The sequence below is a fragment of the Rahnella variigena genome (assembly GCF_003610915.1).
In the GTDB taxonomy this organism is placed as follows: domain Bacteria; phylum Pseudomonadota; class Gammaproteobacteria; order Enterobacterales; family Enterobacteriaceae; genus Rahnella; species Rahnella variigena.
Genome location: NZ_NSDJ01000001.1, coordinates 1,095,761 through 1,152,742, shown reverse-complemented (window position 1 = coordinate 1,152,742; position 56,982 = coordinate 1,095,761). Strand labels below are relative to the sequence as shown.

Sequence of the window (56,982 nt, the reverse complement as noted above, 5' to 3'; positions counted from 1 at the left end):
TCCAGGCCAACTGGGTCGGCACGGCGCGAACTGACTGCACCAAAGCCGGTGCCTGCTGGGTGTTTATCCATGCACGTTTCGGCCAGTTTATGTACGGGTTATATCCGTTTGATCAGCGCTGGCGCATCAACGTCACGCTGATTGTCGGCCTGCTGACCCTTGCGCCGATCTTTTTCAAAGCCACGCCACACCGCGGACGTTATATCGCCTGCTGGATGGTGCTGTTCCCGATTTTCACCTGGTTCATGTTGTATGGCGGATTCTTTGGTCTGAGCCGCATCGAGACCCGCCAATGGGGCGGCCTGACGCTGACGCTGATTATCGCCGCTGTCGGTATCGCCGGGGCATTGCCGCTGGGAATTATGCTCGCGCTGGCACGTCGTTCACGTCTGCCCATCGTGCGTATTCTGTCGGTGGTTTTCATTGAGTTCTGGCGTGGTGTGCCGCTGATCACCGTGCTGTTTATGTCCTCGGTGATGCTGCCGCTGTTTATGACCGAAGGGACGAGCATCGACAAACTGGTGCGCGCACTGGTGGGTGTGGTGCTGTTCCAGTCGGCGTACGTCGCGGAAGTGGTGCGCGGCGGGCTACAGGCGCTGCCGAAAGGCCAGACTGAAGCCGCCGAATCACTGGCGCTGGGTTACTGGAAAACGCAGGGATTAGTCATTCTGCCGCAGGCGCTGAAAATGGTGATACCGGGTCTGGTGAACACCATCATCGCGCTGTTCAAAGATACCAGTCTGGTGATCATCATCGGCCTGTTTGACCTGTTCAGCAGCGTACAGCAAGCCACCGTCGATCCGGAATGGCTGGGCATGTCGACCGAAGGCTACGTCTTCGCCGCCGCCGTTTACTGGATTTTCTGTTTTAGCATGTCGCGTTATAGCCAGCATCTGGAAAGACGCTTTCACACCGGACGTTCCGCACACTGAGGTAAACCATGAGCGACCATCAAGTCACTGAAAACCAAAATATGATGATCACGCTGGAAAACGTGAATAAGTGGTACGGACAATTCCACGTATTGAAAGACATTAATCTGAGCGTCAAACCGCGCGAACGTATCGTCCTTTGCGGCCCTTCCGGTTCAGGGAAATCAACGACCATTCGTTGCATTAACCATCTGGAAGAGCACCAGCAAGGGCGCATTGTGGTGGACGGCACTGAACTGAATGATGATCTGCGCAATATCGAACGCGTACGCACTGAAGTCGGTATGGTGTTCCAGCACTTCAATTTGTTCCCGCATCTGACTGTGTTGCAAAACTGCACTCTGGCACCGTGCTGGGTACGCAAGATGCCGAAGAAAGAAGCCGAAGAACTGGCGATGCATTATCTGAAACGTGTGCGTATCGCCGAACATGCCAATAAATTCCCCGGCCAGCTTTCCGGCGGCCAGCAACAGCGTGTGGCGATCGCCCGTTCGCTGTGCATGAAGCCAAAAATCATGCTGTTTGATGAACCGACATCGGCGCTCGATCCGGAAATGGTGAAAGAAGTCCTGGATACCATGATCACGCTGGCGGAAGAAGGCATGACCATGTTGTGCGTGACGCACGAAATGGGATTTGCGCGAACCGTCGCCGACCGGGTGATCTTTATGGATCGCGGGGAAATCGTTGAACAGGCGCCACCGCTGGAGTTCTTTGCGAATCCGAAGTCGGCGAGGACACGGGAGTTCTTATCACAGGTGATCCATTAACTTTTCTGCGCCCTTCGAAAAAGGGGAATCATCAAAGATTTGGCTTTTGCTCCTCCCCCTGCGAAGGGGGAGGTTGGGAGGGGGTTTTACATACAAAGCAATAAGTTAAAGCACACTTTGAATTTAGTTTTTGACCTTCATACCCCACCCCAGCCCTCCCCTTCGCAGGGGAGGGAGCATTAATCATCACCACATCACTCCCCCGATCACCGGCGCAATCACCACGGTGACCACTCCCGCCAGCATCATCACCAGACTCGATACCACGCCTTCTTCCGCGCCCAGCTCATAGGCTCTCGCCGTACCCGCACCGTGCGACGCCGCACCAAACCCGGCGCCTTTTGCCAGTCCGCTTTTTACTGCCAGACGCAGAAACAGCATATCGCCGACCGCCATGCCGAATACGCCGGTGATCACCACAAACAACGCGACCAGATCCGGCTGACCGCCCATTTGCTTCGCGGCTGCCAGCGCGAACGGCGTGGTGATGGAACGCACCGCCAGACTGCGCTGAATATCTTCAGGCAAGGTCAGCATCCGCGCCAGCCAGACGGAGCTGCTGACGGCCACCACAATCGCGGTCAGCACACCCGCACTCAGCGACATCCAGTGACGGCGGATCACCGCCATATTCTCGTAAACCGGCACCGCAAACGCGATGGTTGAAGGCCCGAGCAGCCATAACAACCAGTGCGTTTCGCCGATGTAATCCTGATACGAGGTGTGCGTCACCACCAGCAAGACAACCAGCACAATCGGTGTGAACACCAGCGGCATCAGCAGCAACGTGCGTTTCTGCCGGTAAAGTTTCTTGTTGGCGTAATACAACCCGAGCGTGATGACAAAACACAGAATGCTGATAAGAAGATCAGTCACGGCTCGCCTTCCTTGCCGCCAGACGTTGTTCCAGACGATAAACTTTATCGACCACCACCGCCGTCGCACCGAGGGTCAGTACGGTACTGACACCAATCACCAGAAAAATTTTCCAGCCCTCGATCATCAGCAACTGGGCGTAATTCACCACCGCCACCACGGCAGGCACGAAGAACAACAGCATTTCCGCCAGCAACCAGCGGGAACCGGCTTTCACCCATTTCACCGGTAAAATGCGGAACATAATCAGCAGTAACAGCATCAGCATGCCGACAATGTTGGCAGGTAACGGCAGATGTAATGCGGTGACCAGACGATCGGCGATAACGAATAACACCGCGTACAGCACCACCTGAACGGGGATCTGACAGCGGGTCAGCAGGGACGGCGCTTTAGTGCGCAACGCCAGCAACATGAGGACGACCTCGAAAGAGGGAAAAGTGTGAAAATGAAGTATACGCTGGCAGGAAACCGGTAAAGAAATGAATTAAAATCATAAAAATGATTCCAGTTTGGAATACTTTGTTACTCGCCGATCTGACCGGGAAAAATAAGCCCATGGACGTCCGTACCTTACGCTATTTTGTCGAAGTGGTTCGCCAGCAGAGCTTTACCCGCGCGGCGGAAAAGCTGTTCGTCACGCAACCGACGATCAGCAAAATGCTGCGTCATCTGGAAGAAGAACTGGAATGCACGCTGATTGTTCGTGAAGGACGGCGTTTGCGGCTGACTGACAGCGGTCAGGCGCTGTATCAGCGCGGGCTGAATATCCTTGAAGAATTCCGCCAGCTGGAAGCCGAACTCGAAGATATCAACTCACTTAAATCCGGTCACCTGCGGCTGGGCATTCCGCCGATGGTGGGCACACAAATCGCGCCGCTTATTAGCAGTTTCCGCCAGCAATATCCGGGTATCGAACTGATTATTTCCGAATTTGGCGGCCTGACCGTGCAACAGGCGGTGATCTCCGGCGAACTGGATCTGGCGCTCACCGCCCTGCCCGCCGACGCCGTGCCTTCCATCGCCTCGTTACTGCTGTTCAGTCATCCGCTGTGCGTGGTGGTGCCGCGCACGCCGCACTGGCTGAACCGCACGCGCATCGGGTTCAGTGATCTGGCTGATGAAAGTATTCTGATTTATAACGAAGATTTTGCACTGTATCGCCAGCTGATGGATGCGTTTTCCGCTCACGGTTTTACGCCCAAAATTGCCGCACGCAGCGGTCAGTGGGATTTCTTAGCCGCGATGGTGCAAACCGGCATGGGCGTGGCGATTTTGCCGGAACCTGTCTGTCAGCGGCTGGATAAAAACGCGCTGATGTGGCTGCCGCTGGATCCGCTGATGCCGTGGCAACTGGGGCTTATCTGGCATCAGGGCAGTTATCTTTCACACAGCGCCCAGGCGTGGATCACGCTGTGCAGGGATTACTGGAAATAGCGGGAAGTGGTGGGAAGTGGCGCTAAATAAAAAAACCGCGTGAACTTTGCAGCGCACGCGGTTTTATTTCTGACAGAAGTTAAACTTCTTTTTCTACAAGAAGCGCTTCAAGTAAATCGAGATCATGCAGCAGTTTTTGCAGCGTCTCATTACTGATTTTCTGCGTGGCGCGCAGGTGATACAGCTCACCACGTTCAGCGCGCAGCGCAGTCAGACGGAAGCGACGCTCGAGGTTTTCCAGCTTCAGCGCGGTTTCCATATCATCGCGGTTGGCCGTGCGTCGTCGCAGAGTCCCGATAACCCGCGAGCTGATTTCCTTCAGCGTCTGCTCGTCGATGTTTTCTTCGGTATCTGCTGCCAGACGTTCCTCCATCTTATGCAGGCTTTCTATCGCCACTTCCGCCGCGATAGATTTCGCCATGCGTTCTTCTTCGCGGTACGCGGTACCATCCGCCACCACCACGCCTTTAAGCAGGAACGGCAAGGCAATCACGCCCGCAATCAGCGAGAACAGAATGACACCGGTCGCCAGGAACACCAGCTGATAGCGCGACGGGAACGCCGAACCATCGGCGAGGAACAGCGGAATTGACAGCACACCCGCCAGCGTAATCGCCCCGCGCACACCGGCGAAGGATGCCACCCACAGCTCACGCGTACTGTAGCTGCCAAACAGCAGCGGTTTCTTTTTCAGGAAACGGTTGCTGAAATTTTTCATCACCCACAGCCAGACGAAACGCAGGATCAGCAGTGCAAAGTAGATAATCCCGACGTCTGCGAACAGATGCCACGTCACGATAGACGGATCGTGTGTCGCCTGATCAATTGAGTTCTCAAGGATGCCCGGCAATTGCAGGCCCAGCATGATGAACACCATGCCGTTGAACACAAATTCCAGCATCGCCCAGACGCTGTTGGCACGCAGACGCATCGCCAGGGGTGCGTTACGGATAATGCCCGACTGGCTGATGGTCATACCGGCGGCCACTGCGGCCAGAATGCCCGATACGCCAATGTGTTCGGCAATCAGATAAGAGGCAAAAGGCAGCAGCAACAGGAAGACGATTTGCGTTGCCGGATCATCACCGCTCCAGCGGCTCATGATACGCAGCGATTTACTGTACAACCAGGTCACCGCCACACCGGCCATCAGGCCACCGATCGCCACTTTAAGGAACTCAACGCTGGCCCCGCCGACGGTAAAGATCATCGTACCCATCGCCACAGCGATAGCGAATTTCAGCGACACCAGACCGGACGCGTCATTCATCAGCGCTTCACCTTCCAGCACGCTCATGATCGACTTCGGAATACGGCCCTTGCCGACAATCCCGCCTAATGCCACGGCATCGGTGGGTGAAAGCACCGCAGCCAGCGCGAACGCAGCCACCAGCGGAATATCCGGCACCATCATATAAATCAGATAACCGATACCGACCACGGTGAGTAATACCAGCACCAGCGCCAGCCCAAGAATTTCGCGACCGTGGTGGAGGAATTCACGGGTCGGGGTTTTCCAGCCATCGGCGAACAGCAATGGCGGGATGAACAGAACGAGAAACAGTTCCGGATCGAAGTCCACGTGCAGGCCAAAATTGGGCCATGCCAGCAAAGCACCGACGGCAATCTGCATTAATGGAAGAGGAACCTGAAACGGCAACATTCTGGTGACGACACCGGACAGCGACACCACCAGAATCAAAATCAGAATGGTAAAGAATATTTCCATGCTTTCCTTAGACTCTTGTTTTTATGAATTTCAGCCAGACACAGGTGAGTGAGTCCGGAGCGAACCTTGAAATAGTAGATCAAAAGGGGATGAGATTTAAATCAGTGCGTGCGGTTACCTCAGAGAGGTTCTTGCTTCTCACCTTTCTCCGGAGCCGGAATGAAGGGTTTTTCTTGCTCCTCCCCCTGCGAAGGGGGAGGTCGGGAGGGGGTTTTAATGACAAATTCCATGCAAAAGCATACTTCAACCTACTGATTCGCCATTAATACCCCACCCCAACCCTCCCCTTCGCAGGGGAGGGAGTAATTCGGCCTGGCATCAAATCGCCCAGCCGCCCGCATAAAACACCACCAGCGCCACGGCGATCACCACCGTGCCCACGTTCAGCTTCCGCCATTCGCCGGAGAAAATACGGCCAATCACCAGCGAGCTGAAACCGAGCATAATGCCGGTCACGATGTTACAGGTCAGCACGATAAACACCGCGCACAGCAATCCTGACATCGCATCGACGAAATCGGTGAAATCCAGTTTGGTCACGTTGCTGAGCATCAGCAGACCCACGTACATCAGTGCCGGTGCGGTAGCGTATGCCGGCACCAGATAAGACAACGGAGACAGGAACAACATCAGCAGGAACAGCACGCCGACGACCGTCGCGGTCAGGCCGGTTTTGCCGCCCGCTGCAGTACCGGCTGCCGATTCGATGTAAACCGCTGCCGGTGATGCGCCAACCAGTGAGGCGAAAATGCTGCTCACGGAGTCTGCGGTCAGCGCTTTGCCGCCGCTGATGATCTGGCCGTTTTCATCCAGTAAATTTGCCTGACCTGCCACTGCGCGGATGGTGCCGGTAGCATCAAACACCGCGGTCATCACCAGCGCCAGAACGCTTGGTAATACTGCCGCTTTCAGCGCGCCCATGATGTCGAGATCGAAAATCACCGATTTGCCGTCAGCACCTGCCAGAGAAGGCATCGCGAACAAACCCTGATATTTCACGGCAGGATCGAAAATCAGACCAATAATGGAAATCGCGATAATCACCAGCAAAATGCCGCCGGGCACACGCAGTTTCTCAAGGCCAAAAATCACCGCCAGTCCGAGCAATGTCATGATCACCGGGAAAGAAGTAAAGGCGCCGAGCGCGACAGGTAAACCGTCCAGCGGGTTTTTCACCACCAGACCGACGCCGTTGGCCGCGATCAGCAACAGGAACAGGCCGATACCGATGCCGGTTCCGTGCGCAACGCCCGTTGGCAGGTTGCGCAAAATCCACGACCGGATGCCGGTCATCGAGATAATGGTGAACAATACGCCCATCAGGAATACCGCGCCGAGGGCAACCGGCACGCTGATGTGCTGGCCGAGCACCAGACTAAAGGCGGTAAAGGCAGTCAGAGAGATGGCGCAACCAATAGCCAGCGGCAGATTAGCCCACAGCCCCATCAGCAGGGAGCCGAAACCGGCCACCAGGCAGGTCGCGACAAACACGGCGCTTGGCGAGAAACCCGCTTTGCCGAGCATTGATGGCACAACGATGACCGAATACACCATCGCCAGAAACGTCGTTAAGCCGGCGATCACTTCCTGGCGAACGTTACTGCCACGCGCACTGATTTTGAAAAAAGCATCAAACGGGCCCTTTGGCGCAACGGCGCTGCCCGTCTGAGTGTGTTGACTCGACATGAAAATTCCTCTGAATGTCTCTGCTGATTAGCCGGCGTGGTCATTATGAAACCGTTTCTGCACGTTCACTTCCCTATTTGTCGCCTGAAATCGCCGAAACGGGCGTCAGAACGGCAAGGCAAACGTTTAACTCGCATCGCGTATGGCGGGACAAAAATTAACGCAAACGATTATCCGGCCTTTAACCTCACCTTTTCAACTGCGAATGACGACAATTTACCGTTGTCTGGTCAATAAAAACGCGGTTGTGGTGCAAATCTGTCCGTCTGGCGATTTGCTGTGCGGTAACGGTTGCGCACGCGCTTCGCGGCGATGAGAAAGAGAGACAGCAAATCAGGATGAATAGGCTATGCCGGGAGGTAAAAGACCGGAGATAAAAATAACAGGACGTTTATTAAGGTTTATTTTCTGATGGCGTTCATTGCGCAAATTTCACACCCGCAAAGAGCCCGCTATGAAATATAAAAAGGGAATACGTTCCGGCGATAAAAAACCAAAACGTTTCCCTTTATATTTTCCGCTGACTTAAAAACAATTAACGCAGGATATTCAAAGGGCCACCGGTTTCCAGAGCCCGCTGATAAGCCGGTCGGGCTGTCACATTGGAAAGCCATGCATTTAAATGTGGGTATTTTCCCAGACCGGTACGGGCGTTTATTGCTTCTACCGGGAAACTCATTTGAATGTCCGCTGCGCTGAACTGATAACCCGCGAAATAAGGATGCGTGGTCAGATGTTGTTCCAGATAATCCATATGGGTATAAATCTGTTTATCCAGATAGTTTTTCTGCACGCCCTGTCCGATCGCACCGGCAATCGGGCGGATCAGCCACGGCATTGGCGGCTTGCCTAAACGGCTGAAAATCAGCTTCATGACCAGCAGCGGCATCAGCGAACCTTCCGCATAATGCATCCAGTAGCGATACTGCTGGCGCTCCGCGAACGCCGTCGGTTTCAGCGTGCCTGCCTCATCGTACACTTCCTGCAGATACTCAATAATGGCGCCGGATTCCGCAAGGATCATGCCGTTATCTTCCAGTACCGGTGATTTGCCGAGAGGATGCACCTTTTTCAGCGATTCCGGTGCCAGCATGGATTTCTTATCACGTTGATACTGTTTGATTTCATAAGGTACGCTCAGTTCTTCGAGCATCCATAAGATTCGCTGTGATCGGGAGTTATCCAAATGATGAACTGTTAACATAAACGTCTTCTGCCCTGTCGTATTTAATTATTTGTTAACTATAGACAACGGTTTCGCAGGCCGTATCACATTCGTTTAAAAACCCTTTCTTTTATCCGGATTAATACCGCCAAAATCTTTTTATTTGATTAAAATCACTTACGGATTAATCTTAATTACACGAAAAAAATTATCGTAACTTCATTCGCCTTTAATAATTCTTAATGCCATTATCGCCGGATAAAAATCAGCCCGTCGCTTTCGACTCTATGTTTGTGGAGCCTTACATGTTTTCCAGTAATTACAACAATGTGCTTGTCATGTTTTCGTTCATTGTTGCAATGCTTGCCTCTTATACCGCGCTTGATATGGCTGGCCGGGTTGCCACCACGGAGGGAAGGGCTTCCCGGCTTTGGTTAATTGGTGGTGCCATTGCAATGGGCATCGGTATCTGGTCCATGCATTTCATCGGCATGCTGGCTTTTAATTCCTCTATGCCAATGGGTTACGACCCGGTCATTACATTGCTTTCCATGCTGATTGCGATTATTTCCTCGGCGTTTGCGCTCTGGCTGGTATGCCTGCATGAGTTGCCGCTGCGGCGATTGCTGGCGGGCGCGTTACTGATGGGTGGCGGCATTGCGGCCATGCATTACACCGGAATGTCAGCGATGCTGATGATGCCGCCGATTGTTTATGACTTCCGCTGGGTCACATTATCCGTCGTGGTCGCCATTGTTGCCTCCGGCGCAGCACTGTGGATGGCGTTCCATCTGCGCCAGCAATCGCCGAATGTGCGTCTGTTGCGCATCAGTGCCGCCGTGGTGATGGGCACGGCGATTGTTGGTATGCACTATATCGGTATGGCCGCTGCGCAATTCCCCATGGACAGCCATAGCATGGCGGCCTTCAGCGGCGTGGATAACAACTGGCTGGCGCTGCTGGTGATTGTGGTGACGCTGGCTATTCTGGCGATCACCCTGATTATTTCTATTCTTGATGGCCGGATGCAGGCGCGCACGTCGATTCTGGCGTCGTCGCTGGCGCAGGCTAACCGCGAGCTGACTCAGCTGGCGCTGCACGACAATCTCACCCGTTTGCCGAACCGCCTGTTGCTGGAAGATCGCCTCAGCCAGGCGTTTCAGAAAGCCTCGCGGGGAGAATCTCAGTTTGCGGTGCTGTTTATAGATCTCGACGGGTTCAAAGCCGTTAACGATGCTTTTGGCCATCACATCGGCGATCAGCTGTTAATTTCTGTCACTGAGCGGCTGAAATCCCAGCTGCGCGCGACAGACACGCTGGCACGTCTCGGCGGTGATGAATTTGTCCTGCTGGTGGAAATCGCTGAACCGACAGACGCTTCTCAGTTAGCCGATAAACTGGTGCATCTGATTGCCCGTCCGTTTTACGTGTCCCGCTACGAACTGCTGGTGTCCGCCAGTGTCGGTATCGCGGTATATCCGGGCGACGGCGAAAATGAGCGCGAGCTGATGCTCAATGCTGACGCTGCGATGTATCACACCAAAAATTCAGGCCGCAACGGGCACAGTTTCTTTCAGCCTTCGATGAATGCCAATGCGCAAAACCAGCTGCAGATGCTCAATGATTTGCGTCTGGCTATTGAGCACCATGAACTGCGTTTGCACTATCAGCCGAAATTTATCGCGCCTTACGGGCCGGTCAGCGGGTTCGAGGCGCTGCTGCGCTGGGAGCGTGACGGCAAAACGCTGAGCCCGGATGTGTTCCTGCCACTGGCAGAGAAAACCGGTCTGATCATTCCGATTGGCGAATGGGTGCTGAATGAAGCCTGCCGCCAGCTGCGCGAATGGCATCTGCAAGGACACACCACCTGGACGGTGGCGGTCAATCTGTCCACGCTGCAATTTGAGCAGTCGAATCTGGTCGAAATGGTGATTGACACGATTAAACGTCATCAAATCCCGCCGGAAATGCTGACGCTGGAAGTCACCGAAACCACTGCAATGCGCAATCCGGACGTCAGCGTAGAAATTCTCGAACGCCTGACCCAGTACGGTGTGAAGGCCTCGATTGACGATTTCGGCACCGGCTATTCCAGCCTGTTGTATCTGAAGCGTCTGCCGGCCAGCGAACTGAAAATCGACGGGGCCTTTATCAATGACCTGATCGCCGGCAGCGAAGATGCCAGCATTGTGGCGGCGATTATCGCTCTGGGCCAGACCCTTAATCTGAAAGTGGTGGCCGAAGGCGTGGAGACCACCCAGCAGCAGGATTTCCTGACGCAGCTGGGTTGCGACACGTTGCAGGGCTATCTGCTGGGACGTCCGATGACACCGCAACAGATTGCCCAGCATCCCGATACCGACTGGGAACCGCAGCTCTCCATCAATCATAAACCTGACTAACCCAGGGCGTCGTACATCACGCGGTCGCTGTGCGGAAAAATCGCACAGCGTTGCGCAGTTCGACGCTTTGTTCCGTCAGCGATTGCGCGGCAGCAGCAGCCTGTTCAACCAGCGCCGCATTTTGCTGCGTCACCTGATCCATCTGACCGACCGCAATCCCCACTTCATGGATCCCGCTGTGTTGCTCCGAACTGGCGGTCGAAATTTCACTCACAATCTCCGCCACCTTATTCACCGAAATCACGATTTCGCTCATCGCTTTACTGGCACGATCGGCCTGATCTGAACCTTCGGAAATTTTACTCACCGTGTCCTGAATAAGATCTTTAATCTCTTTTGCCGCCTGCCCGCTTTTCTGTGCCAGCACGCGGACTTCACTCGCCACAACCGCAAAACCTTTACCCTGCGTCCCCGCGCGTGCCGCTTCCACGGCGGCATTGAGCGCCAGTAAATTGGTCTGAAAAGCGATGCCTTCAATGACGCTGATAATATTAATGATTTCGCTGGAGCTGCCGGAGACATCGCGCATATGCGCCTGCATACCGCTGACAATCGCCCCGCCCTGCGAGGCCGTTTTCGAGGTTTCGTGTGCCAGCTGGCTGGCCTGCCGCGCATTCTCAGCATTCTGGCTGACGGTCGCCGTCAGGTTCTGCATATTCGAACTGGTTTGTACCAGCGATGCCGCCTGCTCTTCTGTGCGCTGCGAGAGATCGACGTTGCCCTGCTCAATTTCACTGGCGGCGTGATTTATCGACTCGCTGCCCTGCATGATCTGATGAATGGTTTTGTTCAGTTGGAGATTCATGGCATTCAGCGAAGCCAGCAAACTGCTCTCATCTCCCGGCTTAAGGGCAATTTTGGCGGCCAGATTACCGGTCGAAATCTCATGCATAATCGAAGCCGCATAAGCCGGTTCTCCGCCCAGCTGGGTGATAAGATTTCGTGCCAGCAAAAGCGCCATAAGCAGGGAAATAATAAAGGCCACGGCGACCAGCACTAAAAACATCACACTGGCATTCCGATAACTGCGGTGCGTCTGTGCGGCCGCCTTCTCGCTGTTGGCAAGTTCGTCACTGACCAGCTTCGCCAGATCTGCCATCAGCTGGGTGCGGTATTTACGTGAATTGTCACCGCTGATTTGTGTGGCCTGCGCAATATCGTTGCGTTCCACTGCTGCAATAACTTCATCGTTTGCCAGCGAAAACTGTTCGAAATTCCTGACGATTTGCTTAAAGAGGTCTGATTTACTGCCTCCGCTGTTCAGCTTCTGATACGCATTTTCGGCGGTCTTGAAGGTATCGACGGCTTGCTGAATTTCCATCCGATGCCCGTCGCGTGGCGCTCCTTGCGGCGAAGCAATGTATTGCACCTGCTGCAGGCGTAATTCCGCCAGTGTGCCGCGCATCACCAGCGGATATTGCACACCGGGAAGACGATAGGCACGGTAGTTTTCGATCTGCTGATTACTGCTGTTGAGCAACCAGGCGGACATGGCGGCAAGGGTGAGCATCAGCGCCATCACGAAGGCAAAAGCGCCGAGTAAACGGGTAAGAACAGAGAGACTGGTGAATTTTTTCATCTGGACACATCAGAAAGTCAGTGAAAGGAAACTCTCATAACGGCCGGAAAAAAGGGAACTTTATGGCAAAATGAAACTATATTTCATTTTGTTAAACACTGGCTTTCAAAATGTAATTCCACGGTTACCGGACAAATTTTTCATGTTATCCGCGAGGCTAAAAAGATGATCTGCAACGCAGATTGGGATTTTTGCCCTCTCAGGGCGCGAGGGCAATATCGATGCAATATTTGGGGCGACTTAGTTTCAGCGCGGTTCAAAATCCGGCCATAACGGCGCGATGTCAGACATCAGATTCGGGGTTCCGGCTGCCACTGCCATATGCCGGTAATTGTCGGTACCGTCCGGCGTTTTCGCGAATTTCACCAAGGTGTGCAGTCCGGCCTCCTGACACAGCACGGCGCCTCCTGCAATGTCCCACAGCGTCGTGCGGCGTTGCAGATGCCCGTCGATAATGCCTTTGGCGGCAAACACCATGCCGACGGTCGTACAGCGATAACAATGCACCGACCAGTCTGCGGCGCGAAGCCCCCGATAGAATGCCGAAGCTTCGTCCAGTTTGTCGTCGGAGCTGTCACCCAGCGACACAATCTGCACGTCGCCAAAACGGTCATCGCGACGGAATGGCTTTCCGTTCAGGAAGATCCCCTTTCCGGATTCTGCTGCAAACAGGTCGTTTAATACCGGCAACGCTACAATGCCCATCACCGGCTTTTTATTCTCCACCAGGCCGAGCGACACGCCCCATAATGGCGAACCGCGCAGGAAATTCGAGGTTCCGTCAATCGGGTCGATCACCCAGCAAGGCGCGTCTGTCAGCACGCCGCCCAGTTCCTCACCGATGATGGCATCCTGCGGGAAATGCTCTGCAAGCTGACGGCGGATAAAATGCTCGACCGCCACATCCGCCTCAGAGACGAAATCCTGCGTGCGTTTGCTGCTGACTTCAATGGTGTCCCGGCGGTTAAAAAAGCCCAGCGCCAGTTCAGCCGCCTGCGCCGCGATCTGACTGGCCATCGCCAGACGGGAGGACATCGTCGTGTTGGTCATCATAAATCCTGAATATTCAGTCTGAAGGAGAAACGTCATTTCCATAGAATGCACCGGAATCGATGAATAAAAAATGACAACCTGACGCTTGCTTAAACAGCGCAAAACACTCTATATCTGTGTGCTTCACTTTTCTGCTTTCCGCCGGAGATTGCCATGCCTGATGCCGCCCACTGGATCCCGTTTTTGCTGATTTGCCTTGGCCTGGTGTTAACGCCCGGTCCGAACATGATCTACCTGATTTCGCGTTCATTGTGTCAGGGACCAAAAGCCGGTCTTATCTCGCTCGGCGGCGTGGTGCTGGGCTTTCTGTTTTATATGCTTTTTGCCGCGCTCGGTATTACCGCGCTGGTGATGGCGGTGCCGTTCGCTTATGACGCATTGCGCATCGGTGGCGCAGCATATCTGCTGTATATGGCGTGGCAGGCGGTGAAACCCGGCGGGCGCTCGCCGTTTCAGGTCAAAGATTTACCGCGCGACAGCAATAAAAAGCTGTTCACAATGGGTCTGGTGACCAACCTGCTGAACCCGAAAGCTGCCGTGTTATATCTGACACTGTTGCCGCAATTCATCGTGCCAGAGCAGGGCCATGTGCTGATACAGTCGCTGATTCTTGGCAGCTCGCAGATTCTGATCAGTGCGACGGTAAACGCTCTGATCGCCCTTTCTGCCGGTTATATCGCCGTTTTCCTCGCAGGACGCCCGTTGTGGATGATACTTCAGCGCTGGTTTATGGGCGCGGTTCTCGGCGGACTGGCGGTGCGTATGCTGCTCGACGGCCGCAAATAGCTTCGGTTTATAAAAACGGTCCTTTATCACCGATCATATTCACTTAACGGTCAACGCTATATAATCCCCTGCATAACGTAACCAGAGGATTTATCCGTGCGCGCATTATCATCCCGCTTTTTACCTTCGCTCGCTTTGCTCGGGCTGGCCCTGAGCTTTGCCTCCCCTTCTGCTCTGGCTTCACGCCAGATAACTGACCAGTTAGGCCGTCAGGTCACGATCCCCGATAACGTGGATCGCGTGGTCGTTCTGCAACATCAGACCCTGAATCTGCTGGTTCAGCTTGATGCCACCAAAGACATTGTTGGCGTGCTGAATAACTGGCAGAAACAACTGGGCAGCGGTTATGCACGTCTTGCACCAGAGCTTCTGAAAACGCCGGAAGTGGGTGACCTGACCAGTGTGAATCTGGAAAGCGTGGTCGCGCTGCATCCGCAGGTGGTTTTCGTCACCAACTATGCGCCGCAGGAAATGATCGACCAGATCAGCCAGACCGGCATCGCGGTCGTCGCGATTTCACTGCGTGACGATCCGAAAGGCGAAGAACATAAAATGAATCCGGTGCTGCCTGATGACGATAAGGCGTACACCGAAGGGCTGAAGAAAGGTATCGCGCTGATTGGCGAAGTGGTTAATCACCAGAAACAGGCTCAGGCATTGATCGACTATACTTTTTCAGAGCGCAAGCTCACCGCCGAACGTCTGAAAAGCATTCCGCCTGAACAGCGGATCCGCACATACATGGCAAATCCCGACCTGACCACTTACGGTTCCGGTAAATATACCGGCCTGATGATGTCCCATGCCGGCGCGATGAACGTGGCCGCCGCGACCGTGAAAGGCTTTAAACAAGTGGCGATGGAACAGGTGATTGCCTGGGATCCACAGGTGATCTTCGTGCAGGACAGATATCCGGAAGTGGTCGGGCAGATCAACAGTGATCCGAAGTGGCAAAGTATTGATGCCGTTAAACATCATCGGGTGTATCTGATGCCGGAATACGCCAAAGCCTGGGGCTACCCGATGCCCGAAGCGCTGGCGATAGGTGAACTGTGGATGGCGAAAAAACTGTATCCACAAAAATTCGCCGATATCGATATGCAAAAACAGGCAGACGCTTATTACCAGCGCTTCTACCGGACGGATTTTAAATCCGCGGCAGAGGCGGCGCGCGCGGGGAAATAACCTCGTCCCCGGCGTTTATTGTTGAGGCAATGTGACAAGGAGACCTGATGACAAATTCAATCAAAGTGCTGGCCGCAGGTAGCCTGCGCCGGGCATGGCAGCCGTTGTGTGAAGCGTTTACGGAAAAAACAGGCACCAAAGTAATTGCAGAATTCGGCCCTGCCGGGCTGTTACGTGAACGCATCGAACAGGGTGAGAAAGTCGATCTGTTTGCTTCCGCCAATACTTCTCACCCGCTGGCCTTACAGCAGCATGGTAAAGCGCTGTCAGTGGACAGTTTTTGCGGCAACAGCTTGTGCGTGACGGCGCGTAAAGTGCCGGAACTGGACACACTTAACTGGCTGAAAGTGCTGCTCGATTCGCGTTTCCGGCTGGCGACTTCGACGCCAAAAAGTGATCCTTCCGGCGACTATACCTGGCAGATGTTTGAAAATATTGAGCGTCGCCATCCGGGCGCTGGAGAAACCCTGCGCAATAAAGCCTTACGGCTGGTGGGCGGTGAAAATTCAGCAAAAGTGCCGGAAGGAAAACTGGCTGCGGAATGGCTGATTTGCAGCGGGCAAGCCGATGTATTTATCGGCTATACCAGTTATGCCACGCTGCTGCGTGAAAATGACGAGCTGGAAGTGTTCAACGTGCCGGCCGATTACAATGTCCGCGCCATCTACGCGCTGGCCACCTGCACCGAAAAAGGCAAACCGCTGGCGGAATTTATTCTTTCAGAAACCGGCCAGCATATTTTGCAGAACGCCGGTTTTTGCGGAAAGCATTCGGTGATGCCGGAATAAAGATTAATGATCTAAATCGCGTTCCTTCATTGCCCGCTGACGATCGTAATACTCATCTTCGGCGGCAATGATTTCATCCAGCAGGGAATCCACATCGGCTTTATGCGTATCTTCGGCAAACAGGCCGGTCAGCGGCGATTCCGGCGTCAGTTTGCCGTCTTCGTACAATGCCCAGATCTCTTTGGCATAGCGCGTTTCCAGCAACTTCGGCGCGAACTGACCGTAATACTCGGTCATGTTATTCACATCGCGCTCAAACATCGATTCGGCATGGTTATTGGCGGCGGCATCCACGGCCTGCGGCAGGTCGATAATCACCGGCCCGTCGGCATCCATCAGCACGTTAAACTCTGATAAATCGCCATGCACGATACCGGCACACAACATGCGCACGATATTGCGGATCATGGTTTCGAAATCAGCGACGGCTTCTTCTTCGGTAAGGATGACATCACTGAGGCGCGGTGCGACCACACCGTCAGCGTCGGTGATTAACTCCATCAGCAACACGCCATCGAGACAAATGTAAGGCTGCGGCACGCGCACACCGGCATTCGCCAGGCGGAACAGCGCATCGACTTCCGCCGTCTGCCAGGACTCTTCCTGCTGTTTGCGTCCGAACTTAGTGCCCTTTTGCATCGCACGCGCGTTGCGGCTGTTACGGACTTTACGGCCTTCCTGATACTGTACGGCCTGTTTGAAGCTACGCTGTGTCGCTTCTTTATAAACCTTGGCACAACGGATCTCTTCACCGCATAAAACGGTGTACACGTCGGCCTCTTTGCCACTTTTCAGTCGACGGACCACATCATCAATCAGGCCGTCATCCACCAGAGGTTGGATTCTATTTGGGATTTTCATGCAGCCTTGTACCTTATTTCAGCGCATGAGGGAATGACCTGCGCAATATTCCCTTCATTACACACCAGACACGCCGTTCGCGTCATCCTTTCTTGATCCTTATCGCTTACTGCCTTCAGGAGTACAGTTTAACGTAGTGGCGATGGAGTGGATACTTTCTGCGCACAAGTTATTGTCATTCTGCGTAAAAAAGCACACGGACATTGTGGATGTTTTCCCTCTGATCATCATCGCCGGGAATTTGACTTAAATGACTGTTTCACGCCTGATAATTATTTCTTACTGTAAATAAGTCCTGCCAGTTATTATATTTTCATATCGCCGGAACTTTTCCTCTGACTTGAGCTTTTCGTGCTGTTTAGCTGAGGTTTAATAACGGCATGAAATGGTATACGCTCCGTTTAGAATTTTGGTGGTACTGTGCCGGTAATTTCCCGTTGCAGGTTGTCTATTATGAACACGCTATTAATTACCGGTGCCACTGGTTTCGTTGGCGGAGCTGTTGTTGAATATTTCTTGCGTCAGCAATTAACCACCAGAAATAAACTATTACTTTTAGTCAGGGCTGACGATAATACGACGGGACTCGCCAGAATTATCGATAACTTAAAGAAATTTGAACTCAGTGATGAACAGCTTTCTTCACTGAGCGAACAGTCAATATTAACCGGTGACTTAGCTGAGCCGGAAAGTTTTATTCATGACCCGCGTTTAGATAATGTCACGCACGTCATTAACTGTGCCGCTATAGCTTCATTCGGTAATAATCCGGCCATGTGGCGGGTGAATGTTGAAGGCTCGCTGGTGTTTGCCAAACGCATGGCGCAGGTCAAAGGGCTGCAAAGATTTGTGCATGTCGGCACGGCGATGGCCTCAATGCCTGATAAAGACAGCGTATTCTATGAAGGGATGCCGGATAACGAGCAGAACGAAGACCTGGTGCAATATACCGCGTCCAAGCGCGCCATCGAGAATCTGGTGCGTGAAGAATGTCCGTCACTGCCATTTATCGTCGCACGTCCGTCGATTATCGTCGGTCATACCCAGTACGGTTGCCAGCCTTCGAGCAGCATTTTCTGGGTCTTTATGATGGCGATAAAACTGAAGAAATTTACCTGTACGCTCGACGACCAGGTGGATGTGATCCCGGTAGATTATTGTGCGATGGTGCTGGCAAAATTATGTCTGGCGACCGAACTCAGCCATAATTTTTATCATATTTCTTCCGGCGAAGAGATGTGTACACCCTTCCATGAAATTGATACCTCTGTGGCGAAAGCAAATAATGCGCCACGGATTATCAGCGAATATGAGCAGATCAGTTATCAGGACTTCACCGGTATCCGTAAGCAATTTAAAGATGTGCTTGGCCCGTGTAATGACAAAATTATTTTACGCGCCATTAAACTTTACGGCGGCTTTGCCCAATTAAACGTGAAATTTGATAACTCACGCTTATTGAATATGGGCATTCCTAAACCTGCTGCCTTTAAAAGTTATATTGATAAATGTGTTTCCTCTACCCGTGGGCAATCTATCAGTGAACTGATGCGGGTGGATTTTAAATAAACCCGATGTCTGTTAAATATTAAACACTCCCCTCAATCATTCTCGCTGCATCAAGGCGGCAACGGAATGAATCCCCGGGAGCTTACATAAGTAAGTGACCGGGGTGAGTGACCAATCTGCACGGAGCAGACTGGAACGCTGCTTGCAGCGGCTCCTTCAGGAGCGAGGCCCATGGATGGGCCGAGTAACGCAGCCAACGCAGAAGCAGCGTGAAGGATGACGGGGATTATACCAGGCCGTTTCGGCCATAAAGCCTGAAACCTTCGCGCTGATTCAGCCTGTCGTAATACGCCGTCACTGCCGGTAACGCCGGACCTGGCATCGGCGTCATCGACCAGCGGTTCACCGCCAGCCCGAGCGGAATATCCGCCAGCGTAAAATTATCTCCCAGCACGAAATCGCCGCTGCGCTGAAGTTGTTCTTCCAGCATCTGCATATGACGATTCCATTCGCTGACACCGGCATCAATCAGCGCCGGATCCTGATGTTGCGGACTGTTGCGCGCCAGCGCCGGAAACGCATAGCGCCAGGCGTTATTCAGCTCACCGGCCTGCCAGTCCATCCACTGTTCCGTCAGCGCACGGCGTTTCGGGTCAGAGGACAGCAAATCTTCACGCCCTTCCCGCGCCGCCAGATACCGGCAAATCACGTTGGATTCCCACAGCACGAACTCGCCGTCGAGCACCACCGGCACCATCGCATTCGGATTCAGCGCTTTAAATTCCGCTGTCTGCGTGGACTGAAAACCTGAACCAAACTGCTCCTGCTCGTAATCCAGCCCCAGCTCATGGCAGGTCCACAACACTTTACGTACATTGATCGACGGTGATTTACCCAGAATCTTCAGCATGATTTCCCCTGTCAGGTAGAACACAGATGGCCGGTCACGACGGACGAACAAAAATCCGCGTGTCAGAGCCGTGATAAGTGGTGTCGGTTTTCGCCACGAAACCACATTTTTCCGCCAGCCGAATTGAAGCCTGATGCTCCGGCGCAATAATGCAGCATAGCTGACGATCCAGATTTGTTTCAGCCCAGCGGATCACCGCCTGCGCCGCTTCAAACGCGTAACCTTTGCCGTGAAACGCCGGAGAAACTACCCAGCCCATTTCCGCCATGCCGTTGAGCGAGGGAGTAATGTCACGCTGATAATCCGCCAGACCGATTTCGCCGGCAAACGCGCCTTCTGTACCATTTGTTTTTTCGAACACAATCCAGTAACCAAAACCGAGCATCTGCCAGTGGCCGGGATAACGCAGCAGGCGGCTCCAGCTGGCTTCGCGATCCGACGGTGTGCCGCCGATATATTTTACCACCGCAGGATCGGCCCACTGCGCGGCAATATGTTCAAAATCATCAACGCGATGAGCGCGTAAAATCAGACGTTCGGTTTCAATAACAGGTGCCTGGGTCAGCATGGTTTTCCCTGAATAAAGTGAATTTCCATTAAATTAGCACTGGAATCAGACAGACCGGAAGAGGGGTTTTAACGCGGAATGAAAATCAGACGATAATGCCGCCGCGCAGCGCCGACGGCGTGATGCCGCGGACGGATTTAAAGCGGTTACTAAAATGACTGGTGGAACTGAATCCGCACTCAAGCGCGATAGCCGTGATGTTCATCTGGCTGGTTTTCAGCAGATTTTCCGCGTGGATCAGCCGGGCGTTCATTACGTACTGATGCGGCGCCAGCCCCATGCTTTGCCTGAACATACGTGCAAAATGGAATTCGCTGAGTTGTCCCAGCGCAGCCAGTTCCGGCAGCAATAAAGGCTCAGCCAGATGGGTGTGAATGTAATCTTTCACGCGATTGAGAATATGCGGTGCCAGCCCGCCGCGCACCGTCGGCAGCGCCCATTGCAGATGGGTATAATTTTTGACCAGATGCGCCAGTAGCAGATTGGCGGTGCTGCTCAGCATCAGCTGATTGCTGTTTTCCTGCCACTGACTGCTGAGCAAAAAGTGGCGATACAACAGCGTAATCTGCGGATCTTCTTCGAACGTGCGTTCCTCCAGCTCAATTGCCGCCGGGCTGCGATCCCAGGTTTGCTCGACCAGATACCGCAGATGGTCGTCGGAGCAGTACAGATGTACAAACGACAAGTCGTCGCGCACGTCCCAGCTCGACATGCTGCCTTTCGGCATCAGACAAAAGCGATCCGGCCCGCCGCCGTTACGCCAGCCGCCACGGGTTTTGTGATAGCACTCGTAACCGTCGGCAACGTACAGGCTCAGCGTGTGGTGATCGGCGCTTTCCTGATTCACGATGTCATTTTTGTTCGACCACGCCGCCAGCTGAATGCCGGAACCCAGCTCCACACTGTCATGCAGAACCGCTTTGTGCTGACGCAGCGTTTCAAAAGCCTGATAAACCTTCGTCATGGCATGTCCGTGTGGAGGAAAGAAGAGGTTCAGTTTACGGTTTTTCACCGTCACAGAGCCACATTTTGCAGGCCGCCGCCGCAAAAAATGCGCAAGAATATGCAACTCAGCGCAGGTCGCTGAAAGTCTGCAATCTCCCTTTCCGGCAGACTTCTCTCAGCCATTACCTTTTTGAGTGAGAGAAACCCATGAACGCTTTGCTTTATATTCTGGTGATAATTATCTGGGGCACCACCTGGTTTGCCATCTATCTGCAACAAGGCGACGTGCCGGTGACGGTGTCGATTTTCTACCGTTTCCTGCTGGCCGCTGTGATCATGCTGTTGGCTTTGCTGGCAACGCGCCGGTTGCGCCGCCTGGCGCTGAAAGATCATCTGTTCTGCATGATTCAGGGCTGCTGTGTTTTTTGCTTCAATTTTTACTGCTTCTATCACGCAGCGGCTTACATCTCCAGCGGGCTGGAGTCGGTGATCTTCTCAATGGCCGTGTTATTTAATGCCTTCAACGGCATGCTGTTTTTCCGCCAGAAGCTGGCACCGGCAGTAATTCCGGCCTCCATTCTCGGGCTGGCGGGCATTATCACGCTGTTCTGGCATGATCTCAGCGCCGCGCATATCGCGCCGGAACTGCTTAAAGGCATCGGCCTCAGCCTGCTCGGCACTTATGGATTCTCACTCGGCAACATGATCAGCTCACGCCATCAGCGCCACGGGCTGGACGTACTTTCCACCAATACTTACGCGATGTTTTACGGCACCGCGGTGATGGGCGTACTGAGTCTGATACAAGGCGCGTCATTCGCCATCGACCTGACACCGCACTATCTCGGCTCGCTGGTCTATCTTTCGGTGTTTGGCTCAGTGCTGGCCTTCGGCATTTACTTCACGCTGGTCGGGCGCATCGGTGCCAGTCAGGCGGCCTACAGCACCCTGCTGTTCCCGCTGGTCGCACTGACAGTGTCCACGTTTTATGAAGGTTATCAGTGGCACGCCAATGCAGTTATCGGGCTGGCGCTTATCCTGCTGGGCAATCTGGTGATGTTCTGTCGCCCGGCCTGGCTGGGGGTGTTCAGGAAGGCGGCGGCGTAATTTGATATCAGGCCAGTAAGCTCTCACCGCCAATCAGCGGAATAATCCGGGCAAGCACATCGTTAAACACGCCATCTTCGGCAACAGCGATAAACTTAGCCTGCCGGTGCCGCCAGCCCATCGTATGGATCAACGTGGTGGCAACGACGCAAGGTGCGCTCAGGTTGTTGACCGGCACCTCGGTCGGTGCGCCGCGGATGCTGCTGCTCACCGGCATACAAATCACCAGACCGGTAACCTGATTATAGGTTTCATGAGACAGGATCAGCGCCGGTCGATATTTGCCTATTTCCTTTCCTTTGGTGGGCTCGAAATCCAGCCAGCAAATATCCCCGCGCTTCGGTAAATACATTAGTAATCAAGCTCCTTGTCAGTCGGTTCTGCCAATTCATCAGCATGAGCATTATACGCGCTCAGCCCCGATAACAAGCTGGCCTCCGTGACCTTTTGCCTATCGGCTTTCCGAATTTGCAGCCCTTCTTCAGAAATCTCGATATCAACGACATCGCCTTCCTCAAATTGTGGAATTGACTTCAAATTTCCTGACAGCCTTAACGCGATGCTGTTACCCCATTTCTGTAATGTGGCCCGGGTGCGCATGTTCATTTCTCCACCGTTGTATCTACAAAGAGTATACAACCAAAAGCCCGTCGCAGTATTACTGATACGGGCTTTTGCGAGCTGCATTCCGGTTTTTTATCTTTCTGCGTTAATCGGGAGTGTTAAATAATCCCGCCATTCGCCTTCAGCGTCTGGCCGTTAACCCATGCGCCATCGGGACCGGCGAGGAAGGCGACGACGGAGGCAATATCTTCCGGCTGGCCGAGGCGCTCAAGCGGTGAGGTTTTGGCGATGGTTTCCACCAGCTGATCCGATTTGCCGTTGAGGAATAAATCCGTTGCCGTCGGGCCGGGCGCCACGGTGTTGACGGTTATCTGGCGTCCGCGCATTTCTTTGGTGAGCACGCGGCTCAGCGCTTCGACAGCCGCTTTGGTCGCGGCATACACGCCGTACGTCGGCTGATATAACCCAACCACGGTCGATGAGAAATTGATGATTCGCCCGCCGTCGTGCAGATGTTTCGCCGCTTCACGCAGCGTGTTAAAAGTGCCTTTCAGGTTAATGTCGATAAGGCGATCGAACGCTGCATCGTCTGTGTCGGCAATGGCGGAAAGCGTCATGATCCCCGCGTTATTCACCAGCACATCAACACCACCAAACGCCTGTTCCGCGCTGGCAAACATCCGGCTGACCGCCGCAGCGTCGCTGACATCCGCCTGCGCGCTGATAGCTTTTCCGCCTGCCTGTTCGATTTTACTGACCACCGCGTCAGCTTCTGCCGCACCGCGTGAATAGTTAACAATCACGGTAAAACCGTCCTGCGCCAGACGTTCTGCGATCGCCGCGCCAATACCACGGGATGCGCCGGTGACCAGCGCGACTTTCTGTTTAGATGAAGTCATGAGGTGTTTCCTTTTTCAGTGATTCGGAGTCGTCGTCGATGAAGAAAGCGTAGCCGATTGACGCTGCCGGATAATTCCCTGATATTCGTTAACACTATCCGGAAAAGGCGAACAATCAGCATGGATAAACTCGACAGCATGCAGCTGTTCACCCGCGTGGTGGAATTGCGCAGTTTTACGCAGGCCGCGCAAGCGCTAAACCTCAAGCGCTCGACGGTGACCGATGCGATAAAGCAGCTGGAAACGCGGCTGAACATCCGGCTTTTGCAACGTACCACCCGTCACGTCAGCCCGACGCTGGATGGCGAAGCCTATTACCAGCGCTGTCTGCGTATTCTGGCGGATGTGGAAGATGCCGAAATGGCCTTTGCCGGTGCCCAGCCGAAAGGGTTATTGCGGGTGGATGTCCACGGTTCGTTGGCGCGACATTTTCTGCTGCCGGGACTGCCGGATTTTCTGGCGCAGTATCCCGACATTGAGTTTTACATGAGCGAAGGCGACCGGCTGGTGGATCTGGTGCGCGAAGGGATTGATTGCGTGATCCGCGCCGGTGAGCTGAAAGACAGCGATATGGTGGCGCGCCCGCTCGGTACGCTGCCGGAAATTACCTGCGCCAGCCCGGACTATCTGCAACGTTTTGGCATACCGGAAACCCCGGACGATCTCGCTGGTCACCGGATGATTGGTTTTCGTTCCAGTGCGACCGGCGGCCTGTTGCCATTGGTGTTTCAGGACCAAGGCAAAACGCGTGAAATCCTGCTGCCGACCAGTTTGTCGGTCAACGGCGCGGAAAGCATGAAAGAAGCGGCACGGCGCGGAATGGGGATTATTCAGGTGCCGCATTACGGCCTGCTGGAAGATCTCGCGCAGGGAAGTCTGGTGCAGATCCTGACTAATTTTCCGGCCGGTACGTTACCGGTTTCCCTGCTTTACCCGCGTAACCGCCAGCTTTCGCCACGGGTGCGGGTGTTTATCGACTGGATGGTGAAAGAATTTGCGCGGCGCGATCCGCATCTGACATGATAGTTTTTCTGCTCAGAAAGCCTGACGTCATAACGTTAACGATTGGGAGATGCCGATGACCACATCTGCTGTATTGCTGCATATCGGCAGCGAAGAGACGCAAGTTATCGTCCGTAGTGATGATAACCAAGAGAAAAGTTTGCTCCTGACACTGGGCTCACAACTGACATCCGTCGGATATTTCCGCCATTCTCCGCCGACACCGGATGAAATGGAAACCGCCATTATGGTGGTCGAGGACGAAGTGGTCCGTATCCGGCATGACATTCCGCCGGGCGCCAAACTGTTCAGCACAGACAACGATATCCGTGCGCTGGCCCGCATTGCCGGTGAAGCAGAAAACGAAGTCATGACCTTATCCCTCGACGCCGTTGAACGCACTTTCGACCGGCTGGCGCTGGTGATTAATGGCCGTCCTGCGCATTTCGAAGGCATCCCGGACGGCAATGATTTCGCCGCCACGCTGCTTATTTTGCGCGAATTTATGCATCATCTGCAATTTGATGAAATCGTGGTGAAAGGGACGAAGTTTGAGATACCCAGGTAAGCATTAAAGCGAAAAGAACAGCCCCGGATGGGGCTGCTTTGCATCATTTACATCACTTCAGCTATACGAACGAAGAACCATTTTTCAGCTGGGCAGGATCAGATTCCATCAGTACCATCCCGCTGAGATCAGGCAGGGTCTGATGATTCAGGTAATCCTGGAACGACATGCGCGGGGCATTATTTTCCCAGGCGGATTGCAGCTTGCCGAGCAGGTCAGTGGTCTTCGACACAGATTCCGGTGTGGTGGTGTCGGACTCCAGGGTGCCTTTCATATATTTCTGAATATGCGTTAAGTGGCTGGCCGACTGATCGACCGACGCACTCACCAGCGCCCCTTTGTGATACTGCACGGAGGTGGTGCTTTCTGACTTATCATCAATCTGATAGTACAGGTAATTCTGCGAATTCCGGTCGCTGGTCAGGTTCAGCTGTAAACCCGGCGTCAGCGACTGATGGTAACTGGCGACCAGATGCGACTGCTGCTTCTGGGTGATGTTGCGATCCTGCGTACCCGTACCGGTGATGCTGCTGGTTTGAGAAACCTGATAAGAGAACGTATCGGTTTCGTCCGGGCGCATCGGATTGGTGGTATCGACCGGCGTCTGTGAGATGGACGCCGTGAAATCCGCCAGCCCCGTCATCATGTTTTTATCGGTTTTGGTCAGCGAGAAATACACCGGCTCTGAGCCACGGGTTTTGTATGTCGTCGCCGTATCGCCGTAATTGCTGTTCAGGGCGGTAAAAGCATCTTTGAACATGGCCATCAGCGATTCATCGGCATTGCCGCGATTACCTGCGCTGTTGATTTGCTTCAGATAACTGTTCAGCGCTTGTTTCTGCTGGCTGTCGGTGCCCAGCAGTGCGCGTTGACTCATGTCCACGCTGATATCTACCGTGCCAGCCACACCGGTCGATTTGACTGAGCGCGTATTCGCATCAGCATGAAAATCCAGCGTCTGGGTATTGGTGGTGCCCAACGTGGCGTGTAAATCCACCGACGACAGCACCGAGGTATCGAATTTTGTCAGGCCGCTCAGATCCAGCTTCGGCGGCTGCGCCGTCAGGCCATCAATCGCTTTCTGAAAACCTTCTGCAAGACCGGCCAGCGCTTTGCGATCGGCATCGCTGAGCGTGCCTTTGCTGACATTCACCTGCACGCCGAGACCGTCATCATCGCTGCCCAGCGTGATATCCACCAGCGCGCCGCTGGCGGTTTTAATGCTCAGGCTTATCTGGTTATCGGCTTTAGTATGAAGCTGGGTTTGGGCGGCGACGTTGGCCGCAGAACTGGCTGACTGAGCGGAAGTCTGCTTCATCACCGACTGGGAATAACTGCTGCTGTCGGTAGTAAATCGTTCAAGCAGCGCCGCACCGAGTCCGGTAAAACGCGCCGCATTGCCAGCGTTGCTAAAATTGGATGCGAGCTTTGAAGACATCAGATCACTGGAAGAACGTTCCCAGACCAGAGCCGGTTTGGTGATGTTGTATACCGGCGACGCAGATTCCGTCTGGCCGATCATCACTGCGGAGGATTGCGTCGCTGAAGCCTGCTGCTGACTGGCTGCAGTAGTGACTGCCGTCAGTGATTTTGTTGACGTAACCAGCGTATTAAGCGTCTGATTACCTGTCGCAGAGATAACTGTCATCCTGATGAGTCCCTATGTTTTTGCGTCAAAGCGCCAGTGGATACCTTGATCCTTCTGATGCTATTTTCGGCAAAAACACAGGAAACTTTAAGGATGTGTAAAAAGTTATTTCCTGCCAGTCACCGCGCTATTCCAGTGGGCCGCCCAGAATGGTTTCACACATTCCCGAAAGAATGCGTTCACCGGTTTCAGTTTTCAAATCCTCATACCATTGTTCGGTCACGGCCATTTCTTTGCCGTGAGTGACATCGCAGCGTTTACGCGCTTTCAGAACCAGATCCTTCACGCGATATGCGCGTTTTTCCTGATAACGCAGCAATGCGTCTTCAATGCCTAATGAATTGGTTTGCAGCATATTCGCTAGTACGACTGCGTCTTCCATCGCCGCACAACCACCCTGCCCGATATCCGGCGTGGTGCTGTGACCGGAATCGCCGAGCAGCGCAATACGGCCTTTGACCAGTTGCATAAAGGGTTCGATATCGTGGATTTCGACGCGGTTAGTGGTTTCAGGATTGATCTGGCTGATCAGCTTCTGCACCGGTTCCGCCCAGCCCGCAAAGTAGCCCTGCAAATCCTCGCGCACGGTGGTGCGATCCTGCGGCAAACCTTTCGGCAGCGGCACATCAAAGAAGAAATAAAAACGGTTGCCGCTCACCGGCATCAGCGAAACGCGTTTACCTTCGCCGACAAACGTCGTCCATTGATCGGCAGGCGCGATGCTTTCGTCGATTTCCACCAGGCCGTTCCAGTTGACGTAACCGGCGTAGCGGCGCTCCGTCGCATAGCCCAGAACATGCTGGCGGATAACAGAATGGGTGCCGTCGGCGGCAATCAGTAAATCACCGGTCGCAGACGTGCCGTCGTCAAACCAGGCGGTCACGCTGTCGGCGGATCCTTCAACATGCGTCACGCGCTTGCCAAACTGCACCTGATCGCGGCCATACGTCTCGAGCAGCATCGACTGAAGTTCCGCACGCGCCACCGGATACGGCTGCTCGCCGACGCTCTGGATCAGCGGATCCATACTGAAACGCGTCATGGTCTGACCCTGCTGATATTCTTTGTACGCCATAAAACGCATGTTGCCGCCAAGTTCGCGCAGCGCATCTTTCATGCCGAGATAATTCAGGCACTTCACGCCGTTAGGCCAGATGGAGATCGCCGCGCCGACCGGTTTGATCTCTTTCACTGCCTCGTATACCGCCGTTTCGATACCAAAACGCTTCAGCGCAATCGCCGCACACACACCGCCAATACCGCCACCAATCACGATCGCTTTCATATTTTCTCCCCTGAGTCTCTTTAGGGAAAAGCAATTTCTGTACCAGAAAGACGATTTACCGCCAAAGCCTTGTAGTCAATCTTAAGTGAAATCAACCACTGCCAAAGCGTGAACGGAATGCGCTAAAACGAGGCGCACTTTTGGAGCAAACGTGCCGCAACCAGCATGCAATGAACCAGTCTGGTGCGCACGGGCGAAGGTTGGTAATCTGGATGGTATTGATATTTTGAATACATAAAACATAAGTATTTATAAAATGAATCGCTATCCGATGTTCAGCCCGCAGCAGTTGCTTAGTTTTGTCGCCGTTTGCGAAACCGGTAGTTTTACCCGTGCTGCCGACCGCGTTTATCTCTCGCAATCCACCGTCAGCCAGCAAATCCGCCGGCTGGAAGAGGCGCTGGGCAAGCCGCTGCTGGAACGCACTTCACATCAGGTTAAGCTCACCGAAGAAGGCGAACGGTTGCTGGGTTATGCGCGGCGGATTATCGCGCTGAACGGTGAAGCGCACGACGCGCTGAGTGACCAGTGGCCGGACGGCGTGGTGCGTCTTGGCGTGCCGGAAGATTTTGCCGCCGCCACCACATCGTTGCTGGCCCAGTTCAGCCGCGCCCATCCGCATATCCGCCTCGATGTGACCAGCGGCCTGAGCCACGAACTTCGCCGCACCTGGCAGCAGGAGATGCTGGATATTATTCTGGTGAAACAACTCTCCGGCGAGAAAGCCAATGCCTCGCGCCCCGAGCCGATGCAGTGGCTCGACAGCGCCGCGTTTCCGGCGTTTGAACGGGATCCGATCCCGCTGGTGCTGTTTCCGCTCAACGGGTTATACCGCGAAGAACTGTGTCAGGCGCTGGATACTCTCGGACGCAGCTGGCGCATCAGTTACAGCAGCGCCAGCCTCGCGGCGCTGGTCGCCGCAAGTGCCGCCGGACTGGGCGTCACCTTATTGCCTGCCAGTTGCCGCCTGCCGGAACACCGGATTTTAGACACCGAAAGCGGCTTGCCGCCGGTGAATAACGTCGAACTCGCGCTGTTTTATCGCCCCGACGCAACACCGGCACAAATCGCACTGGCCGGAAAATTAAAAGATTTTTGTCAGCTCAGTTAGCCATTACGTTTCCCACTGACAGGCAGTGGGAAAAATCGCAGCCGGAACCGGCGATATCTTTTAGGGTGAAAGGGAAACAGCATCCTCCCGCATCATGATTAAGGAATTCGACGTGCAAAATCCTCAGCAACAAAGCCGCAGAAACTTTCTCTCTCATAGCGCCAAAATCACCGCCACCGGCGCATTGCTCACCGCAGGAATGTCCTCCGGAATCGCATCGGCCGCGCCGTTTAAAGCGGGCGCGCTGGACGAAAAATGTGACGATGTCATCCAGATCAACGCGATTTCTGCACCGCATTACCAGCTGCGCAATGTGCGGCTGGAAGAGGGTTTTGAGCGCGAAGGCGATATCGTTGTCGCCACCCAAACCGGGCTGTACAACCTGGAAATCAACAACGGCAAAATCGTGGCGATCCAGCCTGCAAAAGATGCCCCGGCCAGCACCTTGCCTGCATTTGATGCCAGAGGATTACTTCTGCTGCCCGCGACACGCGACATGCATATTCACCTCGACAAGACCTTCTACGGCGGCAAATGGCAAGCACCCCGCCCGCGTAAAGGCAAAACCATCATGGACATGATTGCCCGCGAACAGGTGCTGATCCCCCAACTGTTACCGACATCGGTGGAACACGCTGAAGCAATCATTGGCCTGCTGCATTCCAAAGGCACGACTGTTGCGCGCAGCCACTGCAATATCGACCCGGTCAGCGGCCTGAAAAGCCTTGAACATCTGAAGATAGCGCTGGAAAAACATCAACAGGATTTCAGTTGTGAAATCGTGGCGTTCCCGCAGCACGGTTTACTGCATTCAAAAGTCGATGGCCTGATGCGCGAAGCGATGCAAATGGGCGTGCAGTACGTCGGCGGGCTGGATCCGACCAACGTGGACGGCGCGATGGAAAAATCCCTCGACGCGATGTTCCAGATTGCGCTCGATACCAACAAGGGCGTGGATATTCATCTGCATGAAACCACGCCAGCAGGGATTGCGGCAGTGAAATACATGATTCAGACGGTGGAGAAAAACCCGCAGCTGAAAGGCAAAGTGACGCTCAGCCACGGTTTCGCACTGGCGATGATGCAGGGCGCAGAACTCGACGAGGTAATCAACGGGCTTGCCGAACAGCAGTTCACCGTCGCCTCCACCATTCCGCTCGGTAAACTGAACATGCCGCTGCCGCAGCTCAGCCAGAATGGCGTATTTGTTATGACCGGCACCGACAGTGTAATCGACCACTGGTCGCCGTTCGGTACCGGCAGCATGCTGGAAAAAGCCAGCCTCTACGCCCAGCTCTACGGCAACTCCGACGAATTTGGCCTGACGCGCTCCCTCGCTATCGCCACCGGCAACGTCCTGCCGCTCGACGACAGCGGCAAACGCCAGTGGCCTGCGGTGAACGATAACGCCGAAATGATCCTGGTCGACGCCAGCTGCTCCGCCGAAGCGGTCGCGCGGGTGTCGGAGGTGAAAGCGACATTCCATCAGGGCAGATTAGTGTTTGGAGCTGTTGGGAAAGTGTGAGGTATCAGAGATCCCTGAATACCGGATAGCAAAAAGCCCCTTTCGGGGCTTTTTGTTGTTCTGAACGTTGATGCCCGAAGGCAAACAATCAGAACGGGATATCGTCGTCGAAATCCATTGGTGGTTCGTTGTTCTGTGCTGGCGCGTTGTTTTGCGCAGCCGGACGAGCCTGCTGGCCGCCGCTGAACTGGTTGCCGCCTTGTGGCTGCTGAGGCTGACCCCAACCGCCTTGCTGGCCGCCTGCGGATGGCTGACCGCCACCTGCTGGTGCGCCGCCGCCGGCACGGCCGCCGAGCATCTGCATGGTGCCGCCCACGTTAACGACGACTTCGGTGGTGTATTTTTCAACGCCAGCCTGATCGGTCCATTTACGGGTTTGCAGTGCGCCTTCGATGTAGACCTGAGAACCTTTCTTCAGGTATTCGCCTGCGACTTCCGCTAATTTGCCGAACAACACCACACGGTGCCATTCCGTTTTTTCTTTCTGCTCGCCGGTGGCTTTGTCACGCCAGCTTTCAGACGTTGCCAGAGTGATGTTGGCAACCGCGCCGCCGTTAGGCATGTAGCGGACTTCCGGGTCTTGTCCCAGATTACCGACGAGAATAACTTTGTTTACGCCTCTGCTGGCCATGTGGATTCTCCTGATGATGTATGTCGTGGTTGAAACCACAATCCGAGGTGTGGAAGGTCACACTTTGCAGCATTATAACCATAAAACGATACCTTCGTACCATGGATGTCTGAGGATGCGGCATTCTTTCCAGATTGTTCAGCAAACATTCCATCGTTACATCGAGTACTGGATATACATTCAGGTTTTGGGGTGGCACAGATTGTGATTTGTGTCATAATTGCGCGTTACGTTCTTCTCTGTGCCCGATTCGATGGCTGGCGCGAAACAGGTTTTCACGGCGGTTACCGGCACGGTGAGCTATCAAGTTAATCCGGGAATGATGAATGGATAAGATCGAAGTTCGGGGCGCACGCACCCATAATCTCAAGAATATCAACCTGATTATTCCGCGCGACAAACTGATTGTTGTCACCGGCTTATCCGGTTCAGGCAAGTCCTCTCTGGCGTTCGATACGCTGTACGCCGAAGGCCAGCGCCGCTACGTCGAGTCGCTGTCTGCCTATGCACGCCAATTTTTATCCTTAATGGAAAAACCGGACGTCGACCATATTGAAGGTCTGTCTCCGGCGATTTCGATTGAGCAAAAATCAACGTCACACAACCCGCGTTCAACCGTCGGGACGATCACCGAAATCCACGACTACCTGCGTCTGCTGTTTGCCCGCGTGGGCGAGCCGCGCTGCCCGGATCATAATATTCCGCTGTCAGCCCAGACCGTCAGTCAGATGGTGGATAACGTCCTCGCGCAGCCGGAAGGCCAGCGCCTGATGCTGCTGGCGACCATTGTTAAAGACCGCAAAGGCGAGCACACCAAGACGCTGGAAAACCTGGCGTCGCAGGGCTATATCCGTGCACGTATCGACGGCGAAGTGTGTGATCTTTCCGATCCGCCGAAATTAGAATTGCAGAAAAAGCACACCATTGAAGTGGTCGTTGACCGCTTTAAAGTGCGCGAGGATCTGGCACAGCGTCTGGCGGAATCGTTTGAAACTGCGCTCGAGCTTTCCGGCGGTACCGCCGTGGTCGCCGATATGGATGACCCGAAAGCCGATGAGATGCTGTTCTCTGCCAACTTCGCCTGTCCGGTGTGCGGCTACAGTATGCGCGAACTGGAACCGCGTATGTTCTCGTTCAATAACCCGGCCGGTGCCTGTCCGACCTGTGACGGGCTGGGCGTGCAGCAATTCTTCGACCCGGAACGCGTGGTGCAAAACCCTGAGCTTTCACTGGCAGGTGGCGCAATTCGTGGCTGGGATCGCCGTAACTTCTATTACTTCCAGATGCTGCGCTCTCTTGGCGAGCATTATGATTTCGACGTGGAAGCGCCGTTTAACGAACTGAGCAGCGACGTAAAACACGCCATCCTGCACGGTTCCGGCAAAACTACGATTGAATTCAAATACATCAACGATCGCGGTGATACCTCTATCCGCCGCCATCCGTTTGAAGGTGTGCTGCACAATATGGAACGCCGTTATAAAGAAACGGAATCCAGCGCGGTACGTGAAGAACTGTCGAAATACATCAGCAACCGCCCGTGTACGTCCTGCCGTGGCACACGCCTGCGTGAAGAAGCACGTAACGTGTTCGTGGAAGAAACGACGTTGCCGGAAATCTCTGATTTCAGCATCGGTCATGCGATGGATTTCTTCCGTAATATGAAACTCAGCGGTCAGCGCGCCAAGATTGCTGAGAAAGTGCTGAAAGAGATTGGCGATCGCCTGAAATTCCTGGTGAACGTTGGTCTGAACTATCTCTCGCTGTCCCGTTCTGCGGAAACGCTGTCCGGCGGCGAAGCCCAGCGTATCCGTCTGGCGAGCCAGATTGGTGCCGGTCTGGTGGGCGTCATGTACGTGCTGGATGAGCCCTCTATCGGCCTGCATCAGCGCGATAACGAGCGTCTGCTGGAAACCCTGATCCACCTTCGCGACCTGGGTAATACCGTCATTGTGGTCGAGCACGACGAAGACGCGATCCGCGCCGCTGACCATATTATTGATATCGGTCCGGGTGCTGGCGTGCATGGCGGCGAAGTGGTGGCAGAAGGCACCGCTGAAGACATTATGGCGACCGAGAATTCACTGACCGGCCAGTTCCTGAGCGGCAAACGTGAAATCTCTGTACCGGCGCAGCGCGTTCCGGCGGATGCCACCAAAGTGCTGAAACTTTCCGGCGCCAAAGGCAACAACCTGAAAGACGTCACGCTGACGCTGCCGGTAGGCCTGTTTACCTGCATCACCGGCGTGTCCGGTTCGGGTAAATCGACGCTGATTAACGACACGCTGTTCCCGCTGGCACAGCGCGAACTGAATGGCGCGACAATTGCCGAAGCCGCACCTTATCGCGAAATCGAAGGTCTGGGGCATTTCGATAAAGTCATCGACATCGATCAGAGCCCAATTGGTCGTACGCCGCGTTCTAACCCGGCAACCTACACCGGCATTTTCACGCCGGTTCGCGAACTGTTTGCCGGTGTACCGGAATCACGTTCACGCGGTTATACGCCGGGACGTTTCAGTTTCAACGTCAAAGGTGGACGCTGCGAAGCCTGTCAGGGCGACGGCGTGATCAAAGTCGAAATGCACTTCCTGCCGGATATTTATGTGCCGTGCGATCAGTGCAAAGGCAAACGCTATAACCGCGAAACGCTGGAAATTAAATACAAAGGCAAGAGCATCCACGAAGTGCTGGAGATGACCATTGAAGAAGCGCGTGATTTCTTCGATGCCGTCCCTGCTCTTGCGCGTAAATTGCAGACGCTGATCGACGTCGGTCTGACCTACATCAGCCTCGGCCAGTCAGCAACCACGCTGTCCGGCGGTGAAGCGCAGCGCGTGAAACTGGCGCGTGAGCTGTCCAAACGCGGCACCGGTCAGACGTTGTATATTCTCGACGAACCGACCACGGGCCTGCACTTTGCCGACATTCAGCAACTGCTGGAAGTACTGCATCAGCTGCGCGATCAGGGCAACACCATCGTGGTGATTGAACACAATCTGGACGTGATTAAAACGGCGGACTGGATTGTCGATCTCGGGCCGGAAGGCGGTGCGGGCGGCGGACAGATTCTGGTCGCCGGTACGCCGGAAACCGTCGCGGAATGCAAAGAATCGCATACCGCGCGCTTCCTGAAACCGTTGCTGGAACGCCACAGCCAGCAGGCGAAGAAAAGCGCTTAATGATTTAGCTCCTCTCCTGCCCAGAGGTGATAGTGCCGATCAGCGCCCTCCCCTGCGAAGGGGAGGGTTGGGGTGGGGTATTAATTGAAAATCAATAAGTTGAATTAGGCTTTAACGTTGGTTATGCCTTTAGAACCCCCTCCCATCCTCCCCCTTCGCAGAGGGAGGCGCGTAGATCACTTAAATATCTTCTGCACAAACTCCGCGTAGGCCGGACGCCAGACATCCATTTCATGGCCCAGATTCGGGTATTCGCGGTAATCGAACTTAATCTTTTTCTCTTCCAGTTCAGACTTCAGTCCGGCGATGTCCTTGCCCGTTACCACATCCTTTTCCCCCACCACTAACGTGAAGTTTTTCAGCTGTGCGTTGATTTTTTCCGGTTCGGCGAAGCGCTTCGCGACGTCAGCATTCGGGACTGTCGTGGTGCTGACGCCGCTAAAGGTCGCCAGCCAGCCGAACTGGTCGAGATGGGTCATGCCGCTGACCAGCGTCTGATAACCGCCTTGCGAAAGCCCGGCGAGTGCGCGTCCGGCTGCGTCATCGCGTACGCGGAAGGTTTTGGAAATCAGCGGGATAATGTCGCCGGTCAGTTCTTTATCGGCCGCCGCCGCATTTCGGGGATAGAATTCCTTACGGCGATCTTTGGTGACGTAATCTTCCGGCACCACACCTTTGGCATCGGTCTCGGTATCAGGAATGACCACCAGCATCGGCGCGATTTTCTTCTCCGCCAGCAGGTTATCCATGATTTGTGGAATGCGTCCCTGGTCCAGCGCCGAGCGGCCGGTGTCACCAAAGCCGTGGTAGAAATACAGCACCGGCAACGGCTGTGACGCATCGCTGTAACCCGGCGGCGTCCATACCGCAACCTGACGCTCAGAATTCAGCGCAGCGGAATGATAGGTCAGCGTGCGGACTTCACCGTGCGGAACGCTTTTCACATCCAGAATACTGCCCGGCACCAGGATCAGGCTGGTATTCACCTGACGCTGCGGCTTAGGCATCGCACTGCCCGGATCGGCAATCCGGAGGCCATCAACATTGAAGAAATATTCATACAGATCAGGTTTTTGCGCTGCGGACGTCCAGCTCCAGACGCCTTTATCGTCCTTGGTCATCTGATGCGGAATGTACGTCACCGGCGTCGCGCCGGTTACCACGTCAACGTGTTCAGCAGCCGGTGCATACAGGCGGTAAGTGATGGTTAAATCAGGATTTACTGCCGTGATGTAATTTTTCGCAGGCACCGAAGCATCAGGATCCTGTGGCAAACTTTGCGCGGAGACAGTCAGGGAGATCGGCGCGCTGAGCGCCAGTATCAAAAGCGTGGCAAGATTCAGCCGGTTACGGGTCATCATCCTTTCCTTCTGGGTTGGCGTGAGCAACGGACAACCTGTCCTGAAGTAACTCACTGTTTTTGCACAACTCTCAGAGTAGGTTATTTTTACCGCATACAAGCGTGATCGGCGTCACTGTTCAGAAGATGCGTCCAGCGCATGAAGTTGCGGAAGTTCGCTCAGCCGCTGACAGGCGAAATCCCAGAATGTACGGACCTTGCGCGGCATCTGCTGCACCTGTTGCGCCACCAGTTGTACCGGCAACGGCAGTGGTTCGAATTCCGCCAGAAGCCGCACCATGCTGCCAGCCTGCAAATCGTCGCTCACCTGATAGGACAGCAAGCGTGCAATCCCCTGCCCGCTGCGCACCGCCAGCAGCTGAGATTCCACGTCGTTGGAGAGCAGACGCGGTGACAACCGGACGCGCAAATCATCCTCATGCGGTCCGAAACGCCATTCGCGGATTTGCGTACGCAGCGTGCCCATCACCGTCTGGTGCGCGGCCAGTTCCGAAGGATGTTGCGGTTCGCCATGCCGCGCCAGATACGCCGGGCTGGCGACCAGTACGCGGGTCACTTCCGAGACCTTACGCGCCACTTTGCCTGAATCTTCCTGGTGCCCGATACGCACCGCCAGATCCAATCCTTCATCGATCAGATCCAGATTGCGGTCGTTAAGCAGCATTTCGATCTGCATATCAGGATGTTGCGCCAGAAATTCCATTACCAGCGGCGCGACATGTTTACGTCCGAACTGCACCGGCGCGGTGATACGCAACAGGCCGCTGAGCTGAGTTTCTGCGGTGTCTTCCACTGCGTCCTGATACTGGCTGAGCAGCAGGCGGGCCTTTTCCGCCAGCCGTGCGCCCGCTTCTGTCGGTGCCAGACTGCGCGTGGTGCGCTCGACCAGCCTTGCGCCGAAACGGTGCTCCAGTGAGGCAATGGCGCGGGTGATCGCGGGTGGCGACCGGTGAAGTTTACGGGCGGCTTCCGCCAGGCTGCCATACTGAAGTACGGCGACAAAAATCGCCATTTCATCCAATCGATCCATAGATTCTTCCACAAAGTGAAACACTCAATTTCAATCTTCGTGGATCCCAATCGTTTAGCGCAAGAGTAATGTTGTGTTCAGACACTTTAAGGAGACAGCCCATGCCCGACATCAAACTTTACAGCACGCCGCTTTCCGGCCACTGCCACCGCGTGACCCTGCTGCTGAACATGCTCAGTCTGCCTTTCGAGGCCACGGAAGCCGGTGCCGGCGTGCGCCAGACGGAGGATTTTGCGCGGCTGAATCCGCTGCGTCAGATCCCCGTTCTGATCGACGGCGGGCACGTGCTCACCGACAGCAATGCGATCCTGGTGTATCTGGTCAAACGCTACGCGCCGGACAGCCACTGGTTGCCGGAAGATCCGCTGAAGGCCGCTGAGGTGCAGAAATGGTTATCCCGCGCCGCCGGTGAAGTGCGTTTCGGTCCGGCCTCTGCGCGTATGGTCAAACAATTCTCGGCGCCGGAAGCGTACGAAAGCGCACTGCAGATTTCGGCGAAATTCCTGCCGCAGCTGGAACAACATCTGGAAAGCCATGAGTTTCTGGCGACGGGGCGCGCCACCATTGCCGATCTGGCCTGTTACAGCTATGTGGCGACTGCCCCGGAAGGCGGCGTTTCACTGACGGGTTATCCGGCCATTCAGCGCTGGCTTGCACGGATTGAAAGTCTGCCCGGCTTTACGCCGCTTCCGGCGTTACCTTTACCAGAAATTGCGGGGTAAAACGATGAATAACCCTTTCCATGCAGACGAAATCCTGGCTCAGGACATGGCAGGGTTTGACGTCGAAGCACACGGCATCCGTGAAGCGATGCCGGAACAGCACCGGCTGTTTTTCACCGCACTGCCCTATTTGTTTATCTCAACGCTGGATGAAAACGGCTGGCCGGTGGCGACATTGCTGACCGGACCAGCCGGTTTTATCCGCACACCGGATGACACGCATTTACGGATTAACGCGCCAAGACGGACTGACGATCCGGCGCTGGTGGCCTTACAGCCCGGAAAACAGATCGGTGGACTGGGGATCGATTTTTCCAACCGGCGGCGTAATCGCGTGAATGGCAGGATCGGGCGCATCGATAAAAATCGGATCGAGATCGTGGTCGATCAAAGTTTTGGTAATTGTCCGCAGTATATCCAGATCCGCAAACTGACGGATGTACCGGTCAGTTTACCCTTGCCCGCAAGAGAGGACATGACGGAGCCGGATGCGGATGCGCGTGCGCTGATTGCGCGTTCGGACACTTTTTTCATCGCCAGTCACGCGCACGGCGGCGCGGATGTGTCACATCGCGGTGGTCAGCCGGGATTCGCACATCTGGTGGGAAACCGTTTGTGGGTGCCGGATTATCGCGGCAACCGCTTTATGAATACGCTGGGAAATTTACTGGCAGAGCCGCGTGCAGCGTTGCTGTTTATGGATTTCGATAACGGCGATATTTTGCATCTGCAGGGACATACGCAGATCCACTGGCAGCCGGAGGTATTTCCCGGCCCGGAAGGCGCGGAACGCTACTGGAGTCTGGACATCACCCGCGTGTGGCGCTTTCGTGCCGCGTTACCGTGGCGTGCAGCATCAGCCGATTTCTCCCCCGCGGCCCTGAAAACCGGCCACTGGTCGGGCGGTCAGTTGCCTATTTCCTGACGCAGATGCTCTTCTAAACCGGAGATGACCGTCTGGTAAGAACTGTCGATCAGGGAATAAAATTGAGAATCCGGCAAAGTGCCATCAAGAACCACGGTATTCCAGTGCGCTTTGTTGAGATTCTTACCCGGAAGAATACAGGTATGTTCGGCGCGTAACTTGCCGGCCATGCCGGTGCTGGTTTTCAGCGAAACCGCTTCATGTCCCTGACAATCGCAGAACATGGCGAACATCACGCCGCCCACTTTTATCTGATTCGCGCCGTGCTGATTTTGGGTACTTTGTTCTGCTCCGGGTTTCCCCATGCAATAGTCGAGCAATTCCGCACTGGTCATTTTGGCCTTTCTCCTTGTCTGATGTTGACGACCCCGCGAACCGGAATCGTCTATTTAGTGTGCAGAAACTTCGCAAAAAAGAAAGGTAGCAGATCGCAAATACGAAAAAGGCCGACATTTCTGTCGGCCTTATACACATCCAATCCCCTAAATAATTTGGGTTACGGGAAGGCGGTAAGTTCAGGAAGCCCGGGAGCAGGGACGTACCCTGTGACCGGGGTGAGTGTACGCAACCAACGCATCCGTAGCCCGAAGTATGACGGGGATTTACTGGACGGCGGCGAAAGCTTCAGCCACCTGCTTCACATTGTGGTGATTCAGACCCGCCATGCACACGCGACCGCTGAGGATCAGGTACACGCCGAACTCTTCACGCAGACGCACGACTTGCGCTTCGCTAAATCCGGTGTAGCTGAACATCCCGCGCTGTTGCAGCAGGTAGTCAAAATTACGACCCGGCAATGCGGTTTTCAGGCTGTCGACCAGCGTGTGGCGCATTTCGAGAATACGGGTACGCATTTTCTCGACTTCGGCTTTCCATTGCGCGTTCAGGGCGCTGTCACTCAGGACTTTCGCCACCACTTTCGCACCGAAATTCGGCGGGCTGGAGTAGTTACGACGCACGGTCGCTTTCAGCTGACCCAGTACGCGGCCTGCGGCTTCGCTGTCTTCACAGACCACGGACAATCCGCCGACACGTTCGCCGTACAGGGAGAAAATTTTCGAGAAGGAGTTGCTGACGAAGCAGTTCACGCCTGCCGCCGCCATCGCGCGGATGGCGTAAGCGTCGTCATCAATGCCTGCGCCAAAGCCCTGATAAGCGATATCGAGGAACGGGATTAGCTCGCGCTGTTTGGTGACTTCAATCACCTGATCCCACTGCGCTGGCGTCAGGTCAGAACCCGTCGGGTTATGACAGCAAGGGTGCAGTAATACAATGCTTTGCGCCGGTAAGGTTTTCAGGCGTTCGATCATCGCGGTGAAATTCACACCCAGCGTTTCTGCATCAAAGTACGGATAAGTATGCACTTTGAAGCCTGCGCCGCCAAAGATAGCCACGTGGTTTTCCCAGGTCGGATCACTGACGTAAACGTCTGAATTCGGGAAATAAAACTTGAGGAAATCCGCACCCACTTTCAGCGCGCCGGAACCGCCGACGGTCTGAATGGTTGCGATACGCTGTTGTTTCAGCGCCGGATGATCGGCACCAAACAGCAGTTCCTGAATGCCTGCGCGGTATGTCGGCAGACCTTCCATCGGCAGATACACTGACGCAGCCTGTGGCCCCGCGTTCAGCTGGTTCTCTGCATTTTCCACCGCAGCCAGTTGCGGAATAATACCCTGCTCGTCGTAATAAAGACCGATGCTCAGGTTTACCTTATCTTGTCTCGGATCGGTCTTGAAACTTTCCATCAGCGACAAAATCGGGTCACCGGCATAGGCATCGACATGTTGGAACACGGTATACATCTCCTTGGTTTGGTTGAGTGGCGCGGCGATCCGTCCCGGTTTTCGGGTGGATCACGACTGTTTCACAGACTATCAAAGTTCGTTAAAAAAGATGACAACTATGTTGTCATTTAGCGAGCACACCGTGCGTATCAAACCGCCCGTTCGTCTGAGATGCTGATCTGCGCGCATGGACTACGATCAAATGGACCTCTCATTCTTTCCGGAGCAAACCAATGACGACGCAACATTCACTGCAGGGTAAAGCCGCTTTTGTTCAGGGCGGTTCACGCGGCATCGGTGCCGCTATCGTTCAGCGTCTGGCCCGCGAAGGCGCCAGCGTGGCATTCACCTACGTCTCTTCTGATGACAAAGCGCAGGCACTGGTAAAAAGTATTGAAGCCGGTGGCGGCAAAGCGCTGGCGATTAAAGCCGACAGCGCCGATGAAAGCAGCGTTCGCACCGCTATCGACAACGCGGCAAAGGCGTTCGGTAAAATCGATATTCTGGTGAATAACGCCGGAGTGCTGGCCTTCGGCGAAATCGATGCGCTGACAATCGATGATTTCGACCGATCCATTGCCATCAACGTCCGCAGCGTGTTTGTCGCCAGCCAGCAGGCTGCGCGCCATATGCCTGACGGCGGTCGCATCATTACCATTGGCAGCGTCAACGCCGACCGAATGCCATTCCAGGGCGGTGCGGTGTACGCCATGAGTAAATCCGCGATCGTCGGTCTGACCAAAGGTCTGGCACGCGATTTAGGTCCGCGCGGTATTACCGTGAATAACGTGCAACCCGGTCCGGTTGATACCGATATGAACCCGGCTGACGGCGAAATGGCTGAGGGCATGCGTTCCTACATGGCGCTCAACCGCTACGGTAAAGACAGCGAAATTGCCAGCTTTGTCGCCTATCTCTCCGGTCCGGAAGCGGGTTACATCACCGGCGCGAACCTGACCATTGACGGAGGTTTCGGCGCTTAACTGGCCAGAGTTCACTAAAATAATGGCGCACGTGTGCGCCATTATTTCTTATCTTCAGACGCTGTAACGCCCCGGACGATGATTCATCGCGATAATCAGATTCACGATCACTGCGCCCAGCACCGAGGCAATCAGCATTTCGTAACTGACGACAAACAGCGACGCCAGCACGATGCAGCAGTCCACGCCCATTTGCAATTTACCGGCGCGGATCCCGTATTTGTCCTGCAGAAACAGCGCCAGAATGTTCACGCCGCCGAGGCTGGCTTTATGGCGAAACAGCACAATGAAGCCGATACCCATGATTACATTGGCAAATAACGTGGCGTAGAACGGCTGAAGATGATCGAAATGCACAAACAGCGGATGAAGGTCCGAGAAGACGGAAACCAGCGCAACGGCAGCAAAGGTTTTCAGCGTGAACTGCAAGCCCATGCGGCGGAAAGACAGGTAATAGAAAGGTAAGTTGATGATAAAGAATGCGGTGCCGAACGAAATTTGTGTCACGTAATGCGCCAGAAATGCCATTCCCGCCGTGCCACCGGTCAGTGCGCCAACCTGACGTAACATCACCACGCCAAAAGAAACCATCAGCGTACCGATAATGATCGCCAGCGCATCTTCCACCAGCGTATGCCCGATGCGCGGCTGCTCAACCGGCTGTTTGATGTCGTCAACACTTGCCATAATTCCCTGTACCCCAAAATATTAAGACTAAAGACTGATTTTGAGATAATTAATGAGATGAGGAATTAAGGCAATATTCACTCACGGAATTTGCATTAAAAATCGAAAATAAGATTTTATGACGCGTTAATTATTCTTTACATGCACAGAACGCGCATAACAATTCAAAATAATGCACCATTAAAGTGAGATTGCACCAAAATAAATCACCATAACAGTGCGCACAAAATACAGGGTTAATAATCTTATCCCAGCGTTAATAAGCCGTTTTCTTTTAACCGGTTAAGGACTACCGATGTTTTTACATGCGCCACACTTTTATGTACTGACAGGATTTGGCTGATCAACGTGCTTAAACCGGCTAAATCTTTCACCGCGACCTTGAGCAAATAATCCGCATCCCCGGTCGTTTTATAGGCATCAATAATCGCAGCCACTTCTCCCAGCATGCTGTGGAAAGCATCGACCTGTGCGGGCAAATGGTTGATAAGTCTGACCTCAATCAGACCAATCATGCCTAAGCCGAGTGCCTCCGGTGCCAGACGCGCGTGATAACCGAGGATTAACTGAGCCTGTTCCAGACCAATCCGGCGGCGTGAACATTGTGAAGCTGACAGCCCGACCAGTTCGCTTAATTCCTGGTTGGTCAGTCTTCCGTTAGCTTGTAATAGGGTCAGAATTTTCAGGTCATAATCATCAACGCTGTACATGGCACCTTTCCTGTCGTTTTAATTTTTTTATATGTCGCATTCCTGTTGCAATCTTATTGCAAAAAGCATTCCCACTATAACGAGTTATAAATACTTATCGGCTGTTTTTTCTTATACTTGCGCACATTGATACCGCAAGGAAAAAATAATGAAAAAAGTACTCTTTTCTCTCGCCTTACTGTCTGCTTTACCCGTTTTTGCACAGGCGGATACCACGTCTTCCCATCTTGAGCGGGTATTACAGAAAGGTTCGCTGAATGTCTGCACCACTGGCGACTATAAGCCGTATACGTTTTTGAAAGAAAACGGGGAATATGAAGGCATTGATATCGCCATGGCGCAATCGCTGGCGGCGAGTCTGGACGTTAAAGTGAACTGGGTGCCGGTCACCTGGAAATCATTACCGGACGAAATGAGTGCCGGTCATTGTGACATCGCCATGGGCGGAATTTCCGTCACGCTGAAACGCCAGCAGAAAGCCTGGTTCGCTAACATGTTGGATCAGGACGGGAAAATCCCGCTGGTGCGCTGCGAGAATGTGCGTCAGTACCAGACGGTTGAACAGCTGAACCGGCCATCTGTGCGCCTGATTGAACCGGAGGGCGGCACCAACGAAGCCTTTGTCCACAGCCACCTGCCAAAAGCCACGCTGACGCTGAGCGATAACGTCACCATCTTCCAGAAGCTGATGGATAAGAAAGCCGATGTGATGATTACGGATGCGTCGGAAGCGCTATTTCAGCAGAAACACTATCCGAAACTGTGTGCGGTGAATCCGAAAAAGCCGCTGCAATATGGCGAGAAAGCCTACATGTTGCCGCGTGATGACGTGAGCTGGAAGATGTATGTCGACCAGTGGCTGCACCTGAGTAAAGCCACCGGCGACTATCAGAAGATTGTCAGCCAGTGGCTGGGCGTGAAGAAGTAAGGTTTAGTCGCCAGTATAAATGCGGGCAACGCGCTCGCTGAGCTGGGTAATCAGCTCATAAGCACTGATACCGGTTGCCTGCGCAATGCGCTCAACCGGTAATTTTTCGCCCCAGAAAATCACTTCATCGCCAACGCTATCTGTCGATTCCGGCCCTAAATCCACGGTGATCATGTCCATCGACACGCGCCCGGCAACCGGCACTTCCCGGCCATTGACCAGCACCGGCGTACCGTTCGGCGCACTGCGCGGATACCCGTCGCCATAGCCCATCGCCACGACGCCCAGACGAGTGTCGCGATCGCTGACCCACGTACTGCCATAACCGACCGGTTCACCGGCAGCATGCTCACGCACGGCGATCAGACTGGACGTCAGCGTCATGACCGGTTTCAGCCCGAAATCGCTGGCCGTTCCGGTTTCCATCGGCGAGACGCCGTACAAAATAATGCCGGGACGAACCAGATTCATATGCGATTCCGGCCACAGCAAAATCCCGCCGGAAGCCGCGATCGATTTCTGCCCCGGCTTGCCTTCAGCAAACGCGTTAAAGCTGTTCAGTTGATTCGTTGTGGCATCGCTTTCCGGTTCATCGGCACGGCAGAAATGACTCATGATATTGACCGGCTGAACGACATTTTTGCAGGCACTCAGGCGCTGATAAAACGCGTCGGCCTGTGCAGGATGAACGCCCAAACGGTGCATACCCGTATCGATTTTCAGCCAGACATTCAGCGGACGCGCGAGGTCAGCGCTTTCCAGCGCGTCGAGCTGCTCGATGCTGTGAACGGCGGTATCCAGCTGATGTTCAGTCAGCAACGGTAATTCACTGGCGGAGAAAAAACCTTCGAGGAGAAGAACAGGTTTAACGACATCGGCCTTGCGCAGCATCAGTGCTTCGCTGAGACGGGAAACGCCGTAATAATCGGCATCCTGCAAGCTATGCACCGTCTCTAACAGACCGTGCCCATAAGCGTTTGCTTTCACTACCGCAACCAGACGACTTTGTGGCGCCAGATGACGCACCCGTTGCAGATTGTGTCGCAGAGCGCGGCGATCAATGACAGCCGTAGCCGCTTTCATTTTAAGTCCTTTGCATGAAATTGAGAGTTTCTGATAGCAGGGCTGAGAACCAAACCCCACCTAACCTCCCCTTGTGAAAGGGGAGGGATAAATTCAAAACCCGGGAAGTTAATCTTCGTCGTATTGCGGGCCGCCGTAATTATCAAATCGTGACCACTGACCGTTAAAGGTCAGGCGAACGGTACCGATCGGGCCGTTACGTTGTTTACCGAGGATGATTTGCGCGATGCCTTTTTCTTCACTGTTATCGTGATAAACCTCGTCACGATAGATGAACATGATTAAGTCGGCGTCCTGCTCGATTGAGCCGGATTCACGTAAGTCGGAGTTGACCGGGCGTTTATCGGCACGTTGCTCCAGGCTTCGGTTCAGCTGCGACAGCGCCACCACCGGCACCTGCAATTCTTTCGCCAGCGCTTTAAGCGAGCGGGAGATTTCGGCGATTTCCAGCGTACGGTTATCGGACAGCGACGGAACGCGCATCAGCTGGAGATAGTCGATCATGATCAGGCTCAGACCGCCGTGTTCACGGAAGATACGGCGCGCGCGCGAACGGACTTCCGTCGGCGTCAGGCCGGACGAGTCATCGATATACATGTTACGTTTTTCGAGCAGAATCCCCATGGTGCTGGAAATTCGCGCCCAGTCTTCGTCATCAAGCTGACCGGTACGGATTTTGGTCTGGTCAACGCGGGAAAGCGACGCCAGCATACGCATCATGATCTGGTCGCCGGGCATCTCAAGACTGAAGATTAAGACCGGTTTATCCTGCATCATCGCCGCATTTTCGGCGAGGTTCATCGCAAACGTGGTTTTACCCATCGACGGACGTGCCGCCACGATGATCAGATCCGATTTTTGCAAACCGGCGGTTTTCTTATCGAGATCCGCATAGCCGGTGGACACACCGGTTACGCCGTCGTGCGGGCGCTGGAACAATTCTTCGATACGCGAAACGGTGCTTTCCAGAATACGGTCGATGCTTTTAGGGCCTTCGTCTTTACTGGCGCGGGATTCGGCAATCTGGAATACGCGGGATTCGGCTAAGTCCAGCAGGTCTTCGCTGCTGCGCCCCTGCGGATCATAACCCGCATCGGCAATTTCATTGGCGACGGAAATCATTTCGCGAACGACTGCGCGTTCACGCACGATGTCGGCATAAGCGCCGATGTTCGCTGCACTTGGGGTGTTTTTCGAGAGTTCTGCCAGATAGGCGAAACCGCCGACGGAATCCAGTTCACCTTTCTGTTCCAGGGATTCAGAAAGCGTAATCAGGTCGATCGGTTTGCTCATCTCCAGCAAACGCTGCATTTCGGTGAAAATCAGGCGATGCGGGCGGCTGAAGAAGTCATTGCTGACCACACGCTCGGCGACGTTATCCCAGCGTTCGTTATCCAGCATCAGCCCGCCCAGAACGGATTGTTCAGCTTCCAGCGAATGCGGCGGAAGTTTCAATCCTTCCATCTGGCGATCGCGGTTTTCGTTCTGTTGATTGGTCGGTTTTTTTGCTGCCATCTGTGGAGTAGTTCCTGCTCTAAGCGCCTGTTTTATGAGCGTCCGGTTTCTAAAAATCAGAGCCAGACTCGCGCGACAGTATAAACCATTTCAAAAGGGTATTAACCCTTAGTGCCGAAAATCTGGATTGTCCCGGACATTTAGCCTAGGGTTGAAATCAGACTCCATCACGAGGGAAAAACATGGCAAAGCGCATCCAGTTTTCTGAAACAGGCACTCCAGACGTTCTGCAATACGTTGATTATCAGCCACAAGATCCGCAGGCTGGCGAAGTTCAGGTTGAGAATAAGGCCATCGGTATCAACTATATCGACACTTACGTGCGCAGCGGTCTTTATGCGCCCGCCAGTTTTCCGGCCGGTTTAGGGACTGAAGCGGCAGGGATTGTCAGTAAAGTCGGCAGCGACGTGACCGGTATTAAGCCGGGCGACCGCGTGGTCTACGCGCAATCGGCGCTCGGTGCTTACAGTGAATTCCATAACGTGCCGCAGGAAAAAATCGCCCTGCTGCCGGATGCCATCAGTTTTGAACAGGCGGCGGCGTCCTTCCTCAAAGGACTGACGGTTTACTATTTACTGCGCCAGACCCACGAAGTGCAGGCCGGCGAAACCATTCTTTTCCATGCTGCGGCCGGTGGCGTCGGTCTGATTGCCTGCCAGTGGGCGAAAGCGCTGGGCGTTAAACTGATCGGAACTGTGGGTTCGGACGAAAAAGCCGAACGCGCGAAACAGGCCGGTGCCTGGGCGACGATTAATTATCAGAAAGAAGATATCGCGACCCGCGTGGCGGAGCTGACCGGCGGCGAAAAAGTCGGTGTGGTGTACGATTCCGTCGGTAAAGACACCTTTGAGAAATCGCTGAACAGCCTGAAACGTCGCGGTTTGCTGGTCAGTTTCGGCAATGCTTCCGGCCCGGTGAAAGGCGTGGATCTGGCGATCCTCAATCAGAAAGGTTCGCTGTTCGTGACGCGCCCTTCCCTGAATGGCTACGTGACCAACCGCGAAGAACTGGCACAGGCGAGCAGCGAGCTGTTTTCACTGATTGCCAGCGGCGCGATAAAAGTGGACGTCAGCGATGCGCAGAAATTCCCGCTCTCCGAAGCCAGACGCGCGCACGAAACGCTGGAAAGCCGCGTGACACAAGGCTCAAGTTTACTGATCCCATAACAGTTCCCTAAGCCAATGCAAAAAAGGCTTTCACAGATGTGAAAGCCTTTCTTACTGTCTGACTCAGACGACCTCTGATTTCAGACGGGTACTGCTGTAGGGTACTGCCGGGTAAATCCGCAGGGCGATGTCACTTAAGCGACTATTGTATGCCTCAGCGGACTTGATGAATTCGGTTTACAGCCTGACGGCTGCCAATGAATTCCATCCTAACAGTCACCCATGTTAAAAAATATGATTTATGCATTTCGACCGCACATTCTGACCCAGCTTGTGATCGCTAGCACATAAGCAAAAGTTATCGCTGCAACGGTTACATTTTTTTGTGCTCAAAATACCCCCGCTAATCACCAGTATTTCATGCAGTTACAGAAACTACTTATCGACAGTAGAAATTACGGTAAACGGCGGCGGCGATATTTTGGCTGATCCGGTTTGATAAATGCCCGGTAAATCCACACGGCAACCACGGCCAAAATCAGCCAAGGCAACATTTTTATAACAATCGCCAGAAAGCCACCCAACATCATTACTGCGAATGCGACGATCAGCGCAGCGATCATGCCCAGCAGCGAAATGCCGGTCAGCATCAGCATAAAGAAAAAACCAAGCACGAAGAGAATTTCCAGCATCGGGTGCTCCTTAATAAGCCATGTGCAATAAGACGTGATGTCAGAACACACGTTAGCTATTACAAGAAACGTGCCAGTGTGACGGGATAAATAATGGATTGAATTACAAGAAGAAAATATTTCGCAGGCACGAATGGCCTGCGAAAAGATAGTAAATTTGACTAACAGATAGTGATTTTACTCACCTGATTTTCAGGCCTGTGCCGCCATTTCCTGTTGCTGAGCGACCATCTGCAATGCCTGTTCAACCACATCAATGCCCGCGCCGGCTTTATGAGCGTTCTCACTCAGGTGACGACGGAACTGACGTGCGCCCGGCACGCCCTGGAACAGACCAAGAATATGGCGGGTAATGTGGCCCAGATAGGTGCCTTTACTCAGTTCCGCTTCGATATACGGATACAGCGCGCGGATAATATCCGGCCCGGTTTTCAGCGGCACGTCGGAGCCAAACAGCTCGCGATCGACGTTCAGCAACATGCCCGGATTCTGGTAAGCCTCGCGACCGACCATCACGCCATCCATAAATTGCAGATGCGTTTTGGCTTCTTCGAGCGTTTTAATGCCGCCGTTAATCGCCATCGTCAGCTGCGGGAAATCACGCTTAAGCTGATACACACGCGGGTAATCGAGCGGCGGGATTTCACGGTTTTCTTTCGGGCTGAGACCGGAAAGCCAGGCTTTGCGCGCATGGATAATAAAGGTATCGCAGCCGCCGTTTTCAGACACCTGACGGATGAAATCACACAGGAATTCGTAGCTGTCCTGATCGTCAATACCGATACGGGTTTTGACCGTCACCGGAATTGAAACCACATCGCGCATGGCTTTGATGCAGTCCGCTACCAGCGACGCCTGCCCCATCAGACAGGCACCAAACATGCCGTTCTGCACGCGATCCGACGGGCAACCGACGTTGAGGTTAATTTCGTCATAACCGCGTTCTTCTGCCAGTTTAGCGCAATGTGCCAGATCGGCAGGATTGCTGCCGCCAAGCTGCAATGACACCGGATGTTCAGCGTCGCCAAACCCGAGATAATCCCCTTTGCCATGAATAATGGCACCGGTAGTCACCATTTCGGTGTACAGCAACGTCTGGCCGGTCATCAGCCGGTGAAAATGGCGACAGTGGCGATCGGTCCAGTCGAGCATCGGCGCAACGGAAAAACGCTGAGCGGAAAACGGAGTGGTCTGGGGCATTGCGTGTTGAGTTTCTGACATCGGCCTGACATTCGCTGAAGGGGTTCGTGGCGCTCTCTCTGACGCAACGCCAGAGAGAAGTTAATCGGTGATTATACCACAGAACAAAGATTCGGCATCCTGCGCCATCGTGCAGAGAAATAACGTCGCCGCAATACATCTTAATGAATGGCGCATAATTCGTCGTTTTAGCCTAAGCATGATAAAATCAACAATGGTCGCATGATGTGGCCTATCGATCCCAATCTGCGCTCAGAGAACGTTGCTATGACCCTGAATAATCCGGAAAAATTACTTTCGCAAGCTGAAGAACTTTGCCAGCAGCGCAATGTTCGTCTTACGCCGCAGCGGCTGGAAGTACTGCGCCTGATGGCGCAACAACCCGGTGCCATCAGCGCCTACGATTTGCTGGATCTGCTGCGTGTCAGCGAGCCACAGGCAAAACCGCCAACCGTTTACCGCGCGCTGGATTTTCTGCTTGAACAAGGCTTTATCCATCGGGTTGAGTCGGCTAACAGCTACGTGCTTTGCCACCATTTCGAAGAGCCGAGCCACACGTCTGCGCTGTTCATCTGCGACCGATGCGGGCTGGTGACAGAAAAAACCACTGACGGTATTGAAGAGCGTCTGGCGAAACTGGCGACGGAATCCGGCTTTGAGCTTCGCCATTCTGTCGTGGAAGCCCACGGTTTATGCGGAGAATGTAAGGTTGTGGAAACCTGTGACAGCCATGAGCACTGCGATCATGACCACAGTATTGTGGTGAAAAAACGCTAAGGGATTTAGGTATTTGAGCGGGGATTTACTGAAGCTGAGTATGTGAAAAAGCTAAGAAGTGAAGTACAAAAGCTAATAAGTGAAGACATTAAGTAGTGAAGACATAAAGTTGGGTACATCCGTGTACCCGTATCCTGAAGCGTTCCGGGTAGGAGCAGCTAAATCTCAGGATACGTCACTGACACGCGAGGGGGAGTCGCGTATTACCAGTGATATTTGTTGCTGGTTTCCCATTCCTTGAGCTCTTTCTCGGCCTGATCTTTCTGATAGCCGTAACGCTCCTGAATCTTACCAACCAACTGATCACGTTTACCTTCAACCACTGTCAGGTCGTCATCGGTCAGTTTGCCCCATTTTTCTTTCACTTTCCCTTTGAACTGTTTCCAGTTACCGTCGGCTTGGTCCTTATTCATAAAATATCTCCTGTTACCTTGGGTTTATGGAGCTGCGTTTTGTTCCGGCAGCCCGTCCTTAACACTTCTAAGGTTAGTAGAGAATCTGGATTAATCCTCTCCGAACAGGGATAAAAACCATTATTAGGATTATTCCAAAGCAGGAAATAACGGCAAAAGAACATTTATCTCTTTGATAAAACACTGCCAATTCAGTGTCCGGGAGAAGAAAACCAGGTATCGCGCTGCCAGTAACGACGCCATATCCAGCCCAGTGAAATCCCGCGCAAGCCGAGGAAGACGGTCAGCGCCAGCCATAACGCATGGTTTCCCAGCACCGGTAAGGTCATAAGCGTCAGCCCGTAACCAAGCGCAGCAACCACCATGCTGTTACGCATATCCCGCCCGCGCGTGGCACCGATAAACATCCCGTCGAGCAGATAACACCAGACCGCCACCAGCGGCAATACAATTTGCCAGCCGAGGTAATGATCCGCCAGCTCGCGCAATTCGGGGAGTGATGTGAGCGCATTTATAATCGCCCCGCCGGCTACGGCATAAATTAGCGCAAAGGCCAGCGCCACCAGTCCGGCCTGACGGCACGCGGCATGCCACACGTTGAGCAGCTTTTCGCGATTGCGCGCACCGAATGCCTCACCGGAATGGGCTTCGATGGCATACGCAAAGCCGTCGAGTGCAAATGCGGTAAAGGTCAGCAGGTTCATCAGAACAGCGTTGACCGCAACAATGTGGCTGCCCAGCCGCGCACCCAGTATGGTCAGTGAGGCAAAGCATAGCTGCAACAGCAATGAGCGCAGCATGATGTCGCGGTTAAGTCCGAGAAGACGGCGCAAATTACCGCGCCACGCACCGGTGATTTCTGCACCGGTGATACCGCGTCGTTTCATGACACGCCAGACAAAATACAGCCCGATGAACAACGTGAAATACTCTGCACTGGCAGTTGCCATTGCCGCACCACGTACGTTCAGCCCCAGCCCCATTACCAGCCAGATATCCAGAATAATATTCAGCAGATTTCCCGCGATCAGCAAAATCACCGGCCCGCGAATATACTGGATGCCCAGCAACCAGCCGAGGATCACCAGATTCGCCAGAGAAGCAGGCGCACTGTACCAGCGGATTTCGATAAACAGCCTCGCCTGTTCCAGCACCGACTGACTGCCACCCACGACATGAAACGCCAGCTCCATCAGCGGATGGCGAAATAACAGGATGATGACACCGGCCAGCACCGCCAGCAAAAAGGGCTGCACAAAAGCACGTGCCAGCAACTGATTGTCTTTTGCGCCCAGCGCCTGTGCGGTCATGCCGGTGGTGCTCATGCGCAAAAACAGCAGCATCATGAAGAGGAAAGTCGTGACCATCGAACCAACCGCCACACCACCGAGATAATCGGCACTGTCGAGATGACCGATCACTGCGGTATCCACCAGACCAAGAAGAGGCACCGTGATATTGGAAAAAATCATCGGTAACGCCAGCGTCCAGAGTGCTTTATCTGCGGGGCTTAGAAAGGTGTTTTTAAATGATTGTCGCAGGGAATGATGTTGCATAGAGAATCTCATGCCGGAGGTTCAGGTTATGCCCAAAATGACATCGCCCCGAAAGGGGCGATGATGAGAGAAACGCATTTCTCTTTGAATTCACATGGATGCCAGAGGCGGCCGCCATCCATATTCAATTAGTTTTAGTTTTCTCTATCTGAAACAGCAATTGCTGACTCAGCAATTTCTGACCGAGTAATTCGAGTTACAGGAAGGCGGCAAGTAAGAGAATCCCGATGAGCTGATATGAGTCAGTGATTCGGGTGAACGCACGCAGCCAACGCGTCTGCAGCTCGAAGTACGAAGGTCAGATCCAGTTGCCGTTACGGATGACGCCTACGGCTAGCCCTTCAATACTGAAATTCTGTTCGCGCAAATCCACCACGATCGGCTGGAATTCGCTGTTCTCAGGCAATAACTGCACCACGCTGCCCTGCTTTTTCAGGCGTTTCACGGTGACTTCATCGTCGATACGCGCCACGACAACCTGGCCGTTACGCACGTCCTGCGTTTTATGCACGGCCAGCAAATCGCCGTCGAGGATACCAATGTCACGCATCGACATCCCGCTGACGCGCAGCAGGAAATCGGCGCTCGGCTTGAACATCGCCGGATCAACCTGATAATGCCCTTCGATATGTTGCTGTGCCAGCAACGGTTCACCGGCGGCAACGCGGCCGATCAGCGGTAAACCTTCTTCTTCTTCCATCAGCAGACGGATACCACGAGATGCACCGGAGACAATCTCGATAACGCCTTTACGTGCCAGCGCTTTCAGGTGTTCTTCCGCCGCATTGGGAGAACGGAAACCCAGACGCGATGCAATCTCTGCGCGAGTCGGTGGCATACCGGTGGTGGAGATATGATCGCGAATAAGGTCGTAGACCTCTTGTTGTCTGGTCGTTAAAGCTTTCATTCCGCCCCCTGGTTGTTTATACAGTCTTGCTGTGAGTATATACAGCTAAACGGTCAATGAAAACCTAAGATTGAATAAAAACAGGGCATAACGGTGATTCCTGGAATACAGATTCCAGATCAGAACCATCGCGGCCAAAAGATACTGACCCAGACAAAAATCGCCAATATGATGGTCAGAAGTACGGCAGCAGAACCGATATCTTTTGCCCGCCCTGAGAGCACGTGAAACTCAGAGCCGATACGGTCAATCGCGCATTCCACCGCACTGTTGAGCAACTCGGTGACGCAGACCAGCATCACGGAGCTTACAAGTAAAATGCGTTCAACCGTGCTGACATCGAGCCAGAAAGATAACAAAATTAACGGGATAGCCACGCTGGCTTCCTGGCGAAAAGCCGCTTCGTTCTGCCATGCGGCTTTCAATCCTTTCCAGGAATATCCGGCCGCTTTATAAATTCGGGTAAATCCAGTGACTTGGTTCGCCATTTCGGGTACTGATCCTTGAAGGGTTGTCCTTAAAAGTGTGCCGTATTTTAGCTTTTATATGACCACAGATCTCCACGGATCTTTCTGGTATCCTTGCGGCGAAATGGCTAACAAGAGGCTTCACGTTTTTATGTCAGGTTGGCGTAGACTTTATTACACATTATTGAATTTACCACTCTCATTGCTGGTAAAGAGCAAGGTCATACCTTCAGATCCGGTTACCGAGTTGCATTTGGACCCGACGCGCCCGATTTTGTACGTATTGCCTTACAACTCCAAAGCAGACTTGCTGACGTTGCGTGCGCAATGTCTGGCAGAGAATCTGCCCGATCCCCTTATTCCGCTGGAAATCGACGGAACGCTGCTGCCAAGCCATGTTTTCATTGCTGAAGGCCCGCGCGTGTTCTCGTATTACACGCCGAAGCAGGAATCCGTAAAGCTGTTCCACGACTATCTGGATTTGCACCGCAACAATCCGGATTTAGACATCCAGATGCTGCCGGTTTCCGTGATGTTTGGTCGTGCGCCGGGCCGTGAAGGTCAGGATGATACGCCGCATCTGCGCGTACTGAATGGCATCCAGAAATTCTTTGCCGTGCTGTGGCTCGGACGTGACAGTTTTGTCCGTTTCTCCAATACCGTTTCCCTGCGCTATATGGCGACAGAGCACGGCACCGACAAAACCATCGCTCAGAAACTGGCACGCGTGGCGCGTATGCATTTCTCCCGCCAGCGTCTGGCAGCGGTCGGCCCGCGTCTTCCGGCGCGTCAGGATTTATTCAATAAATTGCTGGCTTCCAAAGCCATCGAAAAAGCGATCGAAGACGAAGCCCGCAGCAAGAAAATTTCCCACGAAAAAGCCCAGCAGAATGCTATCGCGCTGATGGAAGAAATCGCGGCGAACTTCTCTTATGAGGCCGTGCGTCTGTCAGACCGCGTGCTGAGCTGGACGTGGAATCGCTTGTATAAAGGCATCAACGTCAACAATGCTGAGCGTGTCCGTCAGCTGGCGCTCGATGGTCAGGAAATTGTGTATGTGCCCTGCCACCGCAGCCATATGGATTACCTGCTGCTGTCTTACGTGCTCTATCACCAGGGGCTGGTGCCGCCGCATATCGCTGCCGGTATCAACCTGAATTTTTGGCCGGCTGGCCCGATTTTCCGTCGTCTGGGTGCGTTCTTCATCCGTCGTACCTTTAAAGGCAACAAGCTTTATTCCACCGTTTTCCGCGAATATCTGGGTGAGTTGTTCAGCCGCGGTTATTCGGTCGAATACTTTGTGGAAGGTGGCCGTTCACGAACCGGACGTCTGCTGGAACCGAAAACCGGTACGCTGGCGATGACCATTCAGGCCATGCTGCGCGGCGGTTCACGTCCGATTACGTTAGTGCCGATTTACATCGGTTACGAGCACGTGATGGAAGTGGGCACGTACGCCAAAGAATTACGCGGTGCGACCAAAGAGAAAGAAAGCCTGACGCAGATGCTGAACGGGCTGCGCAAGCTGCGCAACCTCGGTCAGGGTTATGTGAACTTCGGCGAGCCGCTGCATCTGACCACTTACCTGAACCAGAATGTACCTACCTGGCGTGAAGCGATCGACCCAATCGAAGCGCAGCGTCCGAGCTGGCTGACGCCAACGGTGCAGGATCTGGCAGAGCAGATTATGGTGCGTATTAACAACTCAGCCGCGGCTAACGCCATGAACCTGTGTTGTACCGCGCTGCTGGCATCGCGTCAGCGTTCACTGACCCGTGAACAGCTGACCGAACAAATCGACTGCTATCTGCAATTGCTGCGTAACGTGCCGTATAACGCAGATTCGACGGTGCCTGATCTGACCGCCGATCAGCTGCTCGATCACGCGCTGAACATGAACAAGTTCCAGGTCGAGAAAGACAACATCGGTGACATCATCGTTCTGCCGCGCGAGCAGGCTGTTCTGATGACGTATTACCGCAACAATATCCACCATATGCTGGTATTGCCGTCACTGATTTCAAGCATCGTGATGCATCACCGTCAGGTCACCCGCGCAGAATTACTGCGTCAGGTGGAACTGATTTACCCGATGCTCAAAGCTGAACTGTTTATGCATTTCGATAAGTCAGAGCTGCCGCAGGTACTGGATGTTCTGACGCTGGAACTGGCACGTCAGCAAATCATTCATCTGGAAGACGATGAACTGACCCTGAACCCGGCGCGTATCCGTACCCTGCAACTGCTGGCCGCGGGTGTGCGTGAAACGCTGCAACGCTATGCCATTACTTTCTCGCTGCTCACCAATAATCCAAGCATCAACCGCGGTGCGCTGGAGAAAGAGAGCCGGATTATGGCGCAGCGCTTGTCCGTTTTACACGGTATCAATGCACCTGAATTCTTCGACAAAGCAGTGTTCTCAACGCTGGTCGGCACATTGCGCGCTGAGGGTTATATCAGTGACACCGGTGATGCGATTCAGGAACAAACGCGTGAGATTTACATCATGCTCAGTGATCTGATGACGCCGGATATCAAGCTGACGATCGAAAGTGCGGGAATGCCTTCTGAGCTGCCACAACCGACAGAGCCACCGGCTGAGCCGAAAATGGATGTGCGCGATACCGATCATTAACCGGTATTAGCGAACGCCTGCTGGCTGGTAAAACAAAACGCCCGGACTTTTTACAGAGTCCGGGCGTTTTTTATGGATGCCGTCTTTGGTCTGGAAATCTTAGAAACTGAACGCTGATAAGCTCATCAGAATGCCGAGGAACAGCACCAGTCCGACATAGTTGTTCTGACGGAAAGCCAGGAAACAGGCATCGCGTTCGCGTTTAGCAATCAGCTTTTGCTGATGCATAAACAGCGCAGCGGCCAGCAGCAGCGACCAGTAGAACGGTGCGCCAAGTTGTGAAAGATGTCCCACAAATCCCATCAGAACCAGTGTGGCAAGTTGCAGCAGGCCGATAATCAGCGTGTCAAAACGACCAAAGAGAATCGCTGTCGATTTCACGCCGATTTTCAAATCATCATCGCGATCCACCATGGCATATTGCGTATCGTAAGCCACCGTCCAGCAGATATTGGCGGCAAACATCAGCCAGCAGCTGAGCGGTACGCTTTCGCTTACCGCCGCGTACGCCATCGGAATTGCCCAGCCAAACGCCGCGCCCAAAACGACCTGCGGCAGATGACTGACCCGCTTCATAAACGGATAAATCCATGCCAGCGCCAGCCCGGCCAGAGACAGCAAAATGGTCATGCGGTTGAGCAGGAGAACCAGCAGGAAGGACACCAGCACCAGCCCGACAAAAAGCATTTTCGCCTGCTTACCGGTGATCGCACCGCTTGGCAGCGGACGGTTCGCGGTCCGTTTTACATGACCGTCAAATTTACGGTCTGCGTAGTCGTTCACCACGCAACCGGCT

53 protein-coding genes (2 of these 53 only partly in view) are annotated in these 56,982 nt (G+C 53.9%); 21 read left to right on the top strand and 32 right to left on the bottom strand.

Annotated elements, in window-relative coordinates:
* On the top strand, positions 1-932 hold the 3' portion of the coding sequence (locus CKQ54_RS05335; RefSeq protein WP_425272781.1) for an amino acid ABC transporter permease. 178 nt of this gene lie to the left of the window's left edge; only the last 932 of its 1,110 coding nucleotides appear in the window; its start codon lies off the left edge, out of view; its stop codon occupies positions 930-932.
* Positions 933-940: 8 nt separating this feature from the next.
* A complete protein-coding gene (locus CKQ54_RS05330; protein ID WP_120162185.1) occupies positions 941-1,702 on the top strand; it encodes an amino acid ABC transporter ATP-binding protein in 762 nt (253 codons plus the stop codon).
* Positions 1,703-1,888: 186 nt separating this feature from the next.
* Here the strand turns inward: CKQ54_RS05330 and CKQ54_RS05325 are convergent, their stop codons facing one another.
* Positions 1,889-2,578, bottom strand: coding sequence for an LrgB family protein (locus CKQ54_RS05325; RefSeq protein WP_120162186.1), 690 nt, complete (start codon positions 2,576-2,578; stop codon positions 1,889-1,891).
* Positions 2,571-2,993 (bottom strand): CidA/LrgA family protein, encoded by a 423-nt coding sequence (locus tag CKQ54_RS05320; protein ID WP_113876705.1) that lies wholly within the window; start codon positions 2,991-2,993, stop codon positions 2,571-2,573. The genes CKQ54_RS05325 and CKQ54_RS05320 overlap by 8 nt, the downstream gene beginning before the upstream one ends.
* Positions 2,994-3,136: 143 nt before the next feature.
* Here CKQ54_RS05320 and CKQ54_RS05315 point away from each other — a divergent pair, with 143 nt between their 5' ends.
* Complete coding sequence (locus tag CKQ54_RS05315; RefSeq protein WP_112291302.1) at positions 3,137-4,015, top strand: LysR family transcriptional regulator; 879 nt, start codon at positions 3,137-3,139, stop codon at positions 4,013-4,015.
* Between the two features lie 79 nt (positions 4,016-4,094).
* Here the strand turns inward: CKQ54_RS05315 and CKQ54_RS05310 are convergent, their stop codons facing one another.
* From CKQ54_RS05310 to CKQ54_RS05290, 3 genes are all read right to left on the bottom strand, one after another.
* Positions 4,095-5,744, bottom strand: coding sequence for a Na+/H+ antiporter (locus CKQ54_RS05310; protein WP_113876704.1), 1,650 nt, complete (start codon positions 5,742-5,744; stop codon positions 4,095-4,097).
* 318 nt (positions 5,745-6,062) lie between these two features.
* Positions 6,063-7,430 carry an NCS2 family permease gene (locus CKQ54_RS05300; RefSeq protein WP_113876702.1) on the bottom strand — a complete coding sequence of 456 codons (1,368 nt, stop codon included), beginning with the start codon at positions 7,428-7,430 and terminating at the stop codon, positions 6,063-6,065.
* Positions 7,431-7,965: 535 nt separating this feature from the next.
* Complete coding sequence (locus tag CKQ54_RS05290; RefSeq protein ID WP_113876701.1) at positions 7,966-8,634, bottom strand: glutathione S-transferase family protein; 669 nt, start codon at positions 8,632-8,634, stop codon at positions 7,966-7,968.
* 266 nt (positions 8,635-8,900) lie between these two features.
* Here CKQ54_RS05290 and CKQ54_RS05285 point away from each other — a divergent pair, with 266 nt between their 5' ends.
* Positions 8,901-10,997 (top strand): putative bifunctional diguanylate cyclase/phosphodiesterase, encoded by a 2,097-nt coding sequence (locus CKQ54_RS05285; RefSeq protein WP_120162189.1) that lies wholly within the window; start codon positions 8,901-8,903, stop codon positions 10,995-10,997.
* A 16-nt stretch (positions 10,998-11,013) separates the two neighbouring features.
* Here the strand turns inward: CKQ54_RS05285 and CKQ54_RS05280 are convergent, their stop codons facing one another.
* Both CKQ54_RS05280 and CKQ54_RS05275 read right to left on the bottom strand, forming a co-directional pair.
* Positions 11,014-12,576 (bottom strand): methyl-accepting chemotaxis protein, encoded by a 1,563-nt coding sequence (locus tag CKQ54_RS05280; RefSeq protein ID WP_120162190.1) that lies wholly within the window; start codon positions 12,574-12,576, stop codon positions 11,014-11,016.
* A 246-nt stretch (positions 12,577-12,822) separates the two neighbouring features.
* A complete protein-coding gene (locus tag CKQ54_RS05275) occupies positions 12,823-13,626 on the bottom strand; it encodes an inositol monophosphatase family protein (RefSeq protein ID WP_120162215.1) in 804 nt (267 codons plus the stop codon).
* 156 nt (positions 13,627-13,782) lie between these two features.
* Here CKQ54_RS05275 and CKQ54_RS05270 point away from each other — a divergent pair, with 156 nt between their 5' ends.
* The 3 genes from CKQ54_RS05270 (at position 13,783) to modA (ending at position 16,388) form a co-directional block, all read left to right on the top strand.
* Positions 13,783-14,415, top strand: coding sequence for a LysE family translocator (locus tag CKQ54_RS05270; RefSeq protein WP_120162191.1), 633 nt, complete (start codon positions 13,783-13,785; stop codon positions 14,413-14,415).
* Between the two features lie 96 nt (positions 14,416-14,511).
* Entirely contained in the window at positions 14,512-15,600 is a 1,089-nt protein-coding gene (locus CKQ54_RS05265) for an ABC transporter substrate-binding protein (protein WP_120162192.1), read from the top strand.
* A gap of 47 nt (positions 15,601-15,647) precedes the next feature.
* Positions 15,648-16,388 carry a molybdate ABC transporter substrate-binding protein gene (gene modA / locus CKQ54_RS05260; protein ID WP_120162193.1) on the top strand — a complete coding sequence of 247 codons (741 nt, stop codon included), beginning with the start codon at positions 15,648-15,650 and terminating at the stop codon, positions 16,386-16,388.
* Between the two features lie 3 nt (positions 16,389-16,391).
* Here modA and CKQ54_RS05255 read toward each other — a convergent pair whose 3' ends face one another.
* Positions 16,392-17,249: a PA4780 family RIO1-like protein kinase gene (locus CKQ54_RS05255; RefSeq protein WP_120162194.1), complete on the bottom strand. Its 858-nt coding sequence runs from the start codon at positions 17,247-17,249 to the stop codon at positions 16,392-16,394.
* Between the two features lie 453 nt (positions 17,250-17,702).
* On the opposite strand from CKQ54_RS05255, the gene CKQ54_RS05250 reads away from it, so the two are divergent.
* The gene (locus tag CKQ54_RS05250) at positions 17,703-18,818 is read left to right on the top strand and encodes an SDR family oxidoreductase (RefSeq protein WP_120162195.1); all 1,116 of its coding nucleotides are present in this window, start codon (positions 17,703-17,705) and stop codon (positions 18,816-18,818) included.
* A gap of 226 nt (positions 18,819-19,044) precedes the next feature.
* Here the strand turns inward: CKQ54_RS05250 and CKQ54_RS05245 are convergent, their stop codons facing one another.
* The 3 genes from CKQ54_RS05245 to CKQ54_RS05235 form a co-directional block, all read right to left on the bottom strand.
* Complete coding sequence (locus tag CKQ54_RS05245) at positions 19,045-19,668, bottom strand: glutathione S-transferase family protein (protein ID WP_120162196.1); 624 nt, start codon at positions 19,666-19,668, stop codon at positions 19,045-19,047.
* Positions 19,669-19,702: 34 nt separating this feature from the next.
* Complete coding sequence (locus CKQ54_RS05240) at positions 19,703-20,236, bottom strand: GNAT family N-acetyltransferase (RefSeq protein WP_120162197.1); 534 nt, start codon at positions 20,234-20,236, stop codon at positions 19,703-19,705.
* 85 nt (positions 20,237-20,321) lie between these two features.
* Positions 20,322-21,200 carry an AraC family transcriptional regulator gene (locus CKQ54_RS05235; protein WP_120162198.1) on the bottom strand — a complete coding sequence of 293 codons (879 nt, stop codon included), beginning with the start codon at positions 21,198-21,200 and terminating at the stop codon, positions 20,322-20,324.
* Positions 21,201-21,388: 188 nt separating this feature from the next.
* Here CKQ54_RS05235 and CKQ54_RS05230 point away from each other — a divergent pair, with 188 nt between their 5' ends.
* Positions 21,389-22,288, top strand: a complete 900-nt coding sequence (locus tag CKQ54_RS05230; protein WP_120162199.1) for a DMT family transporter — start codon at positions 21,389-21,391, stop codon at positions 22,286-22,288.
* Positions 22,289-22,295: 7 nt separating this feature from the next.
* Here the strand turns inward: CKQ54_RS05230 and CKQ54_RS05225 are convergent, their stop codons facing one another.
* From CKQ54_RS05225 to CKQ54_RS05215, 3 genes are all read right to left on the bottom strand, one after another.
* Positions 22,296-22,640, bottom strand: coding sequence for a type II toxin-antitoxin system PemK/MazF family toxin (locus tag CKQ54_RS05225; protein ID WP_120162200.1), 345 nt, complete (start codon positions 22,638-22,640; stop codon positions 22,296-22,298).
* A complete protein-coding gene (locus tag CKQ54_RS05220) occupies positions 22,640-22,894 on the bottom strand; it encodes an AbrB/MazE/SpoVT family DNA-binding domain-containing protein (protein WP_244220168.1) in 255 nt (84 codons plus the stop codon). Before CKQ54_RS05220 ends, CKQ54_RS05225 begins: the two co-directional genes overlap by 1 nt.
* Positions 22,895-23,010: 116 nt before the next feature.
* Positions 23,011-23,751 (bottom strand): SDR family oxidoreductase, encoded by a 741-nt coding sequence (locus CKQ54_RS05215; RefSeq protein WP_120162201.1) that lies wholly within the window; start codon positions 23,749-23,751, stop codon positions 23,011-23,013.
* A 120-nt stretch (positions 23,752-23,871) separates the two neighbouring features.
* On the opposite strand from CKQ54_RS05215, the gene CKQ54_RS05210 reads away from it, so the two are divergent.
* Positions 23,872-24,774 carry a LysR family transcriptional regulator gene (locus tag CKQ54_RS05210; protein WP_120162202.1) on the top strand — a complete coding sequence of 301 codons (903 nt, stop codon included), beginning with the start codon at positions 23,872-23,874 and terminating at the stop codon, positions 24,772-24,774.
* Between the two features lie 55 nt (positions 24,775-24,829).
* The gene (locus CKQ54_RS05205; protein WP_120162217.1) at positions 24,830-25,321 is read left to right on the top strand and encodes a hypothetical protein; all 492 of its coding nucleotides are present in this window, start codon (positions 24,830-24,832) and stop codon (positions 25,319-25,321) included.
* 61 nt (positions 25,322-25,382) lie between these two features.
* Here the strand turns inward: CKQ54_RS05205 and CKQ54_RS05200 are convergent, their stop codons facing one another.
* Positions 25,383-26,969: a hypothetical protein gene (locus tag CKQ54_RS05200; RefSeq protein WP_120162203.1), complete on the bottom strand. Its 1,587-nt coding sequence runs from the start codon at positions 26,967-26,969 to the stop codon at positions 25,383-25,385.
* 127 nt (positions 26,970-27,096) lie between these two features.
* Entirely contained in the window at positions 27,097-28,254 is a 1,158-nt protein-coding gene (gene hpxO, locus CKQ54_RS05195) for an FAD-dependent urate hydroxylase HpxO (RefSeq protein ID WP_120162204.1), read from the bottom strand.
* Between the two features lie 256 nt (positions 28,255-28,510).
* Here hpxO and CKQ54_RS05190 point away from each other — a divergent pair, with 256 nt between their 5' ends.
* Together CKQ54_RS05190 and CKQ54_RS05185 are read left to right on the top strand one after the other, a co-directional pair.
* Positions 28,511-29,365, top strand: a complete 855-nt coding sequence (locus tag CKQ54_RS05190; protein WP_120162205.1) for a LysR family transcriptional regulator — start codon at positions 28,511-28,513, stop codon at positions 29,363-29,365.
* A gap of 94 nt (positions 29,366-29,459) precedes the next feature.
* On the top strand, positions 29,460-30,890 hold the full coding sequence (locus CKQ54_RS05185) for an amidohydrolase family protein (RefSeq protein WP_120162206.1): 1,431 nt from the start codon (positions 29,460-29,462) through the stop codon (positions 30,888-30,890).
* Between the two features lie 88 nt (positions 30,891-30,978).
* Here CKQ54_RS05185 and CKQ54_RS05180 read toward each other — a convergent pair whose 3' ends face one another.
* Positions 30,979-31,521: a single-stranded DNA-binding protein gene (locus CKQ54_RS05180; RefSeq protein WP_095924349.1), complete on the bottom strand. Its 543-nt coding sequence runs from the start codon at positions 31,519-31,521 to the stop codon at positions 30,979-30,981.
* 326 nt (positions 31,522-31,847) lie between these two features.
* Between CKQ54_RS05180 and uvrA the strand changes: the two genes are divergently transcribed.
* Positions 31,848-34,703, top strand: coding sequence for an excinuclease ABC subunit UvrA (uvrA, locus tag CKQ54_RS05175; protein WP_120162207.1), 2,856 nt, complete (start codon positions 31,848-31,850; stop codon positions 34,701-34,703).
* Between the two features lie 176 nt (positions 34,704-34,879).
* Here uvrA and CKQ54_RS05170 read toward each other — a convergent pair whose 3' ends face one another.
* Together CKQ54_RS05170 and CKQ54_RS05165 are read right to left on the bottom strand one after the other, a co-directional pair.
* The gene (locus tag CKQ54_RS05170; protein ID WP_120163835.1) at positions 34,880-36,061 is read right to left on the bottom strand and encodes an alpha/beta hydrolase-fold protein; all 1,182 of its coding nucleotides are present in this window, start codon (positions 36,059-36,061) and stop codon (positions 34,880-34,882) included.
* A 114-nt stretch (positions 36,062-36,175) separates the two neighbouring features.
* Positions 36,176-37,093 (bottom strand): LysR family transcriptional regulator, encoded by a 918-nt coding sequence (locus tag CKQ54_RS05165; RefSeq protein ID WP_120163836.1) that lies wholly within the window; start codon positions 37,091-37,093, stop codon positions 36,176-36,178.
* 101 nt (positions 37,094-37,194) lie between these two features.
* Between CKQ54_RS05165 and CKQ54_RS05160 the strand changes: the two genes are divergently transcribed.
* On the top strand, positions 37,195-37,815 hold the full coding sequence (locus CKQ54_RS05160) for a glutathione S-transferase family protein (protein ID WP_120163837.1): 621 nt from the start codon (positions 37,195-37,197) through the stop codon (positions 37,813-37,815).
* 4 nt (positions 37,816-37,819) lie between these two features.
* Positions 37,820-38,740: a pyridoxamine 5'-phosphate oxidase family protein gene (locus CKQ54_RS05155; RefSeq protein WP_120163838.1), complete on the top strand. Its 921-nt coding sequence runs from the start codon at positions 37,820-37,822 to the stop codon at positions 38,738-38,740.
* On the opposite strand, the gene CKQ54_RS05150 is transcribed toward CKQ54_RS05155, so the two are convergent.
* Together CKQ54_RS05150 and CKQ54_RS05145 are read right to left on the bottom strand one after the other, a co-directional pair.
* The gene (locus CKQ54_RS05150) at positions 38,722-39,075 is read right to left on the bottom strand and encodes an MmcQ/YjbR family DNA-binding protein (RefSeq protein WP_120163839.1); all 354 of its coding nucleotides are present in this window, start codon (positions 39,073-39,075) and stop codon (positions 38,722-38,724) included. The two genes, CKQ54_RS05155 and CKQ54_RS05150, sit on opposite strands and share 19 nt — an antisense overlap.
* A gap of 267 nt (positions 39,076-39,342) precedes the next feature.
* Positions 39,343-40,536, bottom strand: a complete 1,194-nt coding sequence (locus CKQ54_RS05145) for an amino acid aminotransferase (protein WP_120163856.1) — start codon at positions 40,534-40,536, stop codon at positions 39,343-39,345.
* 224 nt (positions 40,537-40,760) lie between these two features.
* Here CKQ54_RS05145 and CKQ54_RS05140 point away from each other — a divergent pair, with 224 nt between their 5' ends.
* The gene (locus CKQ54_RS05140) at positions 40,761-41,510 is read left to right on the top strand and encodes a 3-oxoacyl-ACP reductase family protein (RefSeq protein ID WP_120163840.1); all 750 of its coding nucleotides are present in this window, start codon (positions 40,761-40,763) and stop codon (positions 41,508-41,510) included.
* A 54-nt stretch (positions 41,511-41,564) separates the two neighbouring features.
* Here CKQ54_RS05140 and CKQ54_RS05135 read toward each other — a convergent pair whose 3' ends face one another.
* A complete protein-coding gene (locus tag CKQ54_RS05135; RefSeq protein ID WP_112287068.1) occupies positions 41,565-42,197 on the bottom strand; it encodes a YitT family protein in 633 nt (210 codons plus the stop codon).
* Positions 42,198-42,442: 245 nt separating this feature from the next.
* Complete coding sequence (locus CKQ54_RS05130) at positions 42,443-42,907, bottom strand: Lrp/AsnC family transcriptional regulator (protein WP_120163841.1); 465 nt, start codon at positions 42,905-42,907, stop codon at positions 42,443-42,445.
* Positions 42,908-43,055: 148 nt separating this feature from the next.
* Here CKQ54_RS05130 and CKQ54_RS05125 point away from each other — a divergent pair, with 148 nt between their 5' ends.
* A complete protein-coding gene (locus tag CKQ54_RS05125; RefSeq protein WP_112287070.1) occupies positions 43,056-43,835 on the top strand; it encodes a transporter substrate-binding domain-containing protein in 780 nt (259 codons plus the stop codon).
* A gap of 3 nt (positions 43,836-43,838) precedes the next feature.
* On the opposite strand, the gene alr is transcribed toward CKQ54_RS05125, so the two are convergent.
* Complete coding sequence (alr, locus tag CKQ54_RS05120) at positions 43,839-44,918, bottom strand: alanine racemase (RefSeq protein WP_120163842.1); 1,080 nt, start codon at positions 44,916-44,918, stop codon at positions 43,839-43,841.
* A gap of 108 nt (positions 44,919-45,026) precedes the next feature.
* The gene (gene dnaB, locus CKQ54_RS05115; protein WP_113876676.1) at positions 45,027-46,433 is read right to left on the bottom strand and encodes a replicative DNA helicase; all 1,407 of its coding nucleotides are present in this window, start codon (positions 46,431-46,433) and stop codon (positions 45,027-45,029) included.
* A 182-nt stretch (positions 46,434-46,615) separates the two neighbouring features.
* Between dnaB and CKQ54_RS05110 the strand changes: the two genes are divergently transcribed.
* Positions 46,616-47,599, top strand: coding sequence for a quinone oxidoreductase (locus CKQ54_RS05110; protein ID WP_120163843.1), 984 nt, complete (start codon positions 46,616-46,618; stop codon positions 47,597-47,599).
* Positions 47,600-47,994: 395 nt separating this feature from the next.
* Here CKQ54_RS05110 and pspG read toward each other — a convergent pair whose 3' ends face one another.
* Entirely contained in the window at positions 47,995-48,231 is a 237-nt protein-coding gene (gene pspG, locus CKQ54_RS05105; RefSeq protein WP_112287074.1) for an envelope stress response protein PspG, read from the bottom strand.
* A gap of 192 nt (positions 48,232-48,423) precedes the next feature.
* On the bottom strand, positions 48,424-49,431 hold the full coding sequence (gene dusA / locus CKQ54_RS05100; RefSeq protein ID WP_120163844.1) for a tRNA dihydrouridine(20/20a) synthase DusA: 1,008 nt from the start codon (positions 49,429-49,431) through the stop codon (positions 48,424-48,426).
* Positions 49,432-49,698: 267 nt separating this feature from the next.
* Between dusA and zur the strand changes: the two genes are divergently transcribed.
* The gene (gene zur / locus CKQ54_RS05095) at positions 49,699-50,208 is read left to right on the top strand and encodes a zinc uptake transcriptional repressor Zur (RefSeq protein WP_112287076.1); all 510 of its coding nucleotides are present in this window, start codon (positions 49,699-49,701) and stop codon (positions 50,206-50,208) included.
* A 203-nt stretch (positions 50,209-50,411) separates the two neighbouring features.
* Here the strand turns inward: zur and CKQ54_RS05090 are convergent, their stop codons facing one another.
* The 4 genes from CKQ54_RS05090 to CKQ54_RS05075 all read right to left on the bottom strand — a co-directional run bounded on the left by CKQ54_RS05090 (position 50,412) and on the right by CKQ54_RS05075 (position 53,572).
* Positions 50,412-50,621, bottom strand: a complete 210-nt coding sequence (locus CKQ54_RS05090; protein WP_112287077.1) for a CsbD family protein — start codon at positions 50,619-50,621, stop codon at positions 50,412-50,414.
* Between the two features lie 191 nt (positions 50,622-50,812).
* Complete coding sequence (dinF, locus tag CKQ54_RS05085; protein ID WP_120163845.1) at positions 50,813-52,177, bottom strand: MATE family efflux transporter DinF; 1,365 nt, start codon at positions 52,175-52,177, stop codon at positions 50,813-50,815.
* Positions 52,178-52,475: 298 nt separating this feature from the next.
* Positions 52,476-53,084: a transcriptional repressor LexA gene (lexA, locus tag CKQ54_RS05080; protein ID WP_095924321.1), complete on the bottom strand. Its 609-nt coding sequence runs from the start codon at positions 53,082-53,084 to the stop codon at positions 52,476-52,478.
* 119 nt (positions 53,085-53,203) lie between these two features.
* Positions 53,204-53,572 (bottom strand): diacylglycerol kinase, encoded by a 369-nt coding sequence (locus CKQ54_RS05075; RefSeq protein ID WP_120163846.1) that lies wholly within the window; start codon positions 53,570-53,572, stop codon positions 53,204-53,206.
* Positions 53,573-53,702: 130 nt separating this feature from the next.
* Here CKQ54_RS05075 and plsB point away from each other — a divergent pair, with 130 nt between their 5' ends.
* Positions 53,703-56,186: a glycerol-3-phosphate 1-O-acyltransferase PlsB gene (gene plsB, locus CKQ54_RS05070; RefSeq protein WP_120163847.1), complete on the top strand. Its 2,484-nt coding sequence runs from the start codon at positions 53,703-53,705 to the stop codon at positions 56,184-56,186.
* 99 nt (positions 56,187-56,285) lie between these two features.
* Here the strand turns inward: plsB and ubiA are convergent, their stop codons facing one another.
* Positions 56,286-56,982 carry the 3' portion of a 4-hydroxybenzoate octaprenyltransferase gene (gene ubiA, locus CKQ54_RS05065; protein ID WP_181955561.1) on the bottom strand. Its footprint extends 170 nt past the window's final position, so only the last 697 of its 867 coding nucleotides appear in the window; its start codon lies off the right edge, out of view — the gene reads right to left on this strand; it ends in the stop codon at positions 56,286-56,288.

Bases quoted from the DNA above. Each gene is read 5' to 3' on its own strand.
- CKQ54_RS05330 (WP_120162185.1), top strand. From the start codon at position 941: ATGAGCGACCATCAAGTCACTGAAAACCAAAATATGATGATCACGCTG.
- CKQ54_RS05320 (WP_113876705.1), bottom strand. From the start codon at position 2,993: ATGTTGCTGGCGTTGCGCACTAAAGCGCCGTCCCTGCTGACCCGCTGT.
- CKQ54_RS05315 (WP_112291302.1), top strand. From the start codon at position 3,137: ATGGACGTCCGTACCTTACGCTATTTTGTCGAAGTGGTTCGCCAGCAG.
- CKQ54_RS05310 (WP_113876704.1), bottom strand. From the start codon at position 5,744: ATGGAAATATTCTTTACCATTCTGATTTTGATTCTGGTGGTGTCGCTG.
- CKQ54_RS05300 (WP_113876702.1), bottom strand. From the start codon at position 7,430: ATGTCGAGTCAACACACTCAGACGGGCAGCGCCGTTGCGCCAAAGGGC.
- CKQ54_RS05290 (WP_113876701.1), bottom strand. From the start codon at position 8,634: ATGTTAACAGTTCATCATTTGGATAACTCCCGATCACAGCGAATCTTA.
- CKQ54_RS05285 (WP_120162189.1), top strand. From the start codon at position 8,901: ATGTTTTCCAGTAATTACAACAATGTGCTTGTCATGTTTTCGTTCATT.
- CKQ54_RS05280 (WP_120162190.1), bottom strand. From the start codon at position 12,576: ATGAAAAAATTCACCAGTCTCTCTGTTCTTACCCGTTTACTCGGCGCT.
- CKQ54_RS05275 (WP_120162215.1), bottom strand. From the start codon at position 13,626: ATGACCAACACGACGATGTCCTCCCGTCTGGCGATGGCCAGTCAGATC.
- CKQ54_RS05270 (WP_120162191.1), top strand. From the start codon at position 13,783: ATGCCTGATGCCGCCCACTGGATCCCGTTTTTGCTGATTTGCCTTGGC.
- modA (WP_120162193.1), top strand. From the start codon at position 15,648: ATGACAAATTCAATCAAAGTGCTGGCCGCAGGTAGCCTGCGCCGGGCA.
- CKQ54_RS05255 (WP_120162194.1), bottom strand. From the start codon at position 17,249: ATGAAAATCCCAAATAGAATCCAACCTCTGGTGGATGACGGCCTGATT.
- CKQ54_RS05250 (WP_120162195.1), top strand. From the start codon at position 17,703: ATGAACACGCTATTAATTACCGGTGCCACTGGTTTCGTTGGCGGAGCT.
- CKQ54_RS05245 (WP_120162196.1), bottom strand. From the start codon at position 19,668: ATGCTGAAGATTCTGGGTAAATCACCGTCGATCAATGTACGTAAAGTG.
- CKQ54_RS05240 (WP_120162197.1), bottom strand. From the start codon at position 20,236: ATGCTGACCCAGGCACCTGTTATTGAAACCGAACGTCTGATTTTACGC.
- CKQ54_RS05235 (WP_120162198.1), bottom strand. From the start codon at position 21,200: ATGACGAAGGTTTATCAGGCTTTTGAAACGCTGCGTCAGCACAAAGCG.
- CKQ54_RS05230 (WP_120162199.1), top strand. From the start codon at position 21,389: ATGAACGCTTTGCTTTATATTCTGGTGATAATTATCTGGGGCACCACC.
- CKQ54_RS05225 (WP_120162200.1), bottom strand. From the start codon at position 22,640: ATGTATTTACCGAAGCGCGGGGATATTTGCTGGCTGGATTTCGAGCCC.
- CKQ54_RS05220 (WP_244220168.1), bottom strand. From the start codon at position 22,894: ATGAACATGCGCACCCGGGCCACATTACAGAAATGGGGTAACAGCATC.
- CKQ54_RS05215 (WP_120162201.1), bottom strand. From the start codon at position 23,751: ATGACTTCATCTAAACAGAAAGTCGCGCTGGTCACCGGCGCATCCCGT.
- CKQ54_RS05210 (WP_120162202.1), top strand. From the start codon at position 23,872: ATGGATAAACTCGACAGCATGCAGCTGTTCACCCGCGTGGTGGAATTG.
- CKQ54_RS05205 (WP_120162217.1), top strand. From the start codon at position 24,830: ATGACCACATCTGCTGTATTGCTGCATATCGGCAGCGAAGAGACGCAA.
- CKQ54_RS05200 (WP_120162203.1), bottom strand. From the start codon at position 26,969: ATGACAGTTATCTCTGCGACAGGTAATCAGACGCTTAATACGCTGGTT.
- hpxO (WP_120162204.1), bottom strand. From the start codon at position 28,254: ATGAAAGCGATCGTGATTGGTGGCGGTATTGGCGGTGTGTGTGCGGCG.
- CKQ54_RS05190 (WP_120162205.1), top strand. From the start codon at position 28,511: ATGAATCGCTATCCGATGTTCAGCCCGCAGCAGTTGCTTAGTTTTGTC.
- CKQ54_RS05185 (WP_120162206.1), top strand. From the start codon at position 29,460: ATGATTAAGGAATTCGACGTGCAAAATCCTCAGCAACAAAGCCGCAGA.
- CKQ54_RS05180 (WP_095924349.1), bottom strand. From the start codon at position 31,521: ATGGCCAGCAGAGGCGTAAACAAAGTTATTCTCGTCGGTAATCTGGGA.
- uvrA (WP_120162207.1), top strand. From the start codon at position 31,848: ATGGATAAGATCGAAGTTCGGGGCGCACGCACCCATAATCTCAAGAAT.
- CKQ54_RS05170 (WP_120163835.1), bottom strand. From the start codon at position 36,061: ATGACCCGTAACCGGCTGAATCTTGCCACGCTTTTGATACTGGCGCTC.
- CKQ54_RS05165 (WP_120163836.1), bottom strand. From the start codon at position 37,093: ATGGATCGATTGGATGAAATGGCGATTTTTGTCGCCGTACTTCAGTAT.
- CKQ54_RS05160 (WP_120163837.1), top strand. From the start codon at position 37,195: ATGCCCGACATCAAACTTTACAGCACGCCGCTTTCCGGCCACTGCCAC.
- CKQ54_RS05155 (WP_120163838.1), top strand. From the start codon at position 37,820: ATGAATAACCCTTTCCATGCAGACGAAATCCTGGCTCAGGACATGGCA.
- CKQ54_RS05150 (WP_120163839.1), bottom strand. From the start codon at position 39,075: ATGACCAGTGCGGAATTGCTCGACTATTGCATGGGGAAACCCGGAGCA.
- CKQ54_RS05140 (WP_120163840.1), top strand. From the start codon at position 40,761: ATGACGACGCAACATTCACTGCAGGGTAAAGCCGCTTTTGTTCAGGGC.
- CKQ54_RS05135 (WP_112287068.1), bottom strand. From the start codon at position 42,197: ATGGCAAGTGTTGACGACATCAAACAGCCGGTTGAGCAGCCGCGCATC.
- CKQ54_RS05130 (WP_120163841.1), bottom strand. From the start codon at position 42,907: ATGTACAGCGTTGATGATTATGACCTGAAAATTCTGACCCTATTACAA.
- CKQ54_RS05125 (WP_112287070.1), top strand. From the start codon at position 43,056: ATGAAAAAAGTACTCTTTTCTCTCGCCTTACTGTCTGCTTTACCCGTT.
- alr (WP_120163842.1), bottom strand. From the start codon at position 44,918: ATGAAAGCGGCTACGGCTGTCATTGATCGCCGCGCTCTGCGACACAAT.
- dnaB (WP_113876676.1), bottom strand. From the start codon at position 46,433: ATGGCAGCAAAAAAACCGACCAATCAACAGAACGAAAACCGCGATCGC.
- CKQ54_RS05110 (WP_120163843.1), top strand. From the start codon at position 46,616: ATGGCAAAGCGCATCCAGTTTTCTGAAACAGGCACTCCAGACGTTCTG.
- pspG (WP_112287074.1), bottom strand. From the start codon at position 48,231: ATGCTGGAAATTCTCTTCGTGCTTGGTTTTTTCTTTATGCTGATGCTG.
- dusA (WP_120163844.1), bottom strand. From the start codon at position 49,431: ATGCCCCAGACCACTCCGTTTTCCGCTCAGCGTTTTTCCGTTGCGCCG.
- zur (WP_112287076.1), top strand. From the start codon at position 49,699: ATGACCCTGAATAATCCGGAAAAATTACTTTCGCAAGCTGAAGAACTT.
- CKQ54_RS05090 (WP_112287077.1), bottom strand. From the start codon at position 50,621: ATGAATAAGGACCAAGCCGACGGTAACTGGAAACAGTTCAAAGGGAAA.
- dinF (WP_120163845.1), bottom strand. From the start codon at position 52,177: ATGCAACATCATTCCCTGCGACAATCATTTAAAAACACCTTTCTAAGC.
- lexA (WP_095924321.1), bottom strand. From the start codon at position 53,084: ATGAAAGCTTTAACGACCAGACAACAAGAGGTCTACGACCTTATTCGC.
- CKQ54_RS05075 (WP_120163846.1), bottom strand. From the start codon at position 53,572: ATGGCGAACCAAGTCACTGGATTTACCCGAATTTATAAAGCGGCCGGA.
- plsB (WP_120163847.1), top strand. From the start codon at position 53,703: ATGTCAGGTTGGCGTAGACTTTATTACACATTATTGAATTTACCACTC.